Origin of the sequence: Halorubrum sp. BV1 (genome assembly GCF_000746205.1) — an archaeon.
In the GTDB taxonomy this organism is placed as follows: Archaea; Halobacteriota; Halobacteria; order Halobacteriales; family Haloferacaceae; genus Halorubrum.
On the sequence record NZ_JQKV01000006.1, the window covers coordinates 56431 to 111223 of the forward strand.

56 protein-coding genes (2 of these 56 running past the window's edge) are annotated in these 54793 nt (G+C 68.6%); 29 read left to right on the forward strand and 27 right to left on the reverse strand.

Annotated features, from left to right (window positions below):
* Both EP28_RS09830 and EP28_RS09835 read right to left on the reverse strand, forming a co-directional pair.
* On the reverse strand, positions 1-404 hold the 5' portion of the coding sequence (locus EP28_RS09830) for an archaellin/type IV pilin N-terminal domain-containing protein (protein ID WP_049983855.1). Its footprint begins 166 nt before the window's first position; only the first 404 of its 570 coding nucleotides appear in the window; its start codon is at positions 402-404; its stop codon lies beyond the left edge, outside the window.
* A gap of 334 nt (positions 405-738) precedes the next feature.
* Positions 739-1077: a hypothetical protein gene (locus tag EP28_RS09835; RefSeq protein ID WP_049983856.1), complete on the reverse strand. Its 339-nt coding sequence runs from the start codon at positions 1075-1077 to the stop codon at positions 739-741.
* 186 nt (positions 1078-1263) lie between these two features.
* Here EP28_RS09835 and EP28_RS09840 point away from each other — a divergent pair, with 186 nt between their 5' ends.
* The gene (locus EP28_RS09840) at positions 1264-1602 is read left to right on the forward strand and encodes a helix-turn-helix domain-containing protein (protein ID WP_008847358.1); all 339 of its coding nucleotides are present in this window, start codon (positions 1264-1266) and stop codon (positions 1600-1602) included.
* Between the two features lie 51 nt (positions 1603-1653).
* On the opposite strand, the gene EP28_RS09845 is transcribed toward EP28_RS09840, so the two are convergent.
* Positions 1654-2382 (reverse strand): RAD55 family ATPase, encoded by a 729-nt coding sequence (locus tag EP28_RS09845; RefSeq protein ID WP_049983857.1) that lies wholly within the window; start codon positions 2380-2382, stop codon positions 1654-1656.
* 144 nt (positions 2383-2526) lie between these two features.
* On the opposite strand from EP28_RS09845, the gene EP28_RS09850 reads away from it, so the two are divergent.
* Both EP28_RS09850 and EP28_RS09855 read left to right on the forward strand, forming a co-directional pair.
* Positions 2527-3090, forward strand: a complete 564-nt coding sequence (locus EP28_RS09850; protein ID WP_049983858.1) for a response regulator transcription factor — start codon at positions 2527-2529, stop codon at positions 3088-3090.
* Between the two features lie 147 nt (positions 3091-3237).
* Positions 3238-4743, forward strand: coding sequence for a molybdopterin-dependent oxidoreductase (locus tag EP28_RS09855; RefSeq protein WP_049983859.1), 1506 nt, complete (start codon positions 3238-3240; stop codon positions 4741-4743).
* Positions 4744-4777: 34 nt separating this feature from the next.
* Here EP28_RS09855 and EP28_RS09860 read toward each other — a convergent pair whose 3' ends face one another.
* A complete protein-coding gene (locus tag EP28_RS09860; protein WP_049983860.1) occupies positions 4778-6199 on the reverse strand; it encodes a RecJ family nuclease in 1422 nt (473 codons plus the stop codon).
* A 169-nt stretch (positions 6200-6368) separates the two neighbouring features.
* Between EP28_RS09860 and EP28_RS09865 the strand changes: the two genes are divergently transcribed.
* Entirely contained in the window at positions 6369-7682 is a 1314-nt protein-coding gene (locus EP28_RS09865; RefSeq protein ID WP_049983861.1) for an O-acetylhomoserine aminocarboxypropyltransferase/cysteine synthase family protein, read from the forward strand.
* Between the two features lie 5 nt (positions 7683-7687).
* Positions 7688-8983: a homoserine O-acetyltransferase MetX gene (gene metX, locus EP28_RS09870; protein ID WP_049983862.1), complete on the forward strand. Its 1296-nt coding sequence runs from the start codon at positions 7688-7690 to the stop codon at positions 8981-8983.
* A 60-nt stretch (positions 8984-9043) separates the two neighbouring features.
* Here metX and EP28_RS09875 read toward each other — a convergent pair whose 3' ends face one another.
* Positions 9044-9532, reverse strand: a complete 489-nt coding sequence (locus EP28_RS09875) for a DUF5807 family protein (RefSeq protein WP_049983863.1) — start codon at positions 9530-9532, stop codon at positions 9044-9046.
* 348 nt (positions 9533-9880) lie between these two features.
* Between EP28_RS09875 and EP28_RS09880 the strand changes: the two genes are divergently transcribed.
* On the forward strand, positions 9881-12355 hold the full coding sequence (locus EP28_RS09880; protein WP_049983864.1) for a DEAD/DEAH box helicase: 2475 nt from the start codon (positions 9881-9883) through the stop codon (positions 12353-12355).
* A 1-nt stretch (position 12356) separates the two neighbouring features.
* Here EP28_RS09880 and EP28_RS09885 read toward each other — a convergent pair whose 3' ends face one another.
* The 4 genes from EP28_RS09885 to EP28_RS09900 all read right to left on the reverse strand — a co-directional run bounded on the left by EP28_RS09885 (position 12357) and on the right by EP28_RS09900 (position 14868).
* A complete protein-coding gene (locus EP28_RS09885) occupies positions 12357-13184 on the reverse strand; it encodes an MBL fold metallo-hydrolase (RefSeq protein ID WP_049983865.1) in 828 nt (275 codons plus the stop codon).
* A gap of 93 nt (positions 13185-13277) precedes the next feature.
* On the reverse strand, positions 13278-13781 hold the full coding sequence (locus tag EP28_RS09890; RefSeq protein ID WP_049983866.1) for a Tfx family DNA-binding protein: 504 nt from the start codon (positions 13779-13781) through the stop codon (positions 13278-13280).
* A 131-nt stretch (positions 13782-13912) separates the two neighbouring features.
* Entirely contained in the window at positions 13913-14395 is a 483-nt protein-coding gene (locus tag EP28_RS09895; RefSeq protein WP_049983867.1) for a TRAM domain-containing protein, read from the reverse strand.
* A 125-nt stretch (positions 14396-14520) separates the two neighbouring features.
* Entirely contained in the window at positions 14521-14868 is a 348-nt protein-coding gene (locus tag EP28_RS09900; protein ID WP_049983868.1) for a hypothetical protein, read from the reverse strand.
* A gap of 93 nt (positions 14869-14961) precedes the next feature.
* Here EP28_RS09900 and EP28_RS09905 point away from each other — a divergent pair, with 93 nt between their 5' ends.
* The 4 genes from EP28_RS09905 to EP28_RS09920 all read left to right on the forward strand — a co-directional run bounded on the left by EP28_RS09905 (position 14962) and on the right by EP28_RS09920 (position 19511).
* The gene (locus EP28_RS09905; protein ID WP_049983869.1) at positions 14962-15234 is read left to right on the forward strand and encodes a glutaredoxin family protein; all 273 of its coding nucleotides are present in this window, start codon (positions 14962-14964) and stop codon (positions 15232-15234) included.
* 75 nt (positions 15235-15309) lie between these two features.
* Positions 15310-17529 (forward strand): NAD-dependent DNA ligase LigA, encoded by a 2220-nt coding sequence (ligA, locus tag EP28_RS09910; protein WP_049983870.1) that lies wholly within the window; start codon positions 15310-15312, stop codon positions 17527-17529.
* A gap of 57 nt (positions 17530-17586) precedes the next feature.
* Positions 17587-18684, forward strand: a complete 1098-nt coding sequence (locus EP28_RS09915; RefSeq protein WP_049983871.1) for an ABC transporter ATP-binding protein — start codon at positions 17587-17589, stop codon at positions 18682-18684.
* Positions 18681-19511 (forward strand): ABC transporter permease subunit, encoded by an 831-nt coding sequence (locus EP28_RS09920; RefSeq protein ID WP_049983872.1) that lies wholly within the window; start codon positions 18681-18683, stop codon positions 19509-19511. Before EP28_RS09915 ends, EP28_RS09920 begins: the two co-directional genes overlap by 4 nt.
* A gap of 22 nt (positions 19512-19533) precedes the next feature.
* Here the strand turns inward: EP28_RS09920 and EP28_RS09925 are convergent, their stop codons facing one another.
* The 3 genes from EP28_RS09925 to EP28_RS09935 form a co-directional block, all read right to left on the reverse strand.
* On the reverse strand, positions 19534-21468 hold the full coding sequence (locus tag EP28_RS09925) for an ATP-binding protein (RefSeq protein ID WP_049983873.1): 1935 nt from the start codon (positions 21466-21468) through the stop codon (positions 19534-19536).
* Between the two features lie 94 nt (positions 21469-21562).
* Positions 21563-21889, reverse strand: coding sequence for a DUF8022 family protein (locus EP28_RS09930; RefSeq protein ID WP_049983874.1), 327 nt, complete (start codon positions 21887-21889; stop codon positions 21563-21565).
* Complete coding sequence (locus EP28_RS09935) at positions 21889-23433, reverse strand: acyl-CoA carboxylase subunit beta (protein WP_049983875.1); 1545 nt, start codon at positions 23431-23433, stop codon at positions 21889-21891. The genes EP28_RS09930 and EP28_RS09935 overlap by 1 nt, the downstream gene beginning before the upstream one ends.
* Positions 23434-23752: 319 nt before the next feature.
* Here EP28_RS09935 and EP28_RS09940 point away from each other — a divergent pair, with 319 nt between their 5' ends.
* From EP28_RS09940 to rpl12p, 3 genes are read left to right on the forward strand one after another with little or no spacing between them, the layout of a single operon-like run.
* Positions 23753-24391, forward strand: coding sequence for a 50S ribosomal protein L1 (locus EP28_RS09940; RefSeq protein ID WP_049983876.1), 639 nt, complete (start codon positions 23753-23755; stop codon positions 24389-24391).
* Entirely contained in the window at positions 24388-25428 is a 1041-nt protein-coding gene (locus tag EP28_RS09945) for a 50S ribosomal protein L10 (RefSeq protein WP_049983877.1), read from the forward strand. The genes EP28_RS09940 and EP28_RS09945 overlap by 4 nt, the downstream gene beginning before the upstream one ends.
* A gap of 18 nt (positions 25429-25446) precedes the next feature.
* Entirely contained in the window at positions 25447-25785 is a 339-nt protein-coding gene (rpl12p, locus tag EP28_RS09950) for a 50S ribosomal protein P1 (RefSeq protein ID WP_049983878.1), read from the forward strand.
* 120 nt (positions 25786-25905) lie between these two features.
* Here rpl12p and EP28_RS09955 read toward each other — a convergent pair whose 3' ends face one another.
* Together EP28_RS09955 and EP28_RS09960 are read right to left on the reverse strand one after the other, a co-directional pair.
* On the reverse strand, positions 25906-26166 hold the full coding sequence (locus EP28_RS09955) for a hypothetical protein (protein WP_049983879.1): 261 nt from the start codon (positions 26164-26166) through the stop codon (positions 25906-25908).
* 102 nt (positions 26167-26268) lie between these two features.
* Complete coding sequence (locus EP28_RS09960) at positions 26269-26739, reverse strand: hypothetical protein (protein WP_049983880.1); 471 nt, start codon at positions 26737-26739, stop codon at positions 26269-26271.
* Positions 26740-26897: 158 nt separating this feature from the next.
* Between EP28_RS09960 and EP28_RS09965 the strand changes: the two genes are divergently transcribed.
* Both EP28_RS09965 and EP28_RS09970 read left to right on the forward strand, forming a co-directional pair.
* Positions 26898-27089, forward strand: coding sequence for a hypothetical protein (locus tag EP28_RS09965; protein WP_049983881.1), 192 nt, complete (start codon positions 26898-26900; stop codon positions 27087-27089).
* 86 nt (positions 27090-27175) lie between these two features.
* Positions 27176-27391, forward strand: a complete 216-nt coding sequence (locus EP28_RS09970) for a DUF7472 family protein (protein ID WP_049983882.1) — start codon at positions 27176-27178, stop codon at positions 27389-27391.
* 3 nt (positions 27392-27394) lie between these two features.
* Here EP28_RS09970 and EP28_RS09975 read toward each other — a convergent pair whose 3' ends face one another.
* Both EP28_RS09975 and EP28_RS09980 read right to left on the reverse strand, forming a co-directional pair.
* Entirely contained in the window at positions 27395-28603 is a 1209-nt protein-coding gene (locus EP28_RS09975) for a DNA primase (RefSeq protein WP_049983883.1), read from the reverse strand.
* 63 nt (positions 28604-28666) lie between these two features.
* On the reverse strand, positions 28667-29338 hold the full coding sequence (locus tag EP28_RS09980; RefSeq protein WP_049983884.1) for an HVO_2922 family protein: 672 nt from the start codon (positions 29336-29338) through the stop codon (positions 28667-28669).
* A 99-nt stretch (positions 29339-29437) separates the two neighbouring features.
* On the opposite strand from EP28_RS09980, the gene EP28_RS09985 reads away from it, so the two are divergent.
* The 4 genes from EP28_RS09985 (at position 29438) to thrC (ending at position 32147) form a co-directional block, all read left to right on the forward strand.
* Positions 29438-29716: a DUF8107 family protein gene (locus EP28_RS09985; protein WP_049983885.1), complete on the forward strand. Its 279-nt coding sequence runs from the start codon at positions 29438-29440 to the stop codon at positions 29714-29716.
* 80 nt (positions 29717-29796) lie between these two features.
* Positions 29797-30474 carry a uracil phosphoribosyltransferase gene (upp, locus tag EP28_RS09990; protein ID WP_049983886.1) on the forward strand — a complete coding sequence of 226 codons (678 nt, stop codon included), beginning with the start codon at positions 29797-29799 and terminating at the stop codon, positions 30472-30474.
* 77 nt (positions 30475-30551) lie between these two features.
* Complete coding sequence (locus EP28_RS09995; protein WP_049983887.1) at positions 30552-30764, forward strand: DUF7569 family protein; 213 nt, start codon at positions 30552-30554, stop codon at positions 30762-30764.
* A 99-nt stretch (positions 30765-30863) separates the two neighbouring features.
* On the forward strand, positions 30864-32147 hold the full coding sequence (gene thrC, locus EP28_RS10000; RefSeq protein ID WP_049983888.1) for a threonine synthase: 1284 nt from the start codon (positions 30864-30866) through the stop codon (positions 32145-32147).
* A gap of 169 nt (positions 32148-32316) precedes the next feature.
* On the opposite strand, the gene serA is transcribed toward thrC, so the two are convergent.
* Positions 32317-33921 carry a phosphoglycerate dehydrogenase gene (serA, locus tag EP28_RS10005; RefSeq protein WP_049983889.1) on the reverse strand — a complete coding sequence of 535 codons (1605 nt, stop codon included), beginning with the start codon at positions 33919-33921 and terminating at the stop codon, positions 32317-32319.
* Positions 33922-34206: 285 nt separating this feature from the next.
* Between serA and EP28_RS10010 the strand changes: the two genes are divergently transcribed.
* Together EP28_RS10010 and EP28_RS10015 are read left to right on the forward strand one after the other, a co-directional pair.
* Complete coding sequence (locus tag EP28_RS10010; RefSeq protein ID WP_049983890.1) at positions 34207-35493, forward strand: hemolysin family protein; 1287 nt, start codon at positions 34207-34209, stop codon at positions 35491-35493.
* Positions 35494-35597: 104 nt separating this feature from the next.
* Positions 35598-36428: a DUF7504 family protein gene (locus tag EP28_RS10015; RefSeq protein ID WP_049983945.1), complete on the forward strand. Its 831-nt coding sequence runs from the start codon at positions 35598-35600 to the stop codon at positions 36426-36428.
* Here the strand turns inward: EP28_RS10015 and EP28_RS10020 are convergent.
* From EP28_RS10020 to EP28_RS10040, 5 genes are all read right to left on the reverse strand, one after another.
* Positions 36412-37941 (reverse strand): HEAT repeat domain-containing protein, encoded by a 1530-nt coding sequence (locus tag EP28_RS10020; RefSeq protein WP_080506132.1) that lies wholly within the window; start codon positions 37939-37941, stop codon positions 36412-36414. The two genes, EP28_RS10015 and EP28_RS10020, sit on opposite strands and share 17 nt — an antisense overlap.
* A gap of 154 nt (positions 37942-38095) precedes the next feature.
* Positions 38096-38692 (reverse strand): RNA 2',3'-cyclic phosphodiesterase, encoded by a 597-nt coding sequence (gene thpR / locus EP28_RS10025; RefSeq protein WP_049983891.1) that lies wholly within the window; start codon positions 38690-38692, stop codon positions 38096-38098.
* A gap of 114 nt (positions 38693-38806) precedes the next feature.
* Positions 38807-39010, reverse strand: coding sequence for a DUF8015 family protein (locus EP28_RS10030; RefSeq protein ID WP_049983892.1), 204 nt, complete (start codon positions 39008-39010; stop codon positions 38807-38809).
* Entirely contained in the window at positions 39010-39210 is a 201-nt protein-coding gene (locus tag EP28_RS10035; protein WP_049983893.1) for a hypothetical protein, read from the reverse strand. The genes EP28_RS10030 and EP28_RS10035 overlap by 1 nt, the downstream gene beginning before the upstream one ends.
* A gap of 46 nt (positions 39211-39256) precedes the next feature.
* Positions 39257-41077, reverse strand: a complete 1821-nt coding sequence (locus EP28_RS10040; protein WP_049983894.1) for an excinuclease ABC subunit C — start codon at positions 41075-41077, stop codon at positions 39257-39259.
* Positions 41078-41293: 216 nt separating this feature from the next.
* On the opposite strand from EP28_RS10040, the gene EP28_RS10045 reads away from it, so the two are divergent.
* The 4 genes from EP28_RS10045 (at position 41294) to EP28_RS10060 (ending at position 45415) form a co-directional block, all read left to right on the forward strand.
* Entirely contained in the window at positions 41294-42919 is a 1626-nt protein-coding gene (locus EP28_RS10045; RefSeq protein WP_049983895.1) for a methyl-accepting chemotaxis protein, read from the forward strand.
* A 127-nt stretch (positions 42920-43046) separates the two neighbouring features.
* Positions 43047-44441, forward strand: a complete 1395-nt coding sequence (locus EP28_RS10050; RefSeq protein ID WP_049983896.1) for a cytochrome P450 — start codon at positions 43047-43049, stop codon at positions 44439-44441.
* Between the two features lie 3 nt (positions 44442-44444).
* Positions 44445-44660, forward strand: a complete 216-nt coding sequence (locus EP28_RS10055; protein WP_049983897.1) for a hypothetical protein — start codon at positions 44445-44447, stop codon at positions 44658-44660.
* A gap of 74 nt (positions 44661-44734) precedes the next feature.
* Positions 44735-45415 (forward strand): molybdenum cofactor guanylyltransferase, encoded by a 681-nt coding sequence (locus EP28_RS10060; RefSeq protein ID WP_049983898.1) that lies wholly within the window; start codon positions 44735-44737, stop codon positions 45413-45415.
* A gap of 95 nt (positions 45416-45510) precedes the next feature.
* Here the strand turns inward: EP28_RS10060 and fdhF are convergent, their stop codons facing one another.
* Entirely contained in the window at positions 45511-47652 is a 2142-nt protein-coding gene (gene fdhF / locus EP28_RS10065) for a formate dehydrogenase subunit alpha (RefSeq protein ID WP_049983899.1), read from the reverse strand.
* 264 nt (positions 47653-47916) lie between these two features.
* Here fdhF and EP28_RS10070 point away from each other — a divergent pair, with 264 nt between their 5' ends.
* Complete coding sequence (locus EP28_RS10070; RefSeq protein ID WP_049983900.1) at positions 47917-49086, forward strand: glutathione-independent formaldehyde dehydrogenase; 1170 nt, start codon at positions 47917-47919, stop codon at positions 49084-49086.
* 59 nt (positions 49087-49145) lie between these two features.
* Here EP28_RS10070 and EP28_RS14410 read toward each other — a convergent pair whose 3' ends face one another.
* Positions 49146-49313 carry a hypothetical protein gene (locus tag EP28_RS14410; protein WP_196219633.1) on the reverse strand — a complete coding sequence of 56 codons (168 nt, stop codon included), beginning with the start codon at positions 49311-49313 and terminating at the stop codon, positions 49146-49148.
* Positions 49314-49507: 194 nt separating this feature from the next.
* Here EP28_RS14410 and EP28_RS14415 point away from each other — a divergent pair, with 194 nt between their 5' ends.
* Positions 49508-49660, forward strand: coding sequence for a hypothetical protein (locus tag EP28_RS14415; protein ID WP_196219634.1), 153 nt, complete (start codon positions 49508-49510; stop codon positions 49658-49660).
* Here the strand turns inward: EP28_RS14415 and EP28_RS10075 are convergent.
* Positions 49657-50790 carry a CobW family GTP-binding protein gene (locus EP28_RS10075; RefSeq protein ID WP_049983901.1) on the reverse strand — a complete coding sequence of 378 codons (1134 nt, stop codon included), beginning with the start codon at positions 50788-50790 and terminating at the stop codon, positions 49657-49659. The two genes, EP28_RS14415 and EP28_RS10075, sit on opposite strands and share 4 nt — an antisense overlap.
* A gap of 106 nt (positions 50791-50896) precedes the next feature.
* On the opposite strand from EP28_RS10075, the gene EP28_RS10080 reads away from it, so the two are divergent.
* Positions 50897-51535, forward strand: a complete 639-nt coding sequence (locus tag EP28_RS10080; RefSeq protein WP_049983902.1) for a hypothetical protein — start codon at positions 50897-50899, stop codon at positions 51533-51535.
* A gap of 18 nt (positions 51536-51553) precedes the next feature.
* Here EP28_RS10080 and yqeC read toward each other — a convergent pair whose 3' ends face one another.
* Entirely contained in the window at positions 51554-52318 is a 765-nt protein-coding gene (yqeC, locus tag EP28_RS10085) for a selenium cofactor biosynthesis protein YqeC (protein ID WP_049983903.1), read from the reverse strand.
* A 114-nt stretch (positions 52319-52432) separates the two neighbouring features.
* Between yqeC and EP28_RS10090 the strand changes: the two genes are divergently transcribed.
* A complete protein-coding gene (locus EP28_RS10090; protein WP_049983904.1) occupies positions 52433-54289 on the forward strand; it encodes an aldehyde ferredoxin oxidoreductase family protein in 1857 nt (618 codons plus the stop codon).
* Positions 54290-54337: 48 nt separating this feature from the next.
* On the opposite strand, the gene EP28_RS10095 is transcribed toward EP28_RS10090, so the two are convergent.
* A protein-coding gene (locus EP28_RS10095; protein WP_049983905.1) for a 2'-5' RNA ligase family protein crosses the window boundary here: on the reverse strand, positions 54338-54793 show its 3' portion. It continues 93 nt past the right edge of the window; 456 of the gene's 549 nt are visible here — the last part of the coding sequence; its start codon lies off the right edge, out of view; the stop codon is at positions 54338-54340.

Consider the following 54793-nt stretch of genomic DNA (forward strand, 5'->3'; position numbering starts at 1 on the left):
CGGTCGCTGTTATCAGTCAAGACATCACCACTTGTACCGATGATGTTTGTGATGTTTGATGACTGAACATCGAACCGATCTTGACCACCCTCCCCGACAAACTCTACGGTCGTCTGGCTAAGATCGATCGGACCAGATCCCGGTGAGGTCGCCACGATAAACGTGACATTCGAGATATTCTGGTCGCCGTTGACCGTTCCTGATGTGCTGACGATCTGCAGCCGGTCGCTCACCTGACTTGTACTCTCTTCGCCCGTTGCCTCAGCCTGCGTCTGAAGGAAGCCGGCCGTGTTGATCAGAACACCCGCGGCGATCGCCGCCACGAGCACCATCGCGATGAACACGATGAGGGTTCCGATCCCCACTTGACCGCGCTCTTCCTCGTCCATGATTGCTTCGAACATTGGTTGTGTTGCGTCGGCCCCCGGCCTGCCCGGCGGGCGTTACCAGAAGGAAGTGGGAATTCCCTATTAAACACTCTGTACCGATTATCCACATTGATAAACAACTGCAGTAGTGCGATTTTGGGATTAATATCACTTATTCATCGGTGAATATTGCGTCCAACCGAACCTCGGGGTTATCGGATGTGATATCAGTGTTCCAGTGGGTGGCGTCGCTGATTTCAGGCTTCGGGCCGATTTTGTATAGGCACGCGAGTGAACGCCCGTCTCATCCATGATGCGACAACACCCCTGTCAGTGTCGTCTGTCGTCGACGCCGGTAGTTCCGGTCGGGCTACCGGTCCTGGATCCGCGTCAGCTCCGACTCCGGGATCACGAGTTCCTGCGTCCCGGGCTCGTAGACGACGAGGCTCCCGGCGACGAGCGCCATCGAGGCTGCAAACAGCCCCGTGGTGATCAACAACAACGCCTGCGCGTTCGCGAACCCCGTCCGAAAGGCGGCGATCGGCGTCCCCACGGCGGCGACGACGACGAGACCGAATCCGACGGCGAGGTACGCCATCGCCGTTCGACCGGACGACCGGTACGCCGCGACCGCGAAGGCCACGAGCGTCGCGCTCGCGCCGGCCAACACGGTAGTCGTAACGAGGTACAACCCCTCGATGAACTCCATACGCTCCGTCCGTAAACTCGACGTATAAACCCACGGTGGCGACTATCACGGGCGATAACACCCTGACGAGCGCCGCCACCCATAATTCTCCGCGCACGCACACGGAGACGGCGCCGGAACACGTTCCCGACCGTTCGACATCACCGGTATCCTTTTAACCTCAAAAAATCAACTGCGATAACGTGAATGGTGGGAGACGACCTGATCACGGTTCTCGGTAACAAGTACAACACGGACATCCTGACCGCGACGGGCGACGCGATGTCGGCGCAGGACCTCAGCGACGAGCTCGACGTGCCGATCGCGACGTGTTACCGACGGATCAACGAACTCGAGGAGGCGGATCTCCTCGAACTCCACGACCGGCCGCTCTCGGACGAACACCGTCGAGTGAAGGTGTACCGCCGGAAGGTCGACGGAGTCGAGGTCGACTTCCGCGACGGGCTCACGGTCGAAGTTGAAGAACGCTCCGCGGTGAAGAACCGCCTCGACGACGTCTGGCGGGACCTCTCGTCCGGCCAGTGACGACTCGGACCTCTCGCCGGCCGATCTCCTTCTCGCTTACGGGACCCCCGATTAAAACGACGGTTCGTCGGACCGTCCCATCATCGAGAACCCGCCGGCCCGCTCGTGGACCGTGATCCCCCCCTCGCCGATCTCCATCGGGAAGATGTCGGTATCGATGTCCTGTTTCCGCATCTTCGCGACCCAGACGTACCGGTTGACGCCGGAATCGGTCGGCGTCTGGATGAAGTAGATGTTCCCGTCCGTGAGGAAGTTCTCCAACCCGACCTCCGTGTCGGGGAAGACCGCTCCCTGCTCGTTGATCAAAAGCGACGTAAGACCGTTCGCTTTGAGGATGTCGGAGAACTTCAGGAGGTACGTCCGCTTCTCCTGTTCGGCGTCGAAAAAGAGTTGGAACATCGACAGCGAATCGAGCACGAGCCGGTCGAACTCGCCGTCTTCGACCGTGTCGAGGAGGTGATCGACCGCCGTCGAGAAGTCAGTCTCGCGCAGCATCTCACGTTTATCCAATATCACGATGTCGCCGTCGTCGACGAGGTCACCGAACCCGTCGAGGCCGATGGACTCCGCAGCACCGCGGATATCGGATTCGTCCTCCTCGAAGGAGACGTACACACCGCGTTCGCCGTGTTCCGTGGCCCCGTGGTGGAGGTACTGGATGCCGAAAATACTCTTACCGGTACCGGGGTTCCCGGAGACGAGAACCGTCGATCGCTCCGTTATACCGCCGGTGAGGATCGAGTCGAGCCCCTCGACCCCGGTGGAGACGAGTTCAGACATTCGTCCCCGTATTTGCGTCGAGAGTATATAAAAGACGATCCGATCGACCGGCCGCGCAGACGGCGACAGCTTTATTTCTCGACACGCCGCCCGTTCGTGTATGTCCGGTGAAGCGTCTTCCGTCGACCTCGGTGGTGACCGGCGGTGAGCGATCCCTCGGTTCTCGTCGTCGAGGACGAGCCTGACATCGCCGCGCTGTACGCCGGCTTCCTCGAAGAGCGATACGACGTGGCCGTCGCTGAAACGGCCGCGGACGCGATCGAGCAGGTCGACGCCACGTTCGACGTTGTACTGCTCGATCGCCGGCTTCCGGACGGGAGCGGTGACGACGTGCTCGACCACATCCGCGACGCCGGCTACGACTGCCGCGTCGCGATGGTCACCGCGGTCGAGCCCGACTTCGACATCGTCGACATGGGATTCGACCTGTATCTCACCAAGCCGGTCAGTCGCTCGAAGCTGCTAGCGGCGATCGACACCCTCCTGACGCGGAGCGAGTACGACGACCTCATTCAAGAGGCCGCCGCGCTCGCCAGCAAGCGCGCAGTCCTCAACTCACAGAAGCCCGCCGCTCAGCGGGAGGGTAACGAGGCGTACTCCGAACTGGTCGAGCGACTCGACGACATCGACGCGGATATCGACGACCTCGGCGAGTCGCTCTCGTCCGACGACTACCGGGCGATGTTCCGCGATATCGGCGAAGCCTGACCGACGAGCCGACGCCAACTGCGGTCGTCACTCGTCTCGCTCCCCGAATTCGGTTGCTGTCGTGTTCGATTCTCTTCCCCCGTCGAGACCGCCCAATCGGTAGCCCGGCCGATCCGCATTCAAGTGGTTGCAGCGCTATCGGGTCGTATGCCCACCGATCTCACGGGTCGTGACCTCCTCCTCGCGACCGCGGCCGGCGCGGCCGCGGTCGCCGGCTCGTACCTCGCCACCGGCTGGTCGCGCTCGTTCGTCGTTTCCCCGCTTGACCAAGCGATCGTCAACCGAACGCCTGGACCCATCGTGACGGTCGCCATCGAGACGCTCGGCGATTCGGGGCACCTGTTACACGTCGCGCTGGCGCTCGCCGTCGCTGCCGGCCTGTTCGGTGCGCTGTCTCTGGTCGGACAGCGGATCGCGGTGAGAACCGACCGCCTCTCGGCCGGCGTCGCGGCGGCCGGTGTCGGGTCGTGGCTGCTCGCCGTCGGAATGACGGGAGCACTCAGTCCGGCACTCGGGGCTGCACTTCCCGTGGCAGTGATAACCGCGCTCGGTAGCGGCGGGTCGACGAGTGACGATACACAGCCCGTCGACGCGGCGCGCCGACGGGTGCTCCGCACGGTCTCGGGGTCGCTCGCGTTCGTCGTCGCGGCGGTCATCGGACGCGAGGCGTTCGAGGCCGGTCCCGGGCCGGGAGAGACACCCGAGCCGCTCCCCGACGCCCCGCGATCAGAGGGTGTCGAGACCCGTATCCGAGACGTCGAATCGGCCTCGCTCACGCTCGAAAGCGACGACCTCCTCGGGATGGTGAGTCCGATAGGCGAGTTCTACAACGTCGACATCGCGCAACTCGACCCGGACGTCACCGCGGCCGAGTGGTCGCTGACGTTCACCGGCGAGATCGGCCCCGGGCGGACGGTCACGTTCGACGACCTGATCGACCGTCCCGTCGAACACCGAGCGATCTCCCTGCGATGCGTCGGCGAACGGGTGAACGGGCGAAAGCTCGACACCGCCGTCTGGACCGGCACCCCGATCCGGCCGCTTCTCGAGTCGGTCGACCCCGCGGGCGACTGCCACTGCGCGATGGTGCGCGGCGAGGACGGCTACTACGTCCAGTTCCCGGTCGAGGTGCTCGCCGAGGGGTTCCTCGCGTGGGGGATGAACGGGAAGGTGCTTCCCACCGGACACGGCCACCCGGTCCGCGTGCTGATCCCCGGCCACTGGGGCGAGACGAACGTGAAGTGGCTCTCGGAGATCGAGCTGCTGAACGTCGAAGAGGACGGCTACTGGGAGGAGCGCGGCTGGGAGGGGACGGGCGAGGTGAAGACGGTCGCCAAGCTCTGGGACGAGGGGATCACGGAGCTGTCCGACGGCCGGATCGAACTCGCCGGCCACGCCTACGCCGGGACGCGCGGGATCGAGCGGGTCGACGTCTCGACTGACGGCGGCGGCTCGTGGACCGACGCGGTCCTCTCCGATCCCCTCCCCGACGGGGACGTCTGGCGACAGTGGCGACACGTCTTCGATCCGGACGGGACACACGACGTGGTCGTCCGCGCGGTCGACGGCGCGGGGACCGCGCAGGCCCGAGAGCAGTCGGACCCGTCGCCGTCAGGCGCGTCCGGCTGGGTCCGTCGGACCGTCGGCGAGTGACCCGCGCGTTCACCGGCGGCGGGCGTCGCTGGGCTCACGAGAGCTGTTCTCCCACCAGCCTGTCGGCCGCCGCGAGAAAGGCGTCCCGCTCGCCGATCGGGATCGTCGCGCCCGCGGCGACGTCGTGGCCGCCGCCGTCGCCGCCGACGGCGCGGCTGGCCTCGTGCATCACCGCAGAGAGGTCGAGTCCTCGCCGCACGAGCGCGTGCGATCCGCGCGAGGAGACCTTCAGTTCCTCCGCACTCTCCTCTGCGAACGCGATCACGGGCTTCGAGCGATCGACCGCTGGCGACCCGACCGCCATCCCGGCGACGATGCCGACGATCGTCTCCCGGATCCGCGAGCCCGCGTCGAACCACTGTATGTTGGCCTCGTGGACCACTCCCTCGTTTTTTACCCACTGTAGGCCTTCCGAGAGGTTCCGACGGTGGGTGCGGAGGAGCCGCCGCGCCTCCGCGAGTGCGTCGCCGCGGTCGCCGAGACACACCGCGAGTCCCACGTCCGCCCGGTCGTACCGCGCGGTGGCGTTGAGTAGGGTGGAGAACTCGCTCACGTCTCGCAGTTCGGTGCCGCGCTCCTCGTCGACGAGGGTGTAGGAGGTGCCGACGAGCGCCTCGATCCGGTCGGCGGGAACTCCGGAGGCGACGGCGCGGCGCATCAGTCCGGAGGCGAGCGTCTGGCGCTCTCCGGCGTCCAGGTCGACCCAGCGCCGCCACTCTCCGTCGCGTTTCGCATCGACGTCGAGGTCGGCGAGGAACGATATCGCCCCGGCCTCGTCGTTCGAGATCCCGGGGATCGTCACGTCGGAGGCGTACTCCAAGAGCTTCGGGAGCGGGCGGGTCTGTCTCCCGTACAGGTCGAGATCCGTTCGCGTCTCGATCACTCCGGCGTCGACGCCGTCGCGGACGATGGCCGCGTTGGCTCCGACGAGTTCGCCGTCCGAGTCCTGCATGTCGCCGACCGCGCCGATCACGGCCAGCGCGGCGAGGTCGCGGTTGTCGCCGTCGGGGCCTTCGAGCGCTCGCGCGAGGACGTAGCTCGCGCCGGCCCCGGACAGTTCGCTCGCGCCGTTTATCCCTTCGAGGAGCGGGTTGAGATGGAGTTCCGTGTCGGCGTCGGCCGGCTGGTGGTGATCGGCGATGACGGGCGTGAACTGGCCTGCGGCCTCGTGCTCGGCGATGGCGTCGAGCTGTCCGGAGCCGAAGTCGGTGAAAAGCACCGTGTCGTACCCCGTTGCAGCGATGCCCTCGATGGCCGCGTCGTCGAGCTGTTTTTCGAAGACGACCTCGTGGTCGACGCCGGCGCGCGCGAGCGCGGTCGACGCGACCGCGGCGCTCGTGAGTCCGTCGGCGTCGATGTGCGACGCGAGGAGGACCCGATCCGTCGCGCGCAGCCGTTCGGCGCACGCGGTCGCGCGACTGGCCAGATCCGGGACGGGGGAGTCGGCGACTGCCATTATCGTCCGATGGCGCGCGATGAGGGATAAACTCACGCCTCGGGCGGTCGGCGCTCGTTTCGCCCCAGACGCGCCCGCTCGAACCGGTCGCGGCTCGGACACCACCGGCAGAGGCAACAGTTGCCGTAACTGACGGTTATAGATGCATCTAGATATATGCACTACACACATGATACGTGGGTTCAACACCCGGAGTCTCCACGCCGGTGCCGAGGCTGATCCGGCGACCGGGTCGCGCGCGACCCCGATCCATCAGACGACCTCGTTCGTCTTCGACGACGCTGACGCGGCGGCGGATCTGTACGCCCTTCAGGCGGAGGGGAACGTCTACTCACGGATCGCGAACCCGACCGTGCGCGTCCTCGAAGACCGCCTCGCTGACCTGTCCGGCGGCACCGGAGCCGTCGCGACCGGCTCCGGGATGGCGGCGTTCGACGCGATCACGACCGTGCTCGCGAGCACGGGCGACAACGTCGTCGCCAGCTCGGAGATGTACGGCGGCACCGCGTCGTACCTGTCGACCATCGCGAACCGCCGGGGGATCGAGACTCGGCTCGTCGACACCCTCGACGTCGATGCCTACGAGGAGATGATAGACGACGACACGGCGTTCGTCCATGTGGAGACGGTGGCGAATCCCTCGCTCGTCGTTCCCGACTTCGAGGCGATAGCCGCAGTCGCCCACGAGCACGCGGTGCCGCTCGTGGTCGACAACACGTTCGCCACCCCGTACCTCTGTCGCCCGTTCGAGCACGGCGCGGACGTCGTCTGGGAGTCGACGACCAAGTGGATCACGGGTAACGGGACGACCGTCGGCGGCGTCGTCGTCGACGGCGGTCAGTTCCCGTGGGGTCACCCGGACGCCGACTACGACGAACTCGACGGGCAGTCGCCGGCGTTCCCGGTCGACTTCGTCGAGCGGTTCGGCGACGCCGCGTTCGCCAACGTCGTCCGCCAGCGCGGCGTGCGGACCACCGGCGGTCAGCAGTCACCCTTCGACGCGTGGCAGACGATCCAGGGGCTCAACACGCTCCCGCTCCGGATGGAGCGCCACTGCGAGAACGCCCGCGCGGTCGCGGAGTTCCTCCGCGACGACGACCGGGTGGCGTGGGTGACGTACCCCGGGTTCGACGACCACGACAGCCGCGGGAACGCCGAGCAGTACCTCGATGGCGACGGCGGCATGGTCACGTTCGGCGTCGACGGCGGCTACGAGGCCGCGAAGGCGCTGTGTGAGTCCGTGGACCTGACGAGCTTCCTCGCGAACATCGGCGACGCGAAGACGCTCGTCATCCACCCGGCCTCGACTACCCACGCGCAACTCGACGAGACCCAACAGCGACTGGCCGGCGTCTTCCCGAACATGCTCCGGCTCTCCGTCGGCATCGAGGACGCAGACGACGTGATAGCCGACCTCGACCGCGGGCTGGCCGCGGGCGAGCGCGCGGCGGACGAGTCGGGATCCGGCGGGTCGGAGGTGTGACTCGCGTGAGCGCCATTCCCACCGACCACGGCGTCGCCGAACTCGGTGAGTTCACCTTCGAATGCGGACAGTCGGTCCCCGAGCTGGAGGTGGCCTACGAGACCCACGGCGAGTTCGAGGGCGACAACGTCGTGCTGATCTGTCACGCGCTCACCGGCAGCCAGAACGTCGCGCGCTCGCCCGCGGCGAGCCGAGACGAGAGCGCCCGCGGGGCGGGACAGGCCGGGCAGGCCCGCGCGTGGTGGGACGACATCGTCGGCCCCGGGAAGGCGATCGACACGACGGAGTACTACGTCGTCTGCGCCAACGTCCCCGGTTCCTGCTACGGAACGACCGGACCGACGAGCGAGCGACCGCCCGACCTCGATCTGCCCGACGATCCGGACCACAACCGGTGGGGGACCGCGTTCCCACCGGTGCAGGTCGAAGACTGGGCGCGCGCGCAGCGCCGCCTCCTCGACCACCTCGGCGTCGGCCGGCTACGGGCCGTCGTTGGCGGCAGCGTCGGCGGTATGAACGTCTTGGAGTGGGCAAAGCGGTACCCGGACGACGTCGACCGGATCGTCGCGATCGCGACCGCCGGTCGGCTCGACGCGCAGTGTCTCGCGCTCGACGCCGTCGCTCGCCGCGCGATCCGCGCGGACGCACACTGGAACGAGGGGAACTACTACGGCGACGACCGGCCCTCGCCGGACGAGGGACTCGCCTTGGCCCGACAGATCGGCCACATCATGTATCTCTCGAAGGCCTCCATGGAGCGGAAGTTCGGCCGCCGCTCGGCGGGTCGCGACTCGCTGACCCGCGAGGAGGGTGACCTCGGGCTTCCGCCGGAGCCGACGGCGGCGTTCTTCCCGTATCGGGAGGTCGAGTCGTACCTCGATTACCAGGCCGAGGGGTTCAGCGAGCGGTTCGACGCGAACAGCTACCTCTATCTCACGCGCGCGATGGACGAGTACGATCTCTCCGCGGGCCACGGCACCGACGCGGACGCGATCGCCGCCTTCGAGGGCGAGGCGCTCTTGGTGAGTTTCACCGCCGACTGGCACTTCACGGTCGAGCAGTCCGCGTCGCTCGCGGACGCCTTCCGCGAGCGCGACGTCCCCGTGGCTCACCATGTGATCGACTCCGATCACGGTCACGACGCGTTCCTCGTCGAGCCCGAACACGTCGGCCCCCCACTTCGCGACTTCCTCGGCGACGGCGTCGCGGGCCGTGCCGTCTCCGACGACGGCGGCGACAACGAGGACCCGCGTCCCGAATCGGACCACGCGCCCGTCCACGCGAGCCTGTTCAGAGGATAATGGACGGTGCGGGCGGCACGCGACCCGACCCGTGGTCGGCGCGGTCTGTGCCCGCCTCGGCTACTCGTCCCGCTCGCCGACCACCCACTTGTGCGAGTAGCTCTCGCCACAGGTACAGTGGGCGTACGCGTGGACCACGTCGCCGTCGGCGTAGAGCCCGCCGACCTCCTCGTTTTGCGCCTCGGCGAACGCGAAGACGAACTGGACCGCGTGGTCGGTCTCGGAGTCGCCGTCGGGGCCGTCGTCGCCGGAGCCGGCGTCGCTGTCGACGCGCTCACCGTCACCGAACGGGCAGACGCCGCCGTCGAGCGAGCGCGCGATCTCGCCGTCCGCGCCCATCGCGGTCTTCGCGAACTCCATCGCTCCCATGCCCGTGCCGGCCTCGAACGCCGAGCGTCCCGTCTCGCCGTCGAGTATCAGCCGAACCCCGTCGTCGGTCTCGGTACCGACCGACCGAAGCCGAGAGCCGTCGTCGAGATACGCGTCGCTCACGAAAAACACCACGTCGTCGAGCCGCTCGCCGGCGAGGAACTCGTCGAGGTTGCTCATGCCGGCTGGACGCGCGTGAGCGGTAAAAGGCGTGCGAGTCGCGGACGTACGAGCCGCGGACGTGCGAGTCGCGGACGTACCCGCGCGCTCACGAACCGCTCGCGAGACGAGCCCGCCGCGCCGGACTACCGATGCCGACGCGGCTGGAATCGGGGTAACTGTTAATACGTACCACTGAGATCCGTCGCCTGATGAGCGCGCAAACCCCATCCGGAGATCGACTCGTCGAGTGGGCACAGCTGGTCGACGAGACGGTTCCGGAGGAGGTCCGAGAGGACCGTCCCGTCGAGCGATAACTTTCACCCCGCTTCGCGAAGGCTTTAGGCCGGAGGCGGCGTAGGCCCGCCGATGGCGACCGAGGCCGCCGGGATCGACCGACCGCTACTCGTCGACGACTTCCTCCAGCACCGCCGCTACCAGGTCCAACTGGCGGACGCGGCCGCCGCCGACCACACGCTCGTCTGTCTCCCCACCGGCCTCGGCAAGACCACGGTCAGCTTACTCGTCACCGCCGAACGCCTCCACGAGGCGGGCGGGAAAGCCCTCTTTTTGGCCCCCACCAAGCCGCTCGTCCAGCAGCACGCGGAGTTTTATCGCGAGGCTCTGACGGTTCCAGACGACGAGATCGTCGTGTTTACCGGCGACGTGAAACCCGACGACCGCGCCGCCGTCTGGAACGACGCCCGGATCGTTATCGCGACGCCGCAGGTCGTCGAGAACGATCTGGTCGGGAACCGGATCTCGCTTTCCGACGTGACCCACCTGACGTTCGACGAGTGTCACCGCGCGACCGGCGACTACGCGTACGTGTACATCGCCGAGCGCTACCACGCCGACGCCGCGGACCCGCTCGTCACCGGGATGTCGGCGTCGCCCGGCGGCGACACGGAGGAGATCGAGACGGTGTGTGAGAACCTCGGGCTCCGCAACGTGGAGGTGATGACCGAAGACGACGCCGATGTCGGCGAGTACACCCACGACACCGACGTCAGTTGGGAGCAGGTCACCCTGCCCGACGAGGTGCTCGCGATCCGCGACGCCCTCAACGAGGTGATCACGGACCGGCTGGAGACGCTCAAGCAGTTGGGCGTGACGAACACGACGAATCCCGATCTCTCCCAGCGCGACCTCAACGAGATGCGCGGGAAGCTCAAGAAGATGATGGACAACGACCAGTCGGACGGCTACAAGGGAATGAGCACCCACGCGGAGGTGATGAAGCTCCGCCGGGCCGTCGAACTCGTCGAGACGCAGTCAGTGGAGTCCGTCAGGCGCTACTTCGAGCGACAGCGCGAGGCGGCCCGGTCGTCGGGCGCGTCGAAGGCGAGCCAGCGGATGGTCGCAGACCCCAAGGTGCGAGACGCGATGCGGAAGGCCGAGTCGTTCGACGGCCTCCACCCGAAGTTCTCGAAGGCGCGAATTCTGCTCGCTGAGACGCTCGGCATCAACGAGGGCGAACGCGCAATCTTGTTCACCGAGTCCAGAGACACCGCAGAAGCGCTCGTCGAGTTTCTCTCCGCCAGCTTCGACGTCCGGAAGTTCGTCGGTCAGGGCGACAAGGAGGGCTCCGACGGGATGAGCCAGACACAGCAGCAGGAGACGCTGGACGCGTTCAAAGACGGCGCGTTCGAGGTGCTCGTCTCCACGAGCGTCGCCGAGGAGGGGCTCGACGTCCCCGAGGTCGACCTCGTGTGTTTCTACGAGCCGGTTCCCACGGCCATTCGGTCGATCCAGCGGAAGGGACGGACCGGCAGACAGGCGGAGGGGAAAGTCGTCGTCCTGATGGCCGAAGACACCCGAGACGAGGCGTTCTTCTGGATCTCGCGGCGGCGCGAGAAGAAGATGGAAAGCCAGCTCGTCGAGCTGAAGGAGGCCACAGACGACATCGAGGAATCCGTCGGCGACGACGGACAGGCCGGGCTCGACGCGTTCGCAAGCGGAGAGGGTGACACAGACTCCGCCGACACCGACGACAAGTCCCACGCCGGCGACGCTACCGCCGACAGCGACACCGCCGCCGCCGGCGACGACCCTGGCCTCACCGACTTCGCCGCGGAGGCACGCGAGGGAGACGACGAGAGCGACGGGAGTGCGGCCGCCGCCGAGGGGAGCGACGCTGACGGAAGCGAGGCCGACGACCTGGACGGCGTCGTCGCGACCGCCGGCGTCGACGAGGGCGTCGAGATCGTCGTCGACCAGCGCGAGCTCGACTCCTCGATCGCGAAGGACCTCTCGACGCGGGATGGGCTCGTCACCCGGCTGGAGACGCTCGCGGTCGGCGACTACGTGCTCTCGGACCGCGTCGCCGTCGAGCGGAAGTCCGCCGCCGACTTCGTGGACTCGATGCTCGACGCCGACCGCTCGTTGTTCGAGCAGATAGGTGAGCTCTCACGGGCGTACGCTCGGCCCGTAATGATCGTCGAGGGGGCGAACCTCTACGGACAGCGCGACATCGACCCCAACGCGATCCGCGGCGCGCTCGCGTCGCTCGCGGTCGACTTCGACGTGAGCGTTCTGCGGACCGAAGGCGAGACGGACACCGCCGAACTGCTCGCGACGATCGCCCGCCGCGAGCAGGAGACGCGCGACCGCGAGATAAGCGTCCACGGCGAGAAGACGACGAAGACCCGCGCGGAACAACAGGAGTACGTCGTCTCCGCCATCGCCGACATCGGTCCCGTCACCGCCCGATCGCTTTTGGAACACTTCGGCACCGTCGAGGCGGTGATGACGGCGCGCGAGGAGGACCTGCTCGCGGTCGACGGCGTCGGGCAGGTGACCGCAGAGCGGATCCGCGAGGTCGTCGGAAGCGAGTACGAGTGACCTACAGCTCGTAGACCTCGCCGTCGACCGCGAGCGGCTCCGCGAACGCCTCGTCGGCGGGATAGTAGTGCGCGAGGTGGACCAGTCGCGTCCGCGCTGCGTCCAGTTCGTCGGCGAGCGCCAGCGCCCCCTCGCGGGTCATGTGTTTCGTCCCGAACGTGCGCGGGACGCCGTCTGCGTCCTCGTGGCGGCCGCCGATCGGGTGGTGGTGACAGAGCGACGCGGGGACGATGGCGTCGGCTAGGAGGAGGTCGGCCCCGGCGAGCGCCTCGCGCGAGCGCTCGGGGATGTCGTAGCTGGTATCGCCCGTCAACGCGAGTTTTGCGCCCGTCTTCGGGTCCGCAATGACGGCACCGAAACACAGAAGCGGCGGGTGATCGACGGGTACCAGCCGGACCTCGAATCCGCACGTCTCGAAGGGGTCGAACGGCTCGCGGGCGTGGACGCCGATCCGGTCTTCGAGGTAGTCGTACTTCCGGCGGATCGTCTCCGCGACGCTCTCGTCGGTCGCCGGATCCGTCTCCGCGGGCGCGTGGACCGGGAGCCCGTCGACGAGACGGTAGACGTTGCCCAGCCCGTCGAGGTGGTCGAAGTGGATGTGCGTCACGAGCCCGGCGTCTGGAAGCGGAACGTCGGCGTCGAGGAACTGGCTCCGGAAGTCGGGACTGAAATCGACGAGCAGAGCCTCGCCGGTGCGTTCGTTCTCGACGTGGACGGAGAACCGCGAGCGCGACACCCCCCGTTCGCGCGCCGCCTCGCAGGTGTCACAGTCGCAGCCCACTGTCGGTGTCCCGGTCGTGTCACCGGTTCCGAGGAGCGTGACGCGCATGGACAGCCGTCCTCGGGCCACGGACTTAGCGTCCGCGGTCGGGAACCCGGGAGAATCGCTCGCCCGTCCCGCCTCGCTGGCCTGCGGGCTCGGCTACGGCTGTCGCACCCGGATCCGTCCGTCCGCGTCGACGGTGACGAAGAGCCGGGAGCGGACCTCGCGGCCGTGGACCGCGTCGCCGGCGCGGTCCCCTATCGCCTTCATCAGCTCCGGCGCGGTCTGGTTCACCTTCACGCCCGCTTCGTCGCAGGCGTCGTACACCCGCTTCGGCGCGTCGTAGAGGTCCGTCCCCGCGTCGATTTCCACTCTGACCGGCGCGGAGAGTGCCTCCGCGAACGCGACCGTCTCGCGGGCGCGCTCCACGTTGTCGCGGGCGCTGGCCTCGACGCTGGAGACGTTCGCCCGCGACGTGCCGAGTCGGTCCGCGATGTCCGACTGCCGGAGCCCTCGTTCCCGCAGCGCGAGCACCTCGGCTTGCCGGTCCGTGAGGACGCTCTCGTCGGCGTCGAACCCGGCTCGTTCGAGCAGATCCGCGGCGTTGACGTCGTCGAGGTCGGCGTCCGGACCGGAGTCGGCCGAGCCGTCGTCTGCGACCATACCCACACAGACGAGACGAGCGTTCAAAAAACGGCGGTTTCGGGCCGAATAAACACCGGCGCCTAGATCGCTCGATCACGCGACCGGCGGCGTTCGGACTGTCCGTGGGGTGGGGCCACCCCGAGCGCCGATCACTTGCCCCAGAAATTCTCGCGGCTGCCGAGCCGTTCGCGGTCCGGGCGGTCGCGCCGTCGGTCGCCCTCATCGTCTTCGGCGTCTGCGTCCGGGTCCGCGTCCGTCTCGGACGCGCCTGCGCCGTCGTCTTCCTCGTCGGGGTCATCGGGGAGGCGCTCGACGACCTCCTTTGCGGTCGCGTGGCTCGATTTCACGCGATGGATACGCACCTCGGCGCGCGCCGGCGGGAGGAGCCCGTCGACGAGCACGATGAAGCCGTCGTCGGTGCGGCCGACGCCCGACCCGCTCTCGTGGATGTCGTCGACCTCGACTTCGACCTCCTCGCCGGGCTGGACGGGCTGTTGTTTCAGCTCGTAGATCGGCATATCGTAGTGGCTACACCACTCCGCGCCGCCCTTGTTGCCGTAGTGTTGACACCCCATCCCCTGAATCTGTTCGTCGAATCTGGGGCAGTCGTCGGCGAGTGGACAGTCCGCCATACCGTACAGGAGTCCGGCCGCCGTTGTAAACGTTTTCGACTCTCAGACCGGAATTCGACGGAATCGGGCGTCTCACGCGGCCGAGCGGTCGCTGATCGCGCTCCCCGTCGTTTCGGACGCACGCGCTACAGGAACTCTCGGACCTCCGAGTACCACATGTCGTGGTGGTCGACGGCACCGATCGCGTCCGCGACGTCGACCGCGATCGCGTGCCAGCACCGCTCGTCGGGGTCCGCCGGATCGAGGTTGTACGTCGCGTCCGCACAGGTGCATTCCCCGTCTTCGATCACGTACTCGTCCTCGTGGCCGACGACGACGGTGAAGTCTCGATAGCGTTTCACCCGTCCCTCGCCGACCGCCTCGATGGCCCGCTTCCCGCGGTCGCCGTGGTCGTCGACGACGGCGGCGGCGATCGGACCGGTCAGCTCCCCGGTCTCGGCGAGCGCCTCGCGCCAGTCGTCGACCGGCTCCATGCCGCCCCGTTCTCGCGCGGTCCGTTAAACATCGTCGGTCACTCAGCCGATCCGAGCGAAAGCGATTCACCGTCGCCGCCCGAATCGACGTCGATGCGCGAGACGGACGCACCGGGACCAGTACCCGTCACGGTGTACACCCGCGAGAACTGTTCGCTCTGTGTCGCCGCCCGCGAGACGATCGAGGACGTGGCTACGGACCTCGACGTGGCGATCGACCTACAGATGGTCGACGTCGACGAGGACCCGGAGCTCGCGGACGAGTACGGCGACCGCGTCCCATACGTGCTCGTCGACGGCCATCCGGCCTTCAAATACGAGGTCGACGAGCGGGAACTGCGATTGAAACTGCTCTCCGCCGCGTGACCCGAGGCGACCGAGGCGCGCCGGTCCTCAAGCACGAACGGTCGTTTTTAATCCGAGCCGCCCAAGAGTCGACCGATGACGAACGCGCCGTCCGGGTCGACGACCCGGTACGCGGACCCGGACGAGAATCCGTACGTCGAAGCGCCGCCGACCGACTTCGAACCGGCCGAGTCGCTCTCGGCGGAGGCGGCAGCCGAGCAGGCGGCGCTGCTTCGGGCGGCGCTCCGCGAACACGACCACCGGTACTACGTCCGTGCCGATCCGCTGATCGCAGATGAGACGTACGACCGACTGTTCACGCGGCTCCAGAGGCTCGAAGAGACCTTCGACCTCTCGACTGAACACTCCCCGACACGACGCGTCGGCGGCGAGCCGCTCGACGAGCTGGACACCGTCGAGCACCTCGCGCCGATGCGATCCATCGACAACGCGACCGAGGCCGACGCGGTCCGCGAGTTCGACGAGCGCGTCCGGCGCGGCGTCGCGGACGCAGGGTTCGACCCGGACGCGGTCGAGTACGTCTGCGAGCCGAAGTTCGACGGGCTCTCGGTCGAAGTCGTCTACGAGGACGGGGCGTACGTCCGCGCTGCGACCCGCGGCGACGGGACCGAAGGCGACGACGTGACCGAACAGGTGCGAACGATCCGCTCGGTCCCCGAACGGCTCCGGGGGAACCCGCCGGCTCGCCTCGCGGTCCGCGGCGAGGTGTACATGCCGCGCGACGCCTTCGCCGCGTACAACGAGGAGCTGATGGAGCGCGGCGACGAGCCGTTCGCGAACCCCCGCAACGCCGCCGCAGGGACCCTCAGACAGCTCGATCCCGCGGTGGTCGCCGAGCGCCCGCTCGACGTCTTCTTCTTCGACGTGTTGGCGTGGGAAACGGCGGCGGAGGGCACGGACGGTTCGCCCGGTTCAGACGGCGCGGACGGCCCCGACGACGCGGACGGCGGCGGCCGGCCGAACCGCCCCGACACGCACTGGGCGGAGTTCGACGCGTTCGACGCGTTCGGGCTCCGCCGGACCGACCGGATCGAGCGGGTCGGCGACATCGATGCGGCGCTCGACTACCGGGACCGCCTCATGGCGGACCGCGACGACCTGAACTACGAGATCGACGGCGTCGTGATCTCGGTAAACGAGCGCGCCGCTCGCGAGGCTCTCGGCTCGACGGCACGGGCCCCGCGGTGGGCGTTCGCGTACAAGTTCCCGCCGCGAACCGCGACGACGACGGTCGACGGAATAACGGTTCAGGTCGGTCGAACTGGGCGTCTCACGCCCGTCGCCGAGTTGGACCCCGTCGACGTCGGCGGGGTCACCGTCTCGCGGGCGACGCTGCACAACCCGGCCGAGATCGAGGCGCTCGGGGTGAACGTCGGCGACCGCGTCCGGATCTATCGCGCCGGCGACGTGATCCCCTACGTCCCCGACGTGGTCGAGAAGCGGTCGGAGGGGACGTACGCCTTCCCCGAGACGTGCCCGGTCTGTGGCGCGCCGGTCGAGCGCGACGGGCCGCTCGCCTTCTGTACCGGCGGGCTCGGCTGTCCCGCGCAGTTGGAGCGGGCGATCGAGCACTGGGCCCGGCGCGACGCCCTCGATGTCGAGGGACTCGGCCCCGAGCGCGTCGAACAGCTCCGCGAGGCCGGACTCGTCGAGTCCCTTCCGGACCTATACGACCTGACTGTCGCCGATCTCGCCGCACTGGAGGGATGGGGCGAGACGAGCGCAGAGAACCTGATAGCCGAGCTCGACGAGACTCGATCGCCTCCGCTCTCCGACTTTCTCGCTGGGCTCGGGATCCCCGACGTGGGCGCGACGACAGCCCGCGCGCTCGCGAGGCACTTCGGCGACCTCGATGCGCTCCTCGATGCCGACGAGGACTCCCTCCGCGAGGTCAACGACGTCGGCTCCGAGGTCGCCGACTCGATCCGGACGTTCCTGGACCGCGAGGAGAACCGAACGGCGATCGCGGAACTCCGTGATCGAGGGATCGATCCCGAGCCGGTCGAGACGGACGCCGCCACCGAGGCGGCGGACGCGCTCTCCGGTCTCACCTTCGTGTTCACCGGGTCGCTGTCGGTGACTCGCAGCGAGGCGCAGGCGCACGTCGAGTCGCACGGCGCGTCGGCGACCTCGTCGGTGTCGGGGAACACCGACTACCTTGTCGCCGGCGACGATCCCGGCCGCTCGAAGCGGGACGCCGCCGCCGACGAGGACGTTCCCGTGCTCGACGAGGACGCCTTCGCCGACCTCTTGGCCGATCGCGGCGTGGACTGGCCGCCAGCGGGCGACGAGTAGGGGTGGGACGTCTCGACCCGCAACCCTTTATCGGGTGACGCGGGAACAGAGGCGTATATGACCGCAATCGAACTGCGGGGCGTGACGAAGGAGTTCGCCGACGTCACGGCCGTTCGGGACCTCGACCTGACCGTTGAGGAAGGGGAGGTGTACGGCTTCCTCGGACCGAACGGGGCCGGCAAGTCGACGACTATCGACATGGTGCTCGATCTGGTTCGGCCGACGGAGGGAACGGTGGCCGTGCTCGGCCGCGACGCCACCCGCGACGGGGTCGACATCCGTCGCCGCACTGGCGTTCTCCCCGACGGATTCTCCGTGTACGATCGGCTCACGGGCCGGAAGCACGTCGAGTTCGCGATCCGGTCGAAAGCGGCCGACGACGATCCGGACGCGCTCTTGGAGCGGGTCGGGCTCCTCGACGACGCGGACCGCAAGGCCGGCGGCTACTCCAAGGGGATGCGCCAGCGGCTCGCGCTGGCGATGGCGCTCGTCGGCGACCCCGACCTGCTCATCCTCGATGAGCCCTCCTCGGGACTGGACCCGGCGGGCGCAAAGGAGATGCGCGAGATCGTTCGCGCGGAGTCGGACCGCGGTGCGACGGTGTTCTTCTCGTCGCATGTGCTCGAACAGGTCGACGCCGTCTGTGACCGCGTCGGTATTCTCCGCGACGGCGAACTCGTCGCCGAGGACTCCGTCGAAGGTCTTCGCGAGGCAGTCGGAAGCGAAGAGACGCTGGAGATCGCCGTCGACGCGGGCGGTGCGACCGGGGCGCTCGACTCCGCCGTCGAGGCGGTGCTGGCTCTCGACGGCGTCAGCCGCGTCGACCGCGCCGGCGACACCCTCGTGGTCGACTGTGCCGACGACGCGAAGACGCGAGTGATCGCCGCGGTCGAAGACGCCGGCGTCACGGTCAACGACTTCCACACCCGGGAGGCGTCGCTTGAAGACCTCTTTCTCGCGTACACCGAGGGCACCGCACCGGCGACTCGCGGCGACTCCGGGGCGAGCACTGGAGCGCACGATGCGGCTCCCGACGCACCCGCCGACGAGACGACTGCTGACGCCGCCGACGCAGTCACCAGTGATGCCGCCGACGAGACGGCCGCCGACGGCGACGATAGAGTGGCCGCCGACGGCGAGGAGGTGGGCGAATGAGCCTCGTTGCCGTCGCGGAGAAAGACTTTCACGACGCAGTCCGTTCCCGGGGGATGGCGATCCTCGTGGCGCTGTTCTCGGTGCTCGTCGCGGTGTTCGCGTTCGTGATCCGTCCGACCGGACAGAGCGAGCAGTTCGCGACCGAGCTCCTCTTACGCTTCTTCGTCGGCCCCTTCCTGGTGACGACGCTCGTCCCGCTCGTCGGCGTCGTAGTCGGATATAATGCGGTCAGCGGCGAACGCGAATCCGGCTCGCTGAAGCTGCTCCTGTCGCTGCCGCACTCGCGGGCCGACGTGGTCTTCGGGAAGGTGGTCGGCCGCGGGGCGGCGCTGTCGCTCGCGGTGGGTGCCGGATTCCTGCTGCCGGCCGTCGTCTTGGCAGGTCTCTCGTGGACCGGCCAGATAGCGGCGTTCAACGCCGGCTCGTACCTCGGGTACACCGTCTTCGCCGCCGTCCTCGGCGTCGTCTTCGTCGCTATCGCGGTCGGGTGTTCGGCCGCCGCCTCGACACAGCGACGGGCGCTGATTGGCGGCGTGTCGATCTACGTCCTCTTCGTGCTGCTTTGGGGCGCGATCACCGGACAGGTCCTCGGAGCCGCGAGCCCGCTCATCGACCCGCTCCCGGTGTCGACGACGCAGATCCGGACGTTCCTGCAGGTCGCGAACCCCACCGCAGGGGTCGAAGCGCTGACGAACGCGTTCCTCGGCGGTCAGCTGTTCTCCGGCGAGTCTGTCAACCGACAGATTTCCGCGGCGTCGATGCTCGTGTTCTGGACGCTCGCGCCGCCGCTCGTCGGTCTCTGGAAGTTCGACACCGACGACCTGTAGGCCGCGACGTCGCCGGAATCGGCTACTCTAACACGACTAACACGTCGCCCATGTCGACGCTGTCGCCGTCGGCGACCTGCACGCTCGCGACCGTGCCGCCGCGCTCGGCGACCACGTCGTTTTCCATCTTCATCGCCTCCAGCACGCAGACCACGTCGCCTGCAGCGACCTCCTCGCCCTCGCTCACGTCGACGGAGAGGATCGTCCCCTGCATCTCCGCCTCGATCGCCTCGCCGCCCTCGGCGACGTCGACCCCGCTGTCGCCGCCGTCGTCGGACGTGGCCTGCGGGGGGCGCTGCTGGCCGCCACCGCCTCCGCTGGTACCGCCCTCCGGCACCGGAATCGCGGGCGCACCGCGCTCTTCCAGTTCCACCTCGAAGCGCTTCCCGTTCACCTCGACGGTGAACTCGCGTTCGGTCACCTCCTCGTCCTCGTCCCCGTCCGCCGAACCGATGGTCTCGGACCCCCACTGCCGCTGGGCGTCTTGGATACGCTCGCGGTCGAGTTCCTCGTCGAGGTACTTGGTCGTGTGCGTGCCGTCGACGAACCGCTCGTCGCCGAGCATGAGCCGGTGGAACGGAACGATCGTGATCACGCCGTCGATGTCGTACTCCGCGAGCGCTCGCTTCGATCGCGCGAGACACTCCCCGCGGTCTTCCCCCCACACGATCAGCTTCGCGATCATCGAGTCGTAGTCGGTGACTAACTCGTCGCCCTGCCGGAGCGCGTCGTCGACGCGGACGCCGATTCCGCCCGGCGGATCGTACGTCTCTAACGAGCCCTCGTTGGCGGGCTGGAACTCTTCTGCGGCGTTCTCGGCGTTGATCCGGAACTCGATAGCGTGACCCGAAAGCTCGACGTCGTCTTGGGAGACGGAGAGTCCCTCGCCGCTCGCGACCCGGAGCTGTTCTTTGACGATGTCGATCCCCGTCAGCTCTTCCGTGACGGTGTGTTCGACCTGGATCCGGGTGTTGACTTCGAGGAAGTAGAAGGGCGTGTCCGGTCCGAGCGGCTCGTCGGGGTCGCGGTCGGGGTCCTCCTCGACGAGGAACTCGACCGTCCCGGCGTTGGTGTAGTCGGCGGCGGCGACGCCGCGGCGGGCCGCTTCGCCGATCTTTTCGCGCAGCTTATCCGAGAGCGCGGGGGAGGGACCCTCCTCTATCACCTTCTGATGGCGGCGCTGGAGCGAGCAGTCGCGCTCGCCGAGGTGGACCACGTCGCTCTCGTCGAGCGATCCGCCTCCGTCGCCGAATGTGTCGTCGCTCGGGTCGCCGTTTCCATCGTCGGACGCCCCGGCGTCTGGGTCGTCCGCGACGATCTGCACTTCGACGTGTCGCGGCGTCTGGAGGTAGCGTTCGAGGTAGACGGAGTCGTTCGAGAAGTACGCCTCGCCCTCGCGTTTGGCCGATTCGAGCGCCTCTTCGGCCTCCTCGGCGCTCTCGACGACCTTCATCCCGCGGCCGCCGCCGCCGCCCTCGGCTTTGATCGCGACCGGGTAGCCGTGCTCGTCGCCGAACTCGCGGACCGCCTCGGGCTCCGTGACCGGCTCCGTCGTCCCGGGAACGATCGGCACGTCGGCGTCGGCCATCACTCGACGGGCGTGGGTCTTCTCGCCGAGTCGCTCCATCGCGTCGCTCGACGGGCCGATCCATGTGATCCCGTCCGCGCCCTCGACGCGCGCCGCGAACTCCGCGTTCTCGGCGAGGAAGCCGTAGCCGGGATGGATCGCGTCGGCGTCGGCGGCGCGGGCGGCGTCGACGACTGCCTCGCCGTCGAGGTAGGAGTCGGCCGCTCGCGCGGGACCGACGTTGTACGCCTCGTCCGCGTACCGGACGTGGCCGCCGTGTTTGTCGGCGTCGCTGTACACGGCCACGGTGTCGACACCGAACTCCGCACAGGCGCGCATCACCCGAACCGCGATCTCTCCGCGGTTCGCGACGAGAACCTTGTCGAACATTCCTGCGGGAGTCTTCCACCATAACCCACCTCATTCTATCGGTCCGAGCCGGCGATCGGCGAGCCGGCTGACAGTCCGATCCGCCCCGCCCGAGTCAGAACCGATCGGCGCGTCCCGCGGCGGTCCACGGGTCCGTCGGTGCGCCGTCCGCGACGCGGACTCGCCGGCGCTGGAGTCGGTCGATCCGACCGACGAACGACCACCGGTCGCCGTCCCAGCCCCCGTCGTCGCGCTCGGCGGCCACAGCCGCCGCGGCCGCTTCGCCGTCTCGGAGGTGCGCGGCGACGGCCGCCGCGATCGCGGCGGCCTCCGCGTCACCGGCGTCGTCGGGGATCGACAGTCCGGCGAGGGCGTCGCGGGGCGTCTGTCTCGTTCGATCTGGCTCGCGGTCGTCCGCGGGCTTGGGTGCGTCAGCTGCCATCAGATCGGGATGTTGCCGTGTTTCTTGTCGGGCGACTCCGAGCGCTTCCCCTTCAGCATCTGGAGGTCGGATATCAGTCGCGCACGCGTCTCCGTGGGTTCGATCACGTCGTCGATGAAGCCGCGGTCGGCGGCGGTGTAGGGGTTCGCGAACTCCTCGCGGTACTCGTCGATCAGCTCCTGTCGGCGCGCGTCCGGGTCGTCGGCGTCGGCCAGCTCCTCGCGGTAGAGGACGTTGACCGCGCCCTTCGGCCCCATCACCGCGATCTCCGCGGTCGGCCACGCGTAGTTCACGTCCCCGCCGATGTGTTTCGACGACATCACGCAGTAGGCACCGCCGTACCCCTTCCGGGTGATCACCGTCAGGAGGGGGACGGTCGCCTCCGAGAAGGCGTACAACAGCTTCGCTCCGTGACGGATGATCCCGTTGTGCTCTTGATCGGTGCCGGGCATGAACCCGGGCACGTCCTCGAAGGTGACGATGGGGATGTTAAACGCGTCACAGAAGCGGACGAACCGTGCGCCCTTCTGACTCGATTCGATGTCGAGCGTGCCGGCGTTCACGCGGGGGTTGTTGGCGACGACGCCGACCGAGTGACCGTCGAGCCGGCCGAAGCCGACGACGATGTTCTTCGCGAAGTTCTCTTGCACCTCGAAGAATGACCCCTCGTCGACGACGCTACCTATCACCTCTTTCATGTCGTACGGCTTGCGCGGCGCGTCGGGGACGATCTCGGTCAGCTCGTCGTCCGCGCGCTCGGGGTCGTCCCACGGCTCCACGCGCGGCGGGTCCTCGACGTTGTTCGCGGGGAGATACGAGAGCAGCCGCGCGATGTTGTCGAGTGCGTCCTCCTCGCTCTCCTCAGCGAAGTGCGCGACGCCGGAGGTCGACGAGTGCGTGACAGCGCCGCCGAGTTCCTCGAAGCTCACCTCCTCGCCGGTCACCGTCTCGATGACGTCCGGCCCGGTGATGAACATGTGCGAGGTGTCTTTCACCATGAACGTGAAGTCGGTGATCGCGGGGGAGTACACCGCGCCGCCGGCACACGGTCCCATGATCGCGGAGATCTGCGGGATGACGCCCGATGCCTCCGTGTTCCGCCGGAATATCTCCGCGAAGCCGCCGAGCGAGGCGACGCCCTCTTGGATGCGCGCGCCTGCGGAGTCGTTGAGGCCAACGACCGGCGCGCCGACGTCCATCGCCTTGTCCATCACCTTACACACCTTCTCGGCGAACACCTCGCCGAGCGAGCCGCCGAAGACGGTGAAGTCGTGCGCGAACACGAACGTCTTTCGGCCGTTCACCTCGCCGTATCCCGTCACGACGCCGTCGCCGGGGATCTGCTGTTCTTCCATCCCGAACGTGTGGTTTCTGTGGGTGCGAAAGCGGTCGAACTCGTGGAACGTCCCGTCGTCGAGGAAGTAGTCGATGCGCTCGCGCGCGGTCATCTTCCCCTTCTCGTGTTGGGAATCGATCCGGTCTTCGCCGCCGCCTTTCGCCGCCGTCTCGCGCCGCTCGCGGAGGTCGTCGATGCGGTCGTCCATCGTCACGCCGGACCACCCTGAATCATTACCTCGACGGTCACGAAGCGGCGTCAAAAGGATTCCCCTCTCCGACGTTTTCGGGATCGACGCCCGTCGAACGTCTGCTGTGACCTCCCCGGTCGCCGGTGCGGTGGCGACCGCGCTGCGGGCGCTGACGTGATCGAACCACTCCCGAGCGGCACTCACTGCCCCTGTCTGCGGTTCACACGCGGACGGGCGGTTCGACGCTTTTAAACCTCCGATGGACCACTTTCCGCTGAGACAGGCTTCGCCTGTTTCACTGACCCGTAGGAGCGACCTGCGTACTACGGAGGTGAAAATGGCAGACACAATACAAGAGGCCGTGACCCTCGCACTCGACGATGCCCCCGAGCGGAACTTCCGCGAGACGGTGGACATCGCCATCAACCTGCGAGACCTCGACCTCAACGATCCGTCGAACCGCATCGACGAGTCCGTCGTGCTGCCGGCTGGAACGGGGCAGGAAACACAGATCGTCGTCTTCGCGGAGGGCGAAACCGCCGTCCGCGCAGAGGAGGTCGCTGACGAAGTACTCGACAGCGACGACCTCGAAGACTTAGGAGACGACGACGACCGCGCTAAGGATCTGGCCGACGAGACCGACTTCTTCGTCGCCGAAGCCAGCCTGATGCAGGACATCGGTCGGTACCTCGGTACCGTCCTCGGTCCGCGCGGGAAGATGCCTACCCCACTGCAGCCGGACGACGACGTCGTCGACACCGTCAATCGGATGAAAAACACCGTGCAGCTCCGGTCGCGCGACCGGCGCACGTTCCACACTCGTGTCGGTGCAGAAGACATGGGTGCCGAAGCGATCTCGGACAACATCGACGTCATCATCCGCCGACTCGAAGCGAACCTCGAAAAGGGGCCGCTCAACATCGACGGGATCTTCGTGAAGACCACGATGGGTCCCGCAAAGGAGGTGCCCGTATGAGTTCGGTCCGCAAGACCGAGACGATCCCGCAGTGGAAACAGGAGGAGGTCGACGAGCTCGTCGAGTTCATCGACTCGTTCAACTCCGTCGGGATCGTCGGCGTCGCCGGCATCCCGAGCCGTCAGCTCCAGGCCATGCGCCGCGAGCTTCACGGCTCCGCGGACGTCCGGATGAGCCGCAACACGCTCACCGTCCGCGCGCTCGAAGCGGTGAACGATGGCGTCGAGGATCTGACCCAGTACATCTCGGGTCAGGTCGCGCTCATCGGCACGAACGACAACCCGTTCGGCCTCTTCAAGCAGCTCGAAGCCTCGAAGACACCCGCCCCGATCAACGCGGGCGAGGTCGCCCCCAACGATGTCGTCATCCCCGAGGGTGACACCGGCGTCGACCCTGGGCCGTTCGTCGGCGAACTCCAGACGATCGGCGCGGCCGCGCGCATCCAGGACGGCTCGATCATGGTCACCGAGGACTCGAAGGTCCTCGAAGAGGGCGAGGTCGTCGACGACGACCTCGCGAACGTCCTGACCGAACTCGGCATCGAGCCGAAGGAAGTCGGACTCGACTTAAAGGGCGTCTACTCCGAGGGCGTCCTCTTCGAACCGGACGAACTGGCGATCGACGTCGACGAGTACGAAGCGGACATTCAGGCCGCCGCGGCCGCCGCGCGCAACCTCTCCGTCAACGCCGCCTACCCGACGGCCGCCACCGCCGGCACCCTTCTCGCGAAGGCGTCCGGCGAGGCGAAGTCGGTCGGGCTGTTCGCGGAGATCGAGAGTCCGGACGTCGTGCCCGACCTCATCGGGAAGGCCGACGCTCAGCTCCGCGCGCTCGCCGCACAGATCGACGACGACGAGGCGCTCCCCGCGGAGCTACAGGGGGTCGAGGCGGCCCCGGCTCCGACGACGGACGACGCCGACGACGAACAGGCGGAGGAAGACACAGAGGACACGAACGACGCCGAGGACACCGACGACGACGCCGACGAGGACGACGGCGGCGACGGCGGCGACGGTCTCGGCGCGATGTTCGGCTAACACTACGAGGACACACCAATGGAATACGTTTACGCTGCGCTCATCCTGAACGAGACTGGCGAAGAGATCAACGAAGACAACATCACCGGCGTGCTGGAAGCCGCCGGCGTCGACGTCGAGGAGTCCCGCGTCAAGGCGCTCGTCGCCGCGCTGGAAGACGTCGACATCGAGGACGCCATCGAGACGGCCGCCGCGGCCCCCGCCGCCGGCGCGGCCGCCGGTGGCTCCGCGGACGACGACGCGTCTGACGACGGCGACGAGGAGGCCGACGAGGCCGACGCCGCCGACGAGGAGGACGAGGAGGAGGACGAAGACGAGGGCGACGGCGGCGAAGGTCTCGGCGAGCTGTTCGGCTGAGACCGGCTTCACCGCGCTCACGTCGTCTCGACAGACGTCGGGACGTGCCCGAAATTCTCTCATTTTTGCGCCCGCGAGTGGCGACTACACTCCGTCTCAGACCCGCGACTCGGAAGGTGGTCAGTCGTCGACCGGCTCGTAGCGCTCGTCTGCGGTGCGGTGGTACTGTTCGGCCGGTGACCGAACCCCGACGTAGAGACGCACGTCGGGGAACGAAAGCAGCACGCCGAGCACGGTCAGCGCGCTGCCGACGAGAAGCGCCCATCCCCAACTGGTGAATATCTCGACGGTGAACTGGAGCGCCCAGACGGCGGCGGCGACCGCGAGGACGCTCACGGCGAACCCGGCGCTCGCTTCCGCGCCCGCGGCGTCGGTCGTCATACTCCACGATTCTCGCCGTCCGAAATAAGCGGTTCCCGCCGGCTATCACTCGCGAGAATCGCGGGCCAACTGCCGGGTCGATCGGACGCCGTCGTGACCGCTTCAGGCGTCCGTTTCGAGCCGTTCGGAGGGGCTGACCGCCGTCGTGACGGCGTCGCCGTGAGTCACCGCGAGTCCGACGCCGACGACGGCGCCGTACGCGGCGATCGCGAGCCAACCGTACCCGACGAGTGCGAGTCCGTCCGCGCTCATTCCGCCGAGCACCCAGCCGAACGACACGGCGGTCCACGCGGCGAGCGCGCCGACGTAGAGGGCGAGCGGCGTCCCCGTGAGCGAGGTTCGTTCGAAGCGGTCGATACGATCGTCGGTCGCGTCGCTCTCTATGACCTCCTCTCGGCGGGCGAACATCCCCGCGGCGACGACCGTCCCGACCGCGGCGACGGCGAACCACGCGTACCCGACGACCGGAACCGCCACGGAGATGACGCCGAGCGCCCACAGCGCGGTGAATCCGCTGACTACCACCGCGAGCGCACAGTACCCCCGAAAGCACTGCGTTAACACATGTCTCATATAAGATGAGATATTATACTGAGATGTTATAAAATCACCGCCGGGCGAAGCGGGTCACGGCGGTCGCGGAGCCGTCGTCGCCCCCGAGACCGAACGCTAGTATCCAGTGTGATAACGACGCCCGCGAGTTTTTAACCCGCTCGGAAAAACCGGGCGTAATGAAAATCGTCGACGGCGACAGGATCGAGTGTGATCGGTGCGAGTCGGTGTTCCCGATCGAGGACGTCTCGCTGCTCGAAAAAGAGACGAACCGCGACTACGAGCGCGTGCTCTGTGCCGACTGTCTCGGGATCGTCGGCGTTCCTCAGGGGTACACGCTCCGTCGAGACATCAGTCACCTCGCGGGGTGAACCGTCGCGTTCTCGGAACAGATCACGTCGATCGCCACTGCCTGCCCATCGAAGTGCTTTTTTAGCGGCGAGGGAAACTCGCGGGCATGGAAATCGACGCGGAACTCCGTCGGCAGATCACGGTCTCGCTGCTGGCGGCCGCGGCATTCATTCTCGGGCTGGTCGGCATCGGGCTCACCTTCGGCGGGTCGGCCGCGCTGCCGGAGGCCGGCGCAATCGCTCTCGTCGCACTGCTCGCTGGATTCGTCCTGTTGATGGCGCTCGTCGGCGCGTACCTCATCCGCGCGAACGGTGACGACTGAGCGTTAGTCGGTCGCGTCAGCGCCCTCCTCGTTTTCACTCCCCTCGTCTGCGCGCCGTTCTCGCCAGTCCGTGATCTCGTCGGCCGCCGCCACCTGCTTCTCGTAGTACGCGAGGGGGTCGACGGCGACCTGCATGTGGTCGTCCTCGTTGTGACAGATCCCGTAGTTGGCGAGCGTCTCGCAGGTCGGCGGCGGGTACTGCGTTCCCCGGTCGTCCCGCAGGTACTCGGTCTGATACCGGATCCCCTCCGCGTCGAGGCTCGTGTCGGCACAGAAGGAGACGATTTCGTCCGGCGTCATCCCGATGCCGACGAGAAACGCCATCAGCGCGAACGATTCGGGCGGGGACAGCTCCGCGCCACGCTCTGCCTTCTCGATCAGGTTCGTCATACACGGCGGGAACAGGTCCGGGGCGACGACGTCGACCGGTCCGGCGTACGTCCGCTCGGAGAGCAGTCGCTTGAGGTCGGCCACACCAGACTCCAGTTCCGCCGCGATGCCGCCGTCGTCGGCCAGTTCGAAGGGAAGTCCCTCGCGGACGCGTTCGGTGACTGCGGATTCGAGCGCGCGCAGGAGGTCGTCGCGAGGGAGACGGACCGCGCCGTCGGCGAGCGCCCGGTTGACGAGCCGCCACGACTCACCCCACGACGGCGACGTGAGGCTGAGGTACGCCCCTACCGCGACGCGGTAGTGGTCGGCCGCGGGCCCCGCGCCTCCGCCTCCGCTTCCGACCGGGGCTCTGCCGGCCGCGCTTCCACCGACCGCGCTTCCGCTGCGCGGAGCGGTCCCTTCCGCCCGCACCGCGTCCTCGAGGTCGAACTCGTCGAGCAGGTCGTCGAGCGTGACGGTCGGCGTCGGCACCGATCGGAGTCCGTCGTCCGTCGCGAGGTCCCCGCGGACCCGGTCCATCGCGGTCGCCGCCTCCGCGGCGGCGTACTTCTCGATGGCGGGCTCGGAGTCGAGGAGCGAGACGAGTATCCGCGCGATCGGGTACGAGAGCAGTTCGCCCTGCGTGTCGTAGTCCGACTCGTCCGGGAACCGTCCGCTCTCCGATTCGACCGTCCCGTCGAGTAAGGCGCGCTCGACTCGCTCGCGGCCGCGCTCGACCGCCGGCGCGTCCGTCGCGACGAGTTCCGGCAGCGACACCGCCGCGTCGGCGACGGCCTCGCGGGCGCTCGCGAAGAACGGGTACTTGGCGTCGAGCACGTCCATGTCCGCTCCGAGGTAGCGACGGCCGGCGAATAAGCGGTGCGGTCCGTGCCGGGCCGGGCGCGGCTACTCGCCGGCCGTGTCCGACTCGTCGCCACGCTCCTCGACCGGCGCGCCCGGCGCGTTCGATTTCACGCTGCGGAGCCCCTGTTTCGCCTTCTGTTTCGAGGCGTACCCCTGACCGCCGTCGGCGATGATGTTGCCGTTGTCATGGCGGAGCCGCCAGCGCCGCTTGCCCGCCTTGTCCGTGAACAGCTCGAACGTCGCGCTGCTGCCCCCCTCTTCGGGCGGTTCTTCGTCGCTATCGACGTCGACCACGTGGCCTCCCGGGGCGTTCCGCTGGACGCTCTCGATGCCCGACCGCGCGTCGCGTTTGTCGGTGTACCCCTCTCCGCCGTCGGCGATGATGTTGCCGTTGTCGTGGCGAAGCCGCCAGCGCCACTTGTCGGCGGTGTCGGCGTATAACTCGAACGTCGCCTTGCTCGCGACGGCGTCGTCGTCGATCTCGCCGTCGGCCTCGGGCCACTCCATCTCGACTTCGAAGTGGACCGTCTCGCCCTGTCGTTCGAGTTCCACCTCGACGTCCGGTTCCGCCGCCGGGTCGGCCGTCACGGTTCCCGTCTCGTCGACGGGCACGGGTTCGCCCCGGCGGAGCGCCCGAGCGATGCGTCGGAAGTACGTCGCCATCGCCTGTCTGCTCCGGGGCTGTCGCGACTCGTGGACCGTTTCGTCTGTCATGCGTATACATCTCATACTCGGTGTACAAAACCCTGTGCCCCGTGTCCCCGTCCGGTCGCACGGACAAGACCTAAGTGGCGTTCTCTCGGCTGTCGACGTATGAGCGAGGAGTCGGAACGCGTCGAGACCCCCGAGGGGAGCGGCGACGCTGGCGACGAGCCGGCCGGTGAGGAGACGAAGGGGATCCGCGAAGGCGTCGAGGAGTCGACGGGTGACCCGCGGCTCATCCTCCTGTTGAACGCCGTGCTGTCGGGGTGGCTGGCGTGGACGGCAGTGTGGGGACTCGATCTCTTGGCCGTCGTCGACTACAGTCTCTCCACCGTCGGCGGTCTCGCGGCCGTGATCTTCGCGCTGACGTACGTCGTCGTGTTGCGGTGAGCGTCGCGACCCGAGTACGCTCGACCGCGGTCGGCCGCGGTTCGCCATCTTTTAACTCGAACGCGACCGGACATCCGTCGATGACCATCGAAGACCGCGACAACGCGCACCTCATCACGCACGCGCTGGCGACGGACACCCTCTCGCGGCTCCGCGACGCCGAGACCGAGCAGGTGGCGTTCCGCAAAGGGCTGGTGAAGCTCGGCCGCATCTGCGGGTACGAGATCATCGACGGCGCGATGGAGACCGAGTACGTGCCGGTCGAGACGCCGCTCGAAGAGACGACCGGCGAGCGCGTGAAGGGGCTCGACGACGTGGTGATAATCAACGTCCTCCGGGCCGCGACCCCGTTCGTCGAGGGGCTGCTCAAGGCGTTCCCGCGCGCGAAACAGGGCGTCATCTCCGCCGGTCGCGACGAGGACGCGGGGATGACCGACGACGGCGAGTTCCCGATCACCATCGACTACGTGAAGCTGCCGGAGATCCGACCCGAGGACACCGTCATCGTCGCCGATCCGATGCTCGCGACCGGCTCCACGATGGCCGCCGTCCTCGACCACGTCCTCGCGGAAGCCGACGACTTCGAGGACCTGTTTGTCCTTTCCGCGGTCTCTGCGCCCGACGGACTCATCCGCGTGAGCGAGGCGGTCCCCGAGGCCGACCTGCTGACGGTCGCGATCGACGACCGCCTCGATGACGAGGGGTTCATCGTCCCCGGCCTCGGCGACGCCGGCGACCGCGCGTTCCGAACGGTCTGACTCCCGCCGCGGTCGGACGTCTCCGCCGTCAGACGCTCTCGACGTACATTTAAGAGCCATCCCCGCGACCGATCGGTATGAGCAACGCGGCGACGAGCGAGCCCTGCGACGCCTGTGGCGACCCCACGACGGACGCGCTCGCGCGGACCGTCCGCCTGAGCGTCGACCGCGCGAACATCGACACCCAGCGCCTGTGTCCCGACTGCTTCGCCGACTGGATCCGGCGGTATCAAGACCGGATGGCCGGCCGCGACGGCGATGGCGGCGACTCGGAGATCATCGTCGACTGACGGGCGTCATTCGAGTTTCGGCTCCGCCGGGGTTGTCCCCCCGGCAACGTCCGACCGGACCGCCCGTCTTAAGCCCCGTCGGCACGGACGCCGAAGCAAATGGATCTCGCCATCGACGCCCCCGCCCCGTCGGCACCCGACTGCGCCGACGACGGGACGTGGCTCGCCTGCATCGAGTGCGACGAGACGTTCGCTCCCTTCGCGACCGTGCGGTACACCTGCGACGAGTGTGACGGCTTACTGGAGGTTCGCTACGACGACCCGCCGACGTTCGACGAGTTCGGCGCGGGCGCGCCGACCGAGGGGCCGGACCGCGGCGTCTGGCGCTACCGCGAGGGGCTCCCCTTCGATCTGGGCGTGACGCTCCCGGAGGGCGACACGCCGCTCCACCGCGTCCCCCGCATCGAAGACGAGGTCGGCGTCGACGCGCTCCGGATCAAACACGAGGGGATGAATCCCACCGGCTCGTTCAAGGACCGCGGCATGACCGTCGGCGTCCGCGTCGCCAAGGAGCTCGGCGTCGGCGCGCTCGCCTGCGCGTCGACGGGTAACACCTCCGCGGCGCTCGCGGCCTACGGCGGCCGCGGCGACATGGAGACGCTCGTGTTGCTCCCGCAGGGAAAAGTCGCCGCGGGGAAGATTGCACAGGCCAGTCTCCACGGCGCGCGCATCCTCGAAGTGGACGGCAACTTCGACGCCTGCCTCGACATCGTTCAAGAGTTGGCCGCCCGCGGCGAGGCGTACCTGCTCAACTCGCTCAACCCCTTCCGCTTGGAGGGCCAGAAGACGATCGGCTTCGAGATCTTGGAGGCGTTCCGCGACGACTACGGGACGTTCCCGGACCGGATCGTCCTCCCCGTCGGCAATGCCGGCAACACCTCGGCGCTGTATAAGGGATTCCGCGAACTCGTCCAGTCGGGCGCACTCGCCGTCGACGAGGTTCCCACGCTCACCGGCGTGCAGGCGGCGGGCGCGGCACCGATGGTGGAAGCGATCGAAGAGGGCAACGACGAGATCCGCCGCTGGGAGGAGGTCGAGACGCGCGCGACCGCGATCCGCATCGGCAACCCGGTCAACGCGCCGAAGGCGATCCCCGGAATCAGGAACACCGGCGGCACCGCGGTCGCCGTCGAGGACGACGAGATCACCGAGGCGCAGCGACAGCTCGCCGAGGAGGGCGTCGGCGTCGAACCCGCCTCCGCCGCGAGCCTCGCCGGGCTGAAGAAGCTCCGCCGCGAGGGCGTCGTCGACGACGACGAGCAGGTCGTCTGTCTGACGACCGGCCACCTGCTGAAAGACCCCGATGCCGCCTACGAGGCCGGCGGCGACCCCGAACCCGTCCCGAACGACGTCGACGCCGTGGTCGAGCACCTGCACGAGTGATCGTCGCGGGAGCGTCGTCACTCCCGTCAGGACCGGGGACGCAACCACCGACGGCGCGAGCTGCCGCCGCCTCGATCTGAGAGCGGACGCCAGATCGGTCTATCGTCGTATGCCGTGTGAAACCCGTCCCGCGTGGAAACTACGGTCCGGACAGTCGGGGACCCGACGCTTACTCCGCCTGTCGCTCGTCCGCACCGTCCAGCGTGATCTCGGTGATCTCCACGATCCGGTCGTCGTCGAGCAGCTCCTCGATCGCGGCGTCCGGCACGTCCTGGTCGAGGTTGTAGACGGTGAGCGCCTCGCCGCCCTGCGTCTCGCGGGCGTTGAACATCCCGGCGATGTTGACGTCGTGGTCGCCGAGGACGGTACCGATGAAGCCGATGACACCGGGCTCGTCCGTGTTGCGTGCGACGAGCATGTTGCCGTACGGGACCGCGTCGACACGGAAGCCGTCGATCCGGACGATGCGGGCGTCCTCGCCGGCGAAAAGCGTCCCTTCGACGGAGATCTGGTCGTCGCCGTTGTTGACGGTGACCCGGACCAGACTCTGGAAATCCTCCGTCTGACGGGTCTTCGACTCGGTCACCTCGATGCCGCGCTCCTCGGCGAGCCGCGGCGCGTTGACCGCGTTGACCTGCCACTCCAGCGGCTCGAAGACGCCCTTGAGCGCCGACGCCGTGACGAGGTCGACGTCCTCGGCGGCGATGTCCCCCTCGTAGGTCGCCTCGACCTCGGTGATGCGCCCGTCGAGCAGCTGTGCGGCGACCTTGCCCGCGGTCTCCGCCACGTCGAGATACGGCTCGATCCGCGGGAAGGCGGTCTCGTCGACCGAAGGCGCGTTGAGCGCGGTCAAGACGGGCTCGTCGGCGAACGCCGAGAGAACGGCCTCGGCGGTGTCGACGGCGACGTTCTCCTGGGCGGCCTCGGTCGAGGCTCCGAGGTGCGGGGTGACGACGACCTCTTCGACGTCGAGAAGCGGCGAGTCGGTCGGGAGCGGCTCCTCGGCGAAGGAGTCGAGCGCGGCACCCGCGAGCACGCCGTCGTCGACTGCCTCGGCCAGCGCGTCTTCGTCGACGATGCCGCCGCGCGCGCAGTTGATCAGGTAGCCGCCCTCCAGCTGGGCCAGCTCGTCCTCGCCGATCATCCCCTCGGTCTCGGGTAAAAGCGGCGTGTGGATCGTCGCGAAGTCGCCCGCCGCGAGCGCGTCGTGGAGGTCGTCTGCCAGCTCCGCCCCCAGACGGTCCGCGCGCTCCTCGGAGATGTACGGGTCGTAGACGACGAGATCCATGCCGAGCGAGTCGAGCCGCTTTGCGACCTCCTGCCCGACGCGGCCGAGCCCGACGATGGTGAGCGTCTTGTTGTTCACCTCGGTGCCGAGGAACTCGCCTTTCGCCCACTCGCCGCCGACGAGGCGGCTGTGGGCCTGCGGGATGGAACGCGCAACGGCGAACGTCATCGCGACGGTGTGTTCGGCGGCGGCCCGGACGTTTCCGTCCGGCGCGTTGGCGACGATGACACCGTGGTCGGTCGCAGCCTCGATGTCGATGTTGTCGACCCCGATCCCGGCGCGGCCGACGATGACGAGGTCCTCTGCGGCCTCGAAGACGGCCTCGTTCACGTCGGTGCCGGAGCGCACGATGAGCGCGTTGGCGTCGCTGACGGCCGCCAAGAGCGCGTCGCCTTCGGCTTCGTAGTCCGTTTCGACTTCGTGGCCGGCGTCTCGGAGTCGGTCCAACCCCGCGTCCGCGATGGGGTCGGTCACGAGTACCTTCATACGCGTGTCCACCGGCGGCGCGAGGTTAACCCTTTCCGAATCGCGCCGTTTTGCCGCCTAGATGATCCGCTATCGTGCATACCGAACCCCAACGTTTCCCGTGGAAAGTGCCCGTTCGTGGGTATCCATCGGAACGCGACTGGCCGCGCGGTCGCGGCTCGGCGACCGCGGACTCGCGCCACGTCGGCGGGCGAACGCGGATCCGCCCGGTGCTCGCGTCGCTCCGGCGGCTCGTTTCGAGGCGTGTGGCGGCACTACCTTTTATATCGGGACACACATCCCGGTATGGACCTCACCATCGCCTTCGCGGGCGTCGCCGCCATCGTCGCGCTGACGGGCATAAGCGCCTTCTTTTCCAGTTCCGAGCTCGCCGTCTTCTCCGTGGCGAGCCACCGCGTCGACTCGCTCGTCGCGGCGGGCGTTCCGGGGGCGGGGTCGCTCGCCGCGCTGCGCGAGGACTCACACCGCTTCCTCGTCACCGCCCTCGTGAGCAACAACATCGCCAACATCGCGGCCGCGTCGGTCGCGACCGCGGTGTTCGTCCGGTTCGGGTTCTCCGCCGGTACCGCAGCGACCGGGTCGACCGCGGTCACCTCCGTGTTCGTCATCGTGTTCGGCGAGATCGCGCCGAAGTCGTACGCGGTCGCACACGCGGAGCGACACGCCCTCCGCGTCTCGCGGCCCGTCCTCGCGATCCAGCGCGCCCTCCGTCCGGTGTTGTTCCTGTTCGAGGCGCTTTCCGGCGTCGTCAACCGGTTCACCGGCGGAGAGTCGGCGATCGAGTCGTACCTCACCCGCGAGGAGATCGCGACGCTCGTGCTGTCCGGCGAGGCGGCGGGCGCGCTCGACGCCGACGAGAGCGCGATGATCCGCGGCGTCCTCGACTTGGAGTCGACCCGCGTCGCGTCGGTGATGGTCCCGCGCACGAACATGGTCTCGCTTCCGGACACCGCAGCTCCGGCGGACGTGCTCTCGACGGCCGCACGCGAGGGCGTCACTCGCCTGCCGATCTACGGGGAGAACCGCGACGACGTGGTCGGCGTCGTCGACGTGCGCGACGCGATCCGCGCGACCGAGACGGGCGACGACCTGGCGAGCGCCCTGCGCGAGGCGACGTTCGTTCCGGAGACCCAACCGCTCGACGAGTTGTTCGAGCGGATGCGAAGCGAGGGGTTCCGTCTCGCCGTCGTCGTCGACGAGTTCGGCGCGGTCGTCGGCCTCGTCACGCTCGAAGACGTGGTCGAGGAGGTGGTCGGCGAGCTCGTCGGCCGGTGGGAACACGACCACGTCGACGTGGTCGCACCGGACACGGCCGTGGTCCGCGGCTGGACGACCGTGGCACACCTCAACGAGACGCTCGGGCTCTCGCTGCCGAGCGAGGGCGTCGAGACGGTCGCCGGGCTGATCACCCAGCGGCTCGGCCGCGTCCCGGCCGAGGGCGACCGTGTCGAGATCGGCGGTTCCGCGCTCGTCGTCACCGGCGCGACCGCGACGCGGGTCACCCGCGTCCGCGTCGAACACGCGGGCGCTCTCGGGGGCGACGGGGACGCCGACGAGGCGGGGGACGCGTAGACCGACGACCGTCGGTTTCCCGTAACACAACATACATATCCGTCGGTCCGGTTCTTTCAGTATACGCGTTCTCTCATGAAGGCTCGATGGGTCGGTGGTCGCCGATGATGGCTCGCTGGGAGTGCGGCCACTGCGGGTTCCTCGCGTGGGCCGACGACCGCGACGCGATGCGCGAGGTCACCGGTTCGCACCTGCTGGCGCACGCGCCCGAGGCGGTGACGCGCTCCGACTTCCGGACGAACTGGGACTGCCCGTACTGCGCCACTGCGAAGACGGCCTACGACGCCGACGGCGCGGTCGACGAGTTCAAAACGCACCTCCACGAGCACGTGGCCGACCGGATCGTCGACGACGCGCACGTCGCCGATCGTTTCGACTGGAACGGGACCGTCCGGATCGACGCGCCCGTCGACAGCGACGGCGCAGACGACCTCCGCGCCCACTTCCACGGCCACGCCGACCTGGTGATCGCGGTCACTCTCGACCCAGAACGGTTCGTCCGGCTCCTCGACGACCGGCTCGACGCGTGGCCGCGGCGAACCGTCGTCGTCAGCACCGAGGAGTATCCGTTCGACGACGAGGCCGATATCGGCGTCGACGACGGCGCGATCGAAATGGTCGAGATCGATCCCCGACTCGGCCCGGACGAGCTGGGTGAGACAGTCTCGCGGATCATCGACGTGAACCACGCCGCGGGCGACGTGCTCTCGCTCGAAGTCAGCGTGTTCCACGAGATCGTGTCGTCGTTCGACGTCCAGACCGCCTGCGCGTTCGTCCGGATGCTCTCGGCGCGGATCGACGACGCGGGCGGCGCGCTCCAACTGTACGTCGACGGCGACGCCGACCCGAACGTCTCGACGGTGATGAACTTCCTCGACGACGAGGTCGAACTGGCTATCACGCCCGCCGACGGCCGGTTTATTCGCCGCTCGTGAGTCCGGTCGCGTCGCGCTCGTCCGCGCTTCCGGACACGTCCCGTTTCTGTTCGTCAGCCTCGGACCCCGAGCCCCTCTCGCCCGTCCGGTCCGCGTGCTGTTCGGTGTAGTCCGCCGGCCACCGCACGTAGACGTACTCGATCGCCCGGTCGACCGCAGACGCGGCCGTCTGCCGCTTGATCCGCCGCAGAACGCGACGCGCGCGCCGCTTCGTGTCCGGCCGCGTCGCCGCGTCTTCCGATAGCTCTCGCAGCGCGCGCTCGGCGCTCGACGTCGCGACCAACGGCAGGTACGCGGCCGCGATGTCCGCCGTCTGTTCGTCGGGGTGGTCGAGTGCGTCGAGGAGCCACGAGACCGCACGGGCCGGACCGGAACCTGTCCCGTCTCCATCCGCCTCCTCGCGGTCGCCGGTTCCGTCGTCCCCGTCCGCCTCCTCTCGGCCGCCGGTTCTGTCGTCCCCGTCCGCCTCCCCGTCCGATCCGCTCTCGTCGCCGGTTCGTGTGGCCACGGCGAGTTCGCCGAGGAGCCACGCGGCGCACCGCTCCGTCTTCGCCGTGGCGCGATCCGGCCGCTCGCCCGTCACGATCCCCGCGAGGAGCCGCTGGACATCGGTATCGTCGCCGTCGGGCGCTCTCGACGCGGCTCCCGTCCCCTCGTCTCCGGTCGGAACGAGCCGCTCGCGGGCGTCCCGCCCGCGGATAGCCTCCCCCTCGGCGACGAGCCGAACGACCGACACCGCCGCGGCGTGCCGCACCGACGGGGAGGGGTCGTCGAGCGCGTCGAAGAGCACCGCTGCGGCGTCGCGCCGGTCGACGTCGTGGAGTCGTTCGACGGCGAGCCGCCGCAGTCGCTCGTCGCCGACGTCGACGGCCGTCGCGAGGAGATCGACGGCGTCGCCGGTGCCGATCGCGACCAGCGCGTCGACCGCGGCGCGCCGAACGAGCGTGTTCGCCGTCCCCAACAGCCCTCTGATCGGCTCGACGGCCTCGCCGCCGAGGTCGGCGTAGGCGCGAACCGACCGGGCTCGGACCCGCGGATCGCCGTCGTCGAACGCGTCGCGGACGACCGCGACCGACCGGTCCGTCCCGTACGACGCGAGTCCGGTCGCACCGACCATTCGGTACTCGCCGAACTCGCTCGTGAGCCACCGCGCGAACAGCTCTTCTGGTCCGCGCTCGTCCGCACTCTCCCGCTTTTCGATCTGGGTTGCGACCCGCCGCACCAACTCGTCGAGGTAGCGATCCCCGTGAAAGTACAGCGAGTCGATGGCGGCCGCGCGCACCGCCGCGTCGTCGTCGGTGAGGGCCACGCGGAGCAGCCGGTCGGCGATCGCTCGCTCGCTCGCCGTCATCGAACTCGACGGGTTACCGAGCGCCGCGGCGGCCTCCTTCCGCGTCGCCGCGTCGTTGCGCCCGTCGAGCAGCGCGAACGCCTCCGGTCGCGAGTCCGCTCCGCTCCGATCGCGCCGTCCGTCTCGCCCGACCTCACCGTCGCGGTCGTCAGACCCGCTCATCTCACGGCCCCTGTATCGCGCCGTCGGCCGTGGCTCGTCGCTCCACTCGCAGCGGGACCCTCCCAACCGCCGCACGATACATCGTCCATCTGTCAGGCACTCTCCGTGCGCCCGGATTAAACATACCCCCGCGAGTATCAGCGGCGAGAACCGGTCACCCGAGCGCGAACGTCGCCACCGTCTCGTACTCGGGTCCGTCGGGCGTCAACGTCGATTCCATCAGGCGGACCTCGTCGACGTCGAACCGGCCGAACTCGGGGTCTCGCTCGCGGACGGCACGCTGAACCAGCGCCTTTCCGCGGGCGTCGCTCATCCGGGCGAGGGTGACGTGCGGGGTGAACGCGTGGGACGCGGGGTCGACGCCGAGCGCGGTGGTCTCCGCTTCGAGCGACTCGTGTAGGGCGGTCAACTCTCGGGCTCCATCGTCGACTCCCGCCCACACGACGGAGATGTAGTCCATCTCGGGGAAGACTCCCAGTCCCGTGAGCTCACACTCGAAGGAATCGACCGGTCCGCCGTCGGTTTCGGCGGTTTCGACCGCGCGCTCGCCGGCCGCGATCACGTCGTCGACGGTGGGGCGGTCGCCGTCGGACTCGGACTCGGCGTCGACCTCGCCGAGGAACTTCACCGTCACGTGCGCCTGCATCGGATCGGTGACAGTCAGTCCCTCGGCGTCGCCGAGGTCGGCCTGTATCTCCGCGATCGGATCGGCGAGGGCGTCGGGGAGGTCGACGGCGAAGAACGCGCGCATGGCGGCCGGCGGTTGGGTTCGCGATCGGAAGACGCCGTCGGCGGCGTCTACCCCCCGGCGCGGTCGGCACGAGCCGACTGGGGGCGGAGACGCGCGAGCGGTTCCCACGGTCCGTCAGCGGTCGTGCGGCGGATGTACGAAGAGCCCGTCTACGACCGGGAGGCTCGCGGCGAGGGCCGCGGTGGCGACGGCGGCGGTCCACCCGTCGAACGCCAGCGCGGCCAGGGCGTAGCCGGCGGCGAAAAGCAGGGGAACGAGCGCGAGCTGGACGTCCGCTCGCCCGGCGGCGTCCGGTGCGTCGAGTACGGTCGACAACATTAGTCCATATACCCCAGATCGCGGAGCTTCTGTGCGATCTGACGCGCCTCCGTCTCGGAGATCGCCTCGTCCGCCTCCATCTCGCGAACGACAACGTGTTTCATGAACTCCTTGACGGAGCCGAACGGCTCGTCTTCGATGTACGCCTCGACGTCCGCGACGAACTCCTTGCGCAGCGAGATGGTGGTGTAGTCGCTCATTGCCGAGGCGATGACACGCCGCCGTAAAAAGTCTAATTATATCTAATTACAGCTTCGTCCGGAGCGTCTCCGCGGTCGCGTCGCCGACGCCGTCGACGTCGGTGAGGTCCTCGCGGGAAGCCTCGCGGACGCTCTCGACGGAGCCGAAGCGGCGGAGCAGTCGTCTCCGTGTCTGTGGACCGACGCCGGGCACGTCGTCGAGCACCGTCTTCACCTCGTCGCGGACGGTCTGGTGGTACTGGACGGCGAAGCGGTGCGCCTCGTCGCGCACGCGCTGGAGGAGGTGGAGTTCGGGCGCGTCTTCTGGCCATCGCTCGGTTCCCGTCGGCGTCACGACCAGCTCCTCGGACTTCGCCAAGGCGACGACCGGCACGTCCCAGCCCGTCTCCGCGAGGGCGTCGCGGGCGGCCCCGAGCTGTCCCTCGCCGCCGTCGATCAGGAGGCAGTCGGGGTCGGGCCGGTCGTCTGCGCCGTCGATCGCGCGCTCGGCGCGCCAGCGGACCAGCTCGCGCATGTTGGCGTAGTCGTCGTTGCGCTCGGTGAGCTTCTTGCGCCGGTAGTCGGCCGTCTCGGCGCTCCCGTCGACGAAGCAGACGTCGGAGCCGACCACGGCAGTCCCCTGCGCGTGGCTCACGTCGAACCCCTCGATCCGAGTCGGTCGGTCGACGCCGAGCCGGTCGCCGAGCGCCCCGACGGGGTCGTCGCGGCCGCCGCGCTTCCGGGCGTTCTTGAGCGCGAGTTCGACGAGCTTCGCCTCCCGGCCCGCGCCCGGAACCCGCACCGAGACGCCCTCCGCCTCCAGCCACTCGACCACGTCGGGGTCCGACGGACGCTCCGCCAAGTAGATCGCGTCCGGGAATTTTCGCTCGGCGTAGTACTGTGTCAGAAATGCCGACAGCACCGTCGCGGGGGTGTTGGCGTCGTCGTCGATCTGCGTCTCGTCGTCGATCTGCGTCTCGTCGTCGGTCCCTCCATCGCCGTCGTCGGCTCTCTCGCCGCCGTCGCCGCCGACCGCCGCGTCGAGTCGGTGTCGGCTCCGGTCGACGAGCTGTCCTCGCTCGCTGTGGAGTCGCGCCACGCGGGCCGTATCGCCCTCGACGGCGGCCGCGAGCACGTCGACGGTCCGGTCGTCCCCCCGGTCGCTCACGGCCTCGCCTCCCTCGCCGTGGAACGCTTCGACGGCTTCCAAGCGGTCGCGGAGGTTCGCGGCGCGCTCGAACTCGGCGTCCTCCGCGGCCGCCTCCATCCGCCGCCGCAGGGGGTCAGCGAGCGCGCCGGTCTCGCCCTCGAAGAAGCGATTTGCGGCGGCGACGTCCTCAGCGTAGCTCTCGCGGTCGATCTCGCCGGTACAGGGGGCAGAACAGATCCCCATCTCGTAGTCGAGACAGGGGCGGTCGCGGTTCGCGTACTTGTGGTCCGAACAGCCGCGGAGCCCGTACACGTCCCGAACCGCCTTCACGACCGTTTCGACGCGTCCCTTGTCGGTGAACGGCCCGTACGCGACCGCGCCCTCCTCCGGGTCCCGGGTCACCTCGATCCGCGGGACGCGGTGCTCGGAGAAGGCGACGAGCGGGTACGACTTGTCGTCTTTCAGCCGGACGTTGTACCGCGGGCTGAGGCGCTTGATGAGGTTCGCCTCCAAGAGCAGCGCCTGCGTCTCCGTGTCCGTGACGGCGAACTCGATCTCGTCCGCCCGCTCTACCATCCCGCGGATCCGCCCCGAGCGCGGGTCGGTGTACGACCGGACCCGGTCCCGGAGGTCGACGGCCTTCCCGACGTACAGGGTGGCGTCGCCGCGCCGGAACTGATACACCCCGGGTTCTGTCGGAAGCGCCCCGGCCCGTTCGCGGACGGCGTCGGCGTCCATCTCTCGCCCGCGGGTAGTCGTCGAACGCGCTTGAACGCTGCGGGGCCGCGGCGCGTGTCGATCCCGATCGCTCTCACGTCTCCCTTGAATTGACCTCTCTCGCGTCGATCTCCCTTGTATCGACCTCTCTCGCGTCGCACCCGCGGGCTCCGGTTATCAGTCGTGAATCTCGGGGACGACCGTTTATATAGGTCGTCTGGCGACCCCCACACAGAAATGACGAGACTTCGAGGACTGCTCCGACGGGCGCTCGGGTACGACCGAGACTCGCGGTCGGTCACGGACGGCGGCATCGTCGTGGACGACGCCGACCAATCCGCTACTGGGGACACTGACCGACCGACCACCGAACTCGGCGAGAGCGGAACGGACTCTCACGAGGTACGGGACGAAGACGGCGTCAACCGCGCGGGAACGCTCGCGGGGGCCGGCTTCGAGCAGGTGTTCAACGCGACGAGCGTCCCGACCTTCATCTTGGACTGTCAGGGCAACGTCGCCGAGTGGAACGAGGCGATCGCCTCGCTCACCGGGTCCAAGCGCGAGGACGCGATCGGACACGGTCACGTCTCGGAGCTGTTCTACCCCGACGGTCGCCGCGCCGACACCTTGGCCGACAAGGTGCTCGACTCCCCGGAGACCGCCGACGAGGTGTACGACGTGGAGCGCTGTGACTCGGCCCGCAACCGCTACCGCGACACGAGCACGATGGTCGACCGCCACGGCGACGAGAAGCACATCGAGTTCACGGCCACCGTGTTGTACGGCGACGACGACGAGGTCGTCGGCGTCACGGAGGTCGTCATCGACCGGACCGATGACGTGAAAGACCGCAAGGCGACGAGCCAGTTGGTCACCGAGATCCGGCAGACTGCGGAGACGATCGGCAACGGGAACCTCGACGCCCGCGCGGAGCGGACGGACGAGCTCGACCGGCTCGACGACGAACTGCTCCGCGTCGTCGACGTCGTCAACCGGATGGCCGCGAACCTCGAAGACCTCTCGAACGGCGTTCACGAGCAGGCGCGCGAGATCGACGCGACCGTCGAGGAGGCGAGCGCGGCGGCCGACGAGATCGCGGAGAACGTCGACGAGCAGAACGAGCTGTTAGACGAGAGCGTCTCGGAGATGCAGTCCTTCTCGGCGGGGATGGAAGAGGTCGCCGCGACCGCAGACCAGGTCGACTCCGCGGCCGTCGCCGCAAGCGAGGCGGCAGACGAGGGACTAGACGCCAGCGAGGACGCCCGCGAGGCGACCGAAGATGTCGTCGAGATCGGCGACGAGCTCGTCGAGAGCGTCGGCGCGCTCTCCGAACGGATGGACGACATCGAGGAGGTGATCGAAGTGATCTCGGACGTGGCAGAGCAGACCAACCTGCTCGCGTTGAACGCCAACATCGAGGCCGCTCGCGCCGGCGAGGACGGTAACGGCTTCGCAGTCGTCGCCGAGGAGGTGAAAAAGCTCGCCGACGAGACCCGCGGGTACACAGAGGACATAACCCAAAGTCTCGATCAGTTACAGGCGCAGTCGGCGGAGACGAGCACCGCGGTCGAGCGCTCGCACGAGCGGATCGACGACGCCGGCGCGGAGATCGAGACGGTCCTCGACGCGCTCGAAGACATCGCCGACGCGGTCGACGAGGCCGCCGCGGGCGTCGCGGAGGTCGCCCGCACCACCGACGATCAGGCCGCTACCGTCGAGGAGCTAACCTCGTCGCTCGAGGCGATCCGCGAGCGGTCCGACCGTACCGAGGAGGCGACCGACCGCATCGTGGCCGCGACCAATGAACAGGAGGTCGCCGTCGACGAACTCATCACCCGCGTCGAGCGACTCGACGCGAACTGATCGCGGCCGTCGACGCGAACTGATCGCGGCCGTCGACGCGAACTGATCGCCGGTGTTCGCCGGTTCTCTTCGATATCGTATTCTGCCGGCGCCGAACGTTTAACCCCGACGAGCCCCCAGAACTCGTATGTCCGCTACGCCGCCCGGACCCATCGGTGATCCCCTCTTCGGCAACGGCCGACAGTACGCCGACGACCCCTTCGGATTCATGCGCGCCTGCGCCGACAGCTACGGCGACGTGATCCGGTTCGATCTGGGTCCCCGCGAGACGTATCTGCTCGCGAATCCTGCCGACGTCGAGCGCGTCCTCGTCGCCGACGCGGAGCGGTATCGCAAGCCGCAGTTCGGCGACGATGCGATGGACCGACTGCTCGGACAGGGACTTCTCATGAGCGAGGGCGACACATGGCGCCGCCAGCGAGACCTCGCGAACCCCGCGTTCCACAACAGCCGGATCGCCGCGCTGTCGGGGACGATGGTCGAGCACACGGACGAGTACATTGCCGACTGGACCTCCGGTGAGACCGTCGACGTGCAACTGGAGTTGGCCCGGCTCACGGTGCGGATCATCGTCTCGGCGATGTTCGGAGCCGACGTTAGCGACGAGGAAGTCAAAACGGTCCAAGAGGAGTTAGAGCCGCTCGGTGCCCGGTTCGAGCCCGATCCGCGGCGCTTTCTCATCCCGAACTGGGTGCCGACCCGCGAGAACCGCGAGTTCGACGCCGCCGTCGACACCCTCGAATCGGTGATCGACGGCATCGTCGAGCGTCGGCTCGGAACGGAACGCGACCCCGAAGCCGATCCGGCCGGCCCCGAGGGCGTCGCGGTCCCCGGTCCGGCGGGTGACCCGGACGGCGACCTCCCGATGGACCTCCTCTCCGTCCTGCTCCGCGCTCGCGACCGCGGCGAGCAGACCGACGAAAACCTCCGCGACGAACTGGTCACGATGCTGCTCGCCGGCCACGACACGACCGCGCTCACGCTCACCTACACGTTCTACCTCCTCTCGAACCACCCCGACGCCCGCGAGCGGGTCGAAACGGAGGCGGAGGCCGCGACCGACGACGGCCCCCCGACCGCGGCCGACGCCCGCGAGATGACGTACACGGACCGCGTGCTCACCGAGGCCATGCGCCTGTATCCTCCCGTCTACACCCTATTCCGCGAGCCGAAACTCGACGTGAAACTGGGGGGCTACCGGATCCCGGAGGGGTCGGCGCTCATGCTCCCGCAGTGGGTGATTCACCGGTCGCCGCGGTGGTACGACGACCCGGAGACCTTCGATCCCGGTCGGTGGGACCCCGAGCGTCGGAGCGAGCGCCCCCGGTTCGCGTACTTCCCGTTCGGCGGCGGGCCGCGCCACTGCATCGGCAAGTCGTTCTCGCTACTGGAGGCCAAGCTCATCCTCGCTACGGTCTGTTCCGCGTACGAACTCGACTACGAGGGTCCGGATCTGTCCGTCCGCGGATCGCTGACGATGCACCCCGACCACCCGGTCCCGATGCGCGTGCACGAGCGGTGAGAGATGGCCGGAGAATCGGGCGGGCGCGGCGGTCCCGACGCCGAACGCGCCGACTCGTACTGTCGTCGCTGCGGCGAGCCGCTCCGCCGGGGCGCGATCGCCGCCGAGCAGCGCGCCTGCTGTCTCAACGCAACCCCGATCGCGGGCGTCTGCCCGACGCACGGACCGGTCGGGCCGCATCACGCCGTCGGCGACCCGGACGTCGCAGACGCGGAGTAGCCGGCGACCCGCCGCTCGCGTGATCGCCCGCGTCGACCGCAACGCCGAAGACCGTCGCCGCCGACGTCTCGTCCGTGACCAGCGGAGCCATTCTCGCGGGCGGCCGCTCGACCCGCTTCGGCGACGCCGACAAGGCGGTTGCGGAACTCGCGGGCGTCCCGCTGATCCGTCGCGTGGCCGACCGGCTCGCGGGCGCGGACGATCCGATCCCACCGGGCGCGGCTCGCGCCGCCTCCGGCGACCCGGTCGTCGACGACCTCGTCGTGAACTGTCGGGAGGGCCAGCGGGAAGCGATCGCGGCCGCGCTGGAGGGTGTCCCGCTTCCCGTCCGCTGGGCGATAGACGAGGAGCCCGAACTCGGACCGACCGCGGGGATCCGGAACGCCTGCCGGACGGCTCCGGGCACGTACGCCGTCGTCGTCGCCTGCGACATGCCGTTCGTCGACCCCGCGTTCGTCGCGACGCTCGTCGAGGACGCCGCGGACCACGACGCCGCGGTGCCGCGGCTCGAGGACCGGTGGCTCCAGACCACGCAGGCGGTCTACCGGACGGCTCCGACGGCGGCCGCCTGCGACCGCGCGCTCGCCCGCGGCGACCGGAAGGTACTGGCGGCGCTCGACGAACTGGACCGCGCGGTCGTCGGCGACGCGGCGATCCGCGCCCGAACGACGCCGCGCACGTTCACCAACGTCAACACGCGCGATGACCTCGCCGACGCCGCGGCGGTCGTCGAGCGGGCGCTCGACGATCGGTGACAAAACAGGAACAACCGGACGCCGCGGATGCCGGTTCGTCGCCCGCCGACTCGATCAGTCGTCCGCGGATGCCGGTTCGTCGCCCGCCGACTCGATCAGTCGTCCGCGGATGCCGGTTCGTCGCCCGCCGACTCGATGGAGACATCGATCTCGGCGGCCGCGGCCTTGTACTCGGGTATCTTTGCGCGCTCGTCGAGCACGTCGTTGGTGAGGCGGTTCGCGGAGGCGGCCGCGAAGTGCGGCGTCGTCCAGACCACACCCTCTTTGATGTCCTCTGTGACGTCGGCGCGGACGCGGATCTCTCCGCGTCGCGATCTGAGCGTCACGTAGTCGCCGTCTTCGATACCGTACCGCTCGGCGTCGTTGGGATGGACGTCGACGAAGTTCTCCGGATGCTGTCGGGAGAGCGTCGGCGAACGCCGGCTCATCGTCCCGGTGTTGTAGTGCTCTTCGAGCCGGGCGGTAGTCAACACCAGCGGATACTCCTCGTCGGGCGTCTCCTTCGGCTCCTGATGGACGACGCCCTCGATGCGTCCGAGGCCGTCGTCGGTCTCGAACTCGTCTTCGTAGAGGTACGAGTCACCCTCGTCGCCCTCCTCGTAACAGGGCCAGTGGATCCCCGTCTCGCCGAGCGCGTCGTAGGTCATCCCGTGCATGATCGGGCAGACCTCTCGGAGTTCCTCGAACACCGCTTCCGGCCCGTCGAAGTCGAACTCGTCGCCCCCGAACAGCCGCGTCCCGACCTCACAGAGGATGTCGAGGTCGTGACGCGTGTTCTCGTGAACCTTGTGGACGCCGCGCATGCGCTGGACGCGCCGGTCGGTGTTGGTGACGGTCCCGTCGCGCTCGGCCCACGTCGTCGCCGGGAGGACGACGTCCGCGAGCTCGGCGGTCTCGGTCATGAAGATGTCTTGGACCACCATAAAATCGAGCTCTTCGCGGAACCGACGCTCGGTCTCGTTGCCGTCGGGCTCGCTCATGATCGGGTTCTCGCCCATGACGTAGAGGCCGTGGACGGTGTCGCCGATCGCATGGGATATCTCGACGTTCGTGAGCCCGGGTTCGTCGGGGACCTCGAAGCCCCACACCTCCTCGACCGACTCGCGGGCCTCGTCGTCGTCGACGAGCTGGTAGCCGGGGAGGACGTTCGGCATCGCGCCCACGTCACAGGTCCCCTGCACGTTGTTCTGTCCCCGAAGCGGGTTGACGCCGGTGCCGGGCCGGCCGAGATTGCCCGTGATGAGCGCGAGGTTGATCTCGTTTTGGACGTTGTCGACGCCGCAGGTGTGCTGGCTCATCCCCATCCCGGTGAAGATGGCGGCGTTGTTCGCCATCGCGTACTTTTCCGCGGCGAGTTCGATGTCTTCGAGCGGGACGCCCGCTTCTTCGGCGGCGGCCGCCTTGTCGAAGTCGGCGAGCGTCTCCTTGAGGTGCTCGAACCCCTCGGTGCGCTCCGCGACGAACTCCTCGTCGATCCAGCCCGCGTCCGGCTCCTGCTCGTGGCGCTCCAGTATCGTCTTCAGGACGACGTTCAAGAGCGGGATGTCGCTCCCGGGGTTCAACTGCAGGTGCATGTGGCGGTCGGTCTCGTCGATCTCGAACGACCGCGTCGTCTTGTTCGCGTGCGGGTCGACTTGGATGACCGTCGCGCCCTCCAAGACGGCCTGCCGGAAGTACTGGCTGTTGGCTATCGGGTGCTGCTCGCCGGGGTTCGCGCCTTGGATCCACAACACGTCGGCCGCTTCTTCGAGGTCGGCCATACTGTTCGTCATCGCACCCATCCCGAGGCTGGTCCGGAGCGCCCAGACGGTCGATGCGTGACACATCCGCGTGCAGTTATCGACTTGGTTGGTGCCGTACCGCCGCGCCAGCTTCTGGATGAGGTAGTTCTCCTCGTTGAACGTCTTCGAGGAGCCGAAAAAGCCCATGCCGTCGGGGCCGTGTTCCTCCCGAATCCCCTCCATCTCGTCGACCACTCGGCCGAGCGCCTCTTCCCACGTCGCCTCTCGGAACTCGCCGTCCTCCTTGATCAGCGGCTCTGTGAGGCGGTCCTCGTGGTCGACGACCTGTGTCGCCGCGCCGCCCTTGATGCAGACGCTCCCCTCGTTGACCGGGGCGTCACCCCACGGCATGAACCGCATCTCGCCCGGCTCGTCGCCGTCGAGCACCTGAATCCCGCAGCCGACACCGCAGTACGGGCAGATCGTCTTTACCCCGTTGTCCGGCTCACTAGCCATCTGTCTCACCGTCCCAGTGTGCGTTCATGTAACACGATCTATCGCCCTAATCCATGAGTGTGTCGGTGGTCCGCCTCAACGCGGTGGCACGGCGATCTGGGGTGTCTCCACTGCCGTGGCCGGCAGTCGCGTGCGGCGCGATACACGAACCGTGGTATCTGCCCGACGACCCATGTTAATATGTCTCACTATTATATTATTAAGTATATTCATAATGGAAAAACATTTACTACAACTTGCTAACATGGTACAGTTGGAATCAGTATGAAAGCAGTAGTATATCAGGGGCCGTACGACGTAGACGTAGAAGAGGTAGAGGAACCGGAAATCGAACACCCGAACGACGTGGTCGTCGATATCACCACCTCCTGTATCTGTGGCTCCGACCTCCACATGTACGAGGGGCGAACCGCGGCCGAAGAGGGGATCGTCTTCGGTCACGAGAACATGGGGGTAGTGAGCGAGGTCGGCGAGGCGGTTTCGACCCTAGAGGAGGGAGACCGCGTCGTGATGCCGTTTAACGTCTCCTGCGGATTCTGTCAGAACTGTGAGGAGGGATTCACCGGGTTCTGTACCAACGTCAATCCCGGCTTCGCCGGCGGCGCGTACGGCTACGTCGCTATGGGGCCATACCCGGGCGGACAGGCCGAGAAACTGCGCGTCCCGTACGCCGACCACAACGCGCTGAAGCTGCCTGAGGGTCGCGAACACGAGGACGCCTTCTCGCTTCTCGCGGACATCTTCCCGACGGGCTGGCACGGCACCGAACTGGCCGACCTCCAGCCCGGCGAGTCCGTCGCCATCTTCGGCGCGGGGCCGGTCGGGCTGATGGCCGCGTACAGCGCGAAGATCAAGGGCGCAGCCGAGATCTACGTCGTGGATCAGGTCCCGAGCCGACTGGAGCTGGCCGAGGAGCACTGTGACGCCCACGCGATCGACTTCTCCGAGGGCGACCCGGTCGACCAGATCATCGAGGAACACGGCGGGATGGTCGACAAGGGCGTCGACGCGGTCGGCTACCAGGCGACCGACCCCGACGACGTCGACGAGGACACCGAGGACTACTCGTACCAGCCAGCCAAGGAGAATCCGGCGGTCGTGCTCAACAACCTGATCCGCGTCGTCCGACCGACGGGCCAGCTCGGCGTTCCGGGACTGTACGTCCCCGAGGACCCCGGCGCGCCGGACGACATGGCCGCACAGGGGCGGCTCGGCATCGACTTCGGGAAGTTCTTCGAGAAGGGACTCAAGTGCGGGACCGGCCAGTGTAACGTGAAAGAGTACAACCGGTACCTCCGCGACATGATCATCGAGGGCCGCGCGGACCCGTCCTGGGTCGTCTCTCACCGAGTCGACCTCGAAGAGGCTCCCGAGATGTACGAGGCGTTCGACGCTCGCGAGGAGGGCGTCACGAAGGTTCTGTTAGAGCCCTGAGCCGTCAGCTCGACCCCGACAGCGGCCAGTTCGCCTTTTTTGACCGTCCGCGACCCGTCTCACGCCCGGAGCCACGCCTTCGGGTGGTCCGTCCTGAGATGGCTCTGGTACTCCCGGACGAGCGCCGGGTACGAGTCGGCCACGCAGTGCCAGCCGCACAGCGCACACTCTCGTTCGACGCCGTCGTCATCCTCTCGAACGTGTCCGCCGCGTCTGTACGTTGGCATGGGTTGGTCCGTCGACGCGGGATTTCCCGTGTCTGTGGTGTGTACGCACCCACCACGGTTCAGGCTGTCGGCGCGCCGCGTGGGCGCACTCGCGCCCCCGTGCGAACTCGCCGACCTCGCTCCGACCTCGCTCCGACCTCGCGCCGTCGCCGATCGCCGAAACGGGTATGTCACCGGGGCGCGTGGGTCGGACCATGTGTCAGTACTGTAACTGGGCCTTCCACGACGGGTGGGGGGAGCTGTTGAAGTACGACGAGACCTACCAGTCGGCGATAGAGACGGAGACGGAGTCGACCCACGGCTTTCACGACGAGTGGGACGACCTGCGGAGCGAACTGGGTATCTAAATCGGGAACACCGCGTCGGGGTCCGCCGTCGGCTCCCCTTCTTCGGCCACCAGTCCGTTCAGTTCATCGCGAATCCCCGCCTCGTCGAGGTCTTCGCCGATGAACACGAGCCGCGTCCGGCGGTCGTCGTCCGGTCCCCACTCGCCGATCGGTCCCGCCTGCACCGACGGCCCCGCCTGACTCACGCCGACGACCTCCTCGGTGCCCGCGACGCGGACCACCCCCTTCGCCCGGACGATCGACCCGTCCCAGTCGTCGAGCCACGCCGCGAGCGCCTCGGGGTCGAGCGGGTCCGAAGAGCGGTAGACGAACGAGCCGACCCCGTGTGCTGCGGCTGCGCCTTCCGCGTGACCGTCCTCGTGGTGCGCGTGACCGTCCTCGTGGTGCGCGTGACCGTCCGCCGATTCCTCCTCTGCGATCGCGCGCTTCCAGCCGGCTGACCGCTTCGCAGTCTCGAAGTCGAACCGTCCGGTGTCGAGCACCTCGTCGGGGTCGACCGCGGCGTAGGTGGTCCGGATCTGTTTCGCTCTGGGTCCCAACCGCTCTGCGACCGACTCGATCCGGTCGAGCACGTCGTCGGGCACCATATCCGTCTTGTTCACGAGGAGGACGTCGCAGAACTCGATCCCCTCGACGAGCACGTCGGCGAGCGGGCGGTCCGTCTCCGGCTGCGCGCCGCCCGGCAGCGTCTCGCCCGCGTCGAACTCCTTCCAGAAGCCGTAGGCGTCGAGGACGGTGACCATCGTGTCCAACCGGAACCGCTCTCGGGGGTCGACGTCGCTGTCCTCGGTCCCCTCGGTGAACGCCCGCGCGATCGGCACCGGCTCCGAGATGCCCGAGGACTCCACGAGGAGGTAATCGAACTCGCGGGAGTCGGCGAGTGCCGCCGCCTCCGTGAGGAGATCGTCCTGCAGCCGACAGCAGATGCAGCCGTTCGAGAGGTCGACGACCCCCTCCTCGTCGTTCTCGCGGGCGATCAGGTCGGCGTCGACGTTCACCTCGCCCATGTCGTTCAGGATGACGGCGATCCGACGGTCGCCGGGGTTCGAGAGCAGGTGGTTGACGAGCGTCGTCTTGCCCGCACCGAGATAGCCGCTGAGGACGGTCACCGGAATCCGGTCGTCTGCCATACGTGCTAGCAGTACCCACGAAGGTATCAAACGATCGATCACGACCGTCGGGCCGGGACGCGATCGAGACGAACGTTCATAGGCGAAACCGCCGTACTGGCAGTCGATGGAGCTGAGCGAGTCCGCCGTTCGCGACCGCGCCGGCGAGTACGTGGAGTCAGAGCCGCTGTACGACGTGGAGCGTCAGCACGTCGAGACGGTGGCGGCGACGTTCGCGGGCGACGAGTACGGCCGACGCGACGCACAGTGGATAGTCCGGTGGTATTTCCGGCGGTACCTCGGCGACTACCCGGACCGAGCGCGCCGCGGGAGAGAGGAGGCGTTCCGCGACAACGACTTCGGCGACGTGGTCGACGCCATCGGGACGGCTGCGGACGCGGTCGGAACGGAACGCGAGGACGAGGGCGACGCCGGCCCCTCGGACGACCGAGACGTCGACGCCGCCCTCTCGGCGCTCGCCGCGCTCGACGGGGTCGACGTCGCGGTCGCGTCCGGGTTCCTCCAGTTTCTCGCGCCCGAACGGTTCGTCGCGATGGACCCCCGGACGTGGCGCGTGCTCGTCGCCGCCGGCGAACTCGACGGACCCTACCCGGACTCGCCGTCGATCGCAGACTACCGGCAGTTCGACGCCGCCTGTCGGTCGGTGATGGAGCGCACAGGGGTCGACGCGTGGACGCTCTACCGGGCGCTCTGGCGGTCGTTTTCGGCGCTGCCCGACGACGCCGCGGCTCCCGAAGACGCGTGAGGCGGCCGCCCGCCCCGCCTACTCGACGACTTCGACGACCGGATCGTCCGCGACGTCGCCCGCCTCGACGAGCCGGGTGAGGACGACTCGGGACACGTCGGCGCGGTCGAGGACTCCCGCTGCGATCTCGCGGGCCGCGGCCGCGTCCGCCTCGTCGTCGACCTTGTTTATGATCGGGATCGCCGTCGCGCCGTCGGGGACGCCCTTCAGTCCGCCGTCCGGACTCGCGAGCACGGCCGCGACGTCCGCGGGCCGGACCGGGTCGCCGAGCGTCCGGTCCGCGATCTCGGCGACGCGCTCCGGCCGGTGGACGAGCTCGTCGGTGAGCGGTTCGCCGACGACGTGCGCGCTCGCGATCGGGACGACCACGTCCGCGGTCTCCGGGACCTGCGGTTCTCTGTCGCCGGGCGCTTTGAACTCGCGGAGGCGCGCGCCGTCGGCCTTGACGAGGGTCGCGCCGGGCGCGACGTCGGCGACGTCGGCGACGGTCTCCGCGTCGTACCCCAGATAGCGGTCCGCGCGGTCCCGCTCGGGTACCAGTCCGAGCGGCCAGTCGTCCTCCCCCGCCGCGTCGATCGCGGCGAGCGGGTCGTCCGTCACCCGCACGGTCGCGACTCGGTCGTCGAAGATCGGAATCCTGACGCTCGCGGTCACCACCGGGCGGTCGAGGCGGTCGGCGAGCGCGAACAGCGTCGACTTCTTGCCGCCCGCCCCGACGACGCAGACCGTGGCGTCGCGGGCGTCGAGCGCGGTCGTCACCTCCGTGGCGTCGGCTTCATCCATGGGATCGCCTTCGGCCCCCTCCCGCCTCACTCTGACGGTCGGACCGGTTCGAACTCCGGGCGACCGGGCCGACGGCGAACAGATTGATACGTCTCCGCCGCGCACACCGTTTGGATGAGTCGCACTCGCACGCACGTCCTCCGGGTCGACCTCTCGACGGGCGAGACCGCTCGCGAGTGCGTCCCGCGGGAGTGGCGGCGCGACTACGTGGGCGGGAAGGGGCTCGGCGCGCGGTACCTCTACGAGGAACTGTCTCCCGGGGTCGACCCGACCGGCCCGGAGAACCTGCTCGCGTTCCTCGGGGGACCGCTCTCCGGGTACCTGCCCGGCGAGACGCGGTACGCCGCTGTGACGAAGTCCCCGCTCACCGGCGGCTTCCTCGACTCGTACGGCGGCGGCGCGTTCGCCGCCCGGCTCGCGGGCTCGCTCGACGACTGCCTCGGACTCCTCGTGACCGGCGCGGCCGACCGTCCGGTCCGGATCGAACTGGCGGGCGGCCGCGCCCGGATCGCGGACGCCGACGCGTGGGGTGCGGACACGGCCGAGACGGCCGCCGCCTTCCCGGACGCGGCGGTCGCCTGCGTCGGCCCGGCGGGCGAGCGCGAGGCGGCGTACGCGACGATAGCCAGCGACGGCGGCGACCACCACGCCGGCCGCGGCGGCGCGGGTGCGGTGATGGGATCGAAGCGGCTGAAGGCGGTCGTCGCCCGCGACCCGCCCCCCACCGTCCCGGACGAACTCGCCGCGCTCCGCGACCGCGACGCCGCGGCCTACGCCCGGGACGGAACTGGCGAGTGGCAGGCGGCCGGAGAGACGATAGAGACGGTCGACTACGCGAACGAGGTGGGCCTCCTCGCGGCGGAGGGGTGGACGTCGACCGGCTTCGCGGGCACCGACGAGATCGGCGTGGAGGCGGCGGCGGAGCGCGCGACCGGCCGCGAGCGAGCGGACGACTCCGTCCCCGGCGGCTTCCGGATCGACACCCCCGACGGGGAGGTCGTCCCCCGCGGCGCGGCCCCGATCTCGCTCGGGGCCGGCCTCGGCGTCGACGACTTCGACCGCGTCGCCGAACTCTGCGGCGTCTGCGACCGGCTCGGACTCGACGTGATCGACGCGGGCAACGCGGCCGCTTGGGCGATCCGCGCCGACGACGCCGGCGTCGTCGACTGCCCGGTCGAGTTCGGCGACGCACAGGGCGTCCGACGGCTGCTGGAGGCGATCGCGGCCCGTGCGGATCCCCCCGACTTCGACGCGACGCCGGGGCTCGCCGACGCGCTCGCAGACGGCGTGGACGCCGCGGCGGCGCGGTTCGGCGGCGAGACGCTCGCACCGACGGTGAAATCGATGGCGCTTCCCGGGTTCGACCCCCGAGCGGCGGTCGGCGTCGCGCTCGCGTACGCGACGAGCGACCGCGGCGCGTGCCACCGACGCTCGCGGCCCCAGGACCGCGAGCCGTTCGCCGCCGACGGGCGCGGGCCGCGCGACCGGGTCCGGCCCGTGATCGGCGAGCAGAACGCTCGATCGGTGTTGTGGAGCCTCGTCGTCGACGACTTCGTCGGCGAGGCGGCCTGGACCGACCTCGGTGCGGAGTGGCTCGCCGCGCTCGACCACCCGGCGGCCGACGCCGGTCTCGCGACGGCCGACGGCGACGCGCCGGATCGGGTGACGCATCTCGCGACGACGGGCGAGCGGATCTGGACGCTGACACGGCTGTTCAACGCCCGCGAGGGGTTCGACCGAACGGACGACGCGCTCCCCGCCCCGCTCCACACGGCGGCGTCCGACGGCCCCTCGGGGATCGATCCCGAGTCGTTCGAACGGCTGCTCGACCGGTACTACGCCGCCCGCGGGTGGGGTTCGACCGGCCTCCCGACCGCGGCGACCGTCGACCGGTTGGGACTGGGCGGCGTCGTCGACGACGCGACGCCGCTCGACGACCGGCGGATCGATCCCCCGTCGCGGGGCGGGTGACGGCGCGGGGCGGGTGACGGCGCGGGGCGGGTGACGGCGCGGCGCGGGTCACAGTTCGACGGTCGCGGCGACCTCGCGGGCCGCGGGGTCCCACACGTCGAGCGCGTGGGCCCGCCACCGGATCGGGTCGAACTCGCCCGCGACGAGGTCGGCGACGACGCCCGGCCCGGGGTCGCCGCCGCGCGCCAGCGTTACGTGCGGGACGTAGTCGTCGCCCTCGATCTCCTCGATCGGGGCAAAGGCGGCACAGAGCCGGCGGTGGAGCCGGACGAGTCCGTCGCTCTCGACCGTGAGGTACACGACCGGGCCGGAGCCGGCGGCGGGCGCGTCGAAGGTGTCCACCCCGGTCACGGCGACGTCGAACGGCGAGGTTCGGGTGAGCGGCGGCCGCAGCCGCTCGCGGAGCCGGTCGAGCGCGACGGTTCGGGGCGGGAGATTGCCGGATGTCTCACCGTCTCTTCTCACGTCTTTTACCCCGAACCGCTTGCAGACGAGTGTGTGGCG

What these genes read in the sequence shown, in the direction of transcription:
- EP28_RS09835 (WP_049983856.1), bottom strand. Translation starts at nt 1,077, where the DNA reads ATGGAGTTCATCGAGGGGTTGTACCTCGTTACGACTACCGTGTTGGCC.
- EP28_RS09840 (WP_008847358.1), top strand. Translation starts at nt 1,264, where the DNA reads ATGGTGGGAGACGACCTGATCACGGTTCTCGGTAACAAGTACAACACG.
- EP28_RS09845 (WP_049983857.1), bottom strand. Translation starts at nt 2,382, where the DNA reads ATGTCTGAACTCGTCTCCACCGGGGTCGAGGGGCTCGACTCGATCCTC.
- EP28_RS09855 (WP_049983859.1), top strand. Translation starts at nt 3,238, where the DNA reads ATGCCCACCGATCTCACGGGTCGTGACCTCCTCCTCGCGACCGCGGCC.
- EP28_RS09860 (WP_049983860.1), bottom strand. Translation starts at nt 6,199, where the DNA reads ATGGCAGTCGCCGACTCCCCCGTCCCGGATCTGGCCAGTCGCGCGACC.
- EP28_RS09865 (WP_049983861.1), top strand. Translation starts at nt 6,369, where the DNA reads ATGATACGTGGGTTCAACACCCGGAGTCTCCACGCCGGTGCCGAGGCT.
- EP28_RS09875 (WP_049983863.1), bottom strand. Translation starts at nt 9,532, where the DNA reads ATGAGCAACCTCGACGAGTTCCTCGCCGGCGAGCGGCTCGACGACGTG.
- EP28_RS09880 (WP_049983864.1), top strand. Translation starts at nt 9,881, where the DNA reads ATGGCGACCGAGGCCGCCGGGATCGACCGACCGCTACTCGTCGACGAC.
- EP28_RS09885 (WP_049983865.1), bottom strand. Translation starts at nt 13,184, where the DNA reads ATGCGCGTCACGCTCCTCGGAACCGGTGACACGACCGGGACACCGACA.
- EP28_RS09890 (WP_049983866.1), bottom strand. Translation starts at nt 13,781, where the DNA reads ATGGTCGCAGACGACGGCTCGGCCGACTCCGGTCCGGACGCCGACCTC.
- EP28_RS09895 (WP_049983867.1), bottom strand. Translation starts at nt 14,395, where the DNA reads ATGGCGGACTGTCCACTCGCCGACGACTGCCCCAGATTCGACGAACAG.
- EP28_RS09900 (WP_049983868.1), bottom strand. Translation starts at nt 14,868, where the DNA reads ATGGAGCCGGTCGACGACTGGCGCGAGGCGCTCGCCGAGACCGGGGAG.
- EP28_RS09905 (WP_049983869.1), top strand. Translation starts at nt 14,962, where the DNA reads ATGCGCGAGACGGACGCACCGGGACCAGTACCCGTCACGGTGTACACC.
- ligA (WP_049983870.1), top strand. Translation starts at nt 15,310, where the DNA reads ATGACGAACGCGCCGTCCGGGTCGACGACCCGGTACGCGGACCCGGAC.
- EP28_RS09915 (WP_049983871.1), top strand. Translation starts at nt 17,587, where the DNA reads ATGACCGCAATCGAACTGCGGGGCGTGACGAAGGAGTTCGCCGACGTC.
- EP28_RS09920 (WP_049983872.1), top strand. Translation starts at nt 18,681, where the DNA reads ATGAGCCTCGTTGCCGTCGCGGAGAAAGACTTTCACGACGCAGTCCGT.
- EP28_RS09925 (WP_049983873.1), bottom strand. Translation starts at nt 21,468, where the DNA reads ATGTTCGACAAGGTTCTCGTCGCGAACCGCGGAGAGATCGCGGTTCGG.
- EP28_RS09930 (WP_049983874.1), bottom strand. Translation starts at nt 21,889, where the DNA reads ATGGCAGCTGACGCACCCAAGCCCGCGGACGACCGCGAGCCAGATCGA.
- EP28_RS09935 (WP_049983875.1), bottom strand. Translation starts at nt 23,433, where the DNA reads ATGGACGACCGCATCGACGACCTCCGCGAGCGGCGCGAGACGGCGGCG.
- EP28_RS09940 (WP_049983876.1), top strand. Translation starts at nt 23,753, where the DNA reads ATGGCAGACACAATACAAGAGGCCGTGACCCTCGCACTCGACGATGCC.
- EP28_RS09945 (WP_049983877.1), top strand. Translation starts at nt 24,388, where the DNA reads ATGAGTTCGGTCCGCAAGACCGAGACGATCCCGCAGTGGAAACAGGAG.
- rpl12p (WP_049983878.1), top strand. Translation starts at nt 25,447, where the DNA reads ATGGAATACGTTTACGCTGCGCTCATCCTGAACGAGACTGGCGAAGAG.
- EP28_RS09955 (WP_049983879.1), bottom strand. Translation starts at nt 26,166, where the DNA reads ATGACGACCGACGCCGCGGGCGCGGAAGCGAGCGCCGGGTTCGCCGTG.
- EP28_RS09960 (WP_049983880.1), bottom strand. Translation starts at nt 26,739, where the DNA reads ATGAGACATGTGTTAACGCAGTGCTTTCGGGGGTACTGTGCGCTCGCG.
- EP28_RS09965 (WP_049983881.1), top strand. Translation starts at nt 26,898, where the DNA reads ATGAAAATCGTCGACGGCGACAGGATCGAGTGTGATCGGTGCGAGTCG.
- EP28_RS09970 (WP_049983882.1), top strand. Translation starts at nt 27,176, where the DNA reads ATGGAAATCGACGCGGAACTCCGTCGGCAGATCACGGTCTCGCTGCTG.
- EP28_RS09975 (WP_049983883.1), bottom strand. Translation starts at nt 28,603, where the DNA reads ATGGACGTGCTCGACGCCAAGTACCCGTTCTTCGCGAGCGCCCGCGAG.
- EP28_RS09980 (WP_049983884.1), bottom strand. Translation starts at nt 29,338, where the DNA reads ATGACAGACGAAACGGTCCACGAGTCGCGACAGCCCCGGAGCAGACAG.
- EP28_RS09985 (WP_049983885.1), top strand. Translation starts at nt 29,438, where the DNA reads ATGAGCGAGGAGTCGGAACGCGTCGAGACCCCCGAGGGGAGCGGCGAC.
- upp (WP_049983886.1), top strand. Translation starts at nt 29,797, where the DNA reads ATGACCATCGAAGACCGCGACAACGCGCACCTCATCACGCACGCGCTG.
- EP28_RS09995 (WP_049983887.1), top strand. Translation starts at nt 30,552, where the DNA reads ATGAGCAACGCGGCGACGAGCGAGCCCTGCGACGCCTGTGGCGACCCC.
- thrC (WP_049983888.1), top strand. Translation starts at nt 30,864, where the DNA reads ATGGATCTCGCCATCGACGCCCCCGCCCCGTCGGCACCCGACTGCGCC.
- serA (WP_049983889.1), bottom strand. Translation starts at nt 33,921, where the DNA reads ATGAAGGTACTCGTGACCGACCCCATCGCGGACGCGGGGTTGGACCGA.
- EP28_RS10010 (WP_049983890.1), top strand. Translation starts at nt 34,207, where the DNA reads ATGGACCTCACCATCGCCTTCGCGGGCGTCGCCGCCATCGTCGCGCTG.
- EP28_RS10015 (WP_049983945.1), top strand. Translation starts at nt 35,598, where the DNA reads ATGATGGCTCGCTGGGAGTGCGGCCACTGCGGGTTCCTCGCGTGGGCC.
- EP28_RS10020 (WP_080506132.1), bottom strand. Translation starts at nt 37,941, where the DNA reads ATGAGCGGGTCTGACGACCGCGACGGTGAGGTCGGGCGAGACGGACGG.
- thpR (WP_049983891.1), bottom strand. Translation starts at nt 38,692, where the DNA reads ATGCGCGCGTTCTTCGCCGTCGACCTCCCCGACGCCCTCGCCGATCCG.
- EP28_RS10030 (WP_049983892.1), bottom strand. Translation starts at nt 39,010, where the DNA reads ATGTTGTCGACCGTACTCGACGCACCGGACGCCGCCGGGCGAGCGGAC.
- EP28_RS10035 (WP_049983893.1), bottom strand. Translation starts at nt 39,210, where the DNA reads ATGAGCGACTACACCACCATCTCGCTGCGCAAGGAGTTCGTCGCGGAC.
- EP28_RS10040 (WP_049983894.1), bottom strand. Translation starts at nt 41,077, where the DNA reads ATGGACGCCGACGCCGTCCGCGAACGGGCCGGGGCGCTTCCGACAGAA.
- EP28_RS10045 (WP_049983895.1), top strand. Translation starts at nt 41,294, where the DNA reads ATGACGAGACTTCGAGGACTGCTCCGACGGGCGCTCGGGTACGACCGA.
- EP28_RS10050 (WP_049983896.1), top strand. Translation starts at nt 43,047, where the DNA reads ATGTCCGCTACGCCGCCCGGACCCATCGGTGATCCCCTCTTCGGCAAC.
- EP28_RS10055 (WP_049983897.1), top strand. Translation starts at nt 44,445, where the DNA reads ATGGCCGGAGAATCGGGCGGGCGCGGCGGTCCCGACGCCGAACGCGCC.
- fdhF (WP_049983899.1), bottom strand. Translation starts at nt 47,652, where the DNA reads ATGGCTAGTGAGCCGGACAACGGGGTAAAGACGATCTGCCCGTACTGC.
- EP28_RS10070 (WP_049983900.1), top strand. Translation starts at nt 47,917, where the DNA reads ATGAAAGCAGTAGTATATCAGGGGCCGTACGACGTAGACGTAGAAGAG.
- EP28_RS14410 (WP_196219633.1), bottom strand. Translation starts at nt 49,313, where the DNA reads ATGCCAACGTACAGACGCGGCGGACACGTTCGAGAGGATGACGACGGC.
- EP28_RS14415 (WP_196219634.1), top strand. Translation starts at nt 49,508, where the DNA reads ATGTGTCAGTACTGTAACTGGGCCTTCCACGACGGGTGGGGGGAGCTG.
- EP28_RS10075 (WP_049983901.1), bottom strand. Translation starts at nt 50,790, where the DNA reads ATGGCAGACGACCGGATTCCGGTGACCGTCCTCAGCGGCTATCTCGGT.
- EP28_RS10080 (WP_049983902.1), top strand. Translation starts at nt 50,897, where the DNA reads ATGGAGCTGAGCGAGTCCGCCGTTCGCGACCGCGCCGGCGAGTACGTG.
- yqeC (WP_049983903.1), bottom strand. Translation starts at nt 52,318, where the DNA reads ATGGATGAAGCCGACGCCACGGAGGTGACGACCGCGCTCGACGCCCGC.
- EP28_RS10090 (WP_049983904.1), top strand. Translation starts at nt 52,433, where the DNA reads ATGAGTCGCACTCGCACGCACGTCCTCCGGGTCGACCTCTCGACGGGC.